The 43,615-nt window shown below is 69.4% G+C and carries 37 protein-coding genes and 2 pseudogenes; 16 read left to right on the forward strand and 23 right to left on the reverse strand.

The annotated features are described in order from the left end of the window. Nucleotides 1-504 precede the first annotated feature (504 nt). Together LXT13_RS27250 and LXT13_RS28585 are read right to left on the reverse strand one after the other, a co-directional pair. The gene (locus LXT13_RS27250; RefSeq protein WP_233375502.1) at nucleotides 505-5,583 is read right to left on the reverse strand and encodes an alpha-2-macroglobulin family protein; all 5,079 of its coding nucleotides are present in this window, start codon (nucleotides 5,581-5,583) and stop codon (nucleotides 505-507) included. Between the two features lie 98 nt (nucleotides 5,584-5,681). Then, on the reverse strand, nucleotides 5,682-5,813 hold the full coding sequence (locus tag LXT13_RS28585) for a hypothetical protein (protein ID WP_255719776.1): 132 nt from the start codon (nucleotides 5,811-5,813) through the stop codon (nucleotides 5,682-5,684). A 181-nt stretch (nucleotides 5,814-5,994) separates the two neighbouring features. Between LXT13_RS28585 and LXT13_RS27255 the strand changes: the two genes are divergently transcribed. Then, on the forward strand, nucleotides 5,995-6,924 hold the full coding sequence (locus LXT13_RS27255; protein WP_233375503.1) for an MBL fold metallo-hydrolase: 930 nt from the start codon (nucleotides 5,995-5,997) through the stop codon (nucleotides 6,922-6,924). Between the two features lie 19 nt (nucleotides 6,925-6,943). Here LXT13_RS27255 and LXT13_RS27260 read toward each other — a convergent pair whose 3' ends face one another. Beyond that, nucleotides 6,944-7,450 (reverse strand): YgjV family protein, encoded by a 507-nt coding sequence (locus LXT13_RS27260; RefSeq protein WP_233375504.1) that lies wholly within the window; start codon nucleotides 7,448-7,450, stop codon nucleotides 6,944-6,946. Nucleotides 7,451-7,558: 108 nt separating this feature from the next. On the opposite strand from LXT13_RS27260, the gene LXT13_RS27265 reads away from it, so the two are divergent. Beyond that, complete coding sequence (locus LXT13_RS27265; RefSeq protein WP_233375506.1) at nucleotides 7,559-8,056, forward strand: nuclear transport factor 2 family protein; 498 nt, start codon at nucleotides 7,559-7,561, stop codon at nucleotides 8,054-8,056. 32 nt (nucleotides 8,057-8,088) lie between these two features. Next, nucleotides 8,089-8,628, forward strand: a complete 540-nt coding sequence (locus tag LXT13_RS27270; protein ID WP_233375508.1) for a hypothetical protein — start codon at nucleotides 8,089-8,091, stop codon at nucleotides 8,626-8,628. Between the two features lie 21 nt (nucleotides 8,629-8,649). On the opposite strand, the gene LXT13_RS27275 is transcribed toward LXT13_RS27270, so the two are convergent. The 7 genes and pseudogenes from LXT13_RS27275 to LXT13_RS27305 form a co-directional block, all read right to left on the reverse strand. Beyond that, the gene (locus LXT13_RS27275) at nucleotides 8,650-9,906 is read right to left on the reverse strand and encodes a glycosyltransferase (RefSeq protein ID WP_233375510.1); all 1,257 of its coding nucleotides are present in this window, start codon (nucleotides 9,904-9,906) and stop codon (nucleotides 8,650-8,652) included. A gap of 66 nt (nucleotides 9,907-9,972) precedes the next feature. After that, complete coding sequence (locus LXT13_RS27280; RefSeq protein WP_233375512.1) at nucleotides 9,973-11,961, reverse strand: TonB-dependent receptor family protein; 1,989 nt, start codon at nucleotides 11,959-11,961, stop codon at nucleotides 9,973-9,975. Nucleotides 11,962-12,095: 134 nt separating this feature from the next. Beyond that, entirely contained in the window at nucleotides 12,096-13,202 is a 1,107-nt protein-coding gene (locus tag LXT13_RS27285; protein ID WP_233375515.1) for a PQQ-dependent sugar dehydrogenase, read from the reverse strand. A 96-nt stretch (nucleotides 13,203-13,298) separates the two neighbouring features. Then, complete coding sequence (locus tag LXT13_RS27290; protein ID WP_233375516.1) at nucleotides 13,299-15,332, reverse strand: Ig-like domain-containing protein; 2,034 nt, start codon at nucleotides 15,330-15,332, stop codon at nucleotides 13,299-13,301. 228 nt (nucleotides 15,333-15,560) lie between these two features. Beyond that, complete coding sequence (locus LXT13_RS27295) at nucleotides 15,561-16,274, reverse strand: zf-TFIIB domain-containing protein (RefSeq protein WP_255719778.1); 714 nt, start codon at nucleotides 16,272-16,274, stop codon at nucleotides 15,561-15,563. 109 nt (nucleotides 16,275-16,383) lie between these two features. After that, nucleotides 16,384-16,950, reverse strand: a pseudogene (locus LXT13_RS27300) (EF-Tu/IF-2/RF-3 family GTPase); the annotation flags it as partial. An 8-nt stretch (nucleotides 16,951-16,958) separates the two neighbouring features. Next, nucleotides 16,959-17,307 (reverse strand): annotated as a pseudogene (locus tag LXT13_RS27305) (PQQ-dependent sugar dehydrogenase); the annotation flags it as partial. A 291-nt stretch (nucleotides 17,308-17,598) separates the two neighbouring features. Here LXT13_RS27305 and LXT13_RS27310 point away from each other — a divergent pair. Next, the gene (locus LXT13_RS27310; protein WP_233375520.1) at nucleotides 17,599-18,159 is read left to right on the forward strand and encodes a DUF3617 domain-containing protein; all 561 of its coding nucleotides are present in this window, start codon (nucleotides 17,599-17,601) and stop codon (nucleotides 18,157-18,159) included. A gap of 80 nt (nucleotides 18,160-18,239) precedes the next feature. Here the strand turns inward: LXT13_RS27310 and LXT13_RS27315 are convergent, their stop codons facing one another. The 8 genes from LXT13_RS27315 to LXT13_RS27350 all read right to left on the reverse strand — a co-directional run bounded on the left by LXT13_RS27315 (nucleotide 18,240) and on the right by LXT13_RS27350 (nucleotide 24,631). Further along, a complete protein-coding gene (locus tag LXT13_RS27315; RefSeq protein ID WP_233375522.1) occupies nucleotides 18,240-19,868 on the reverse strand; it encodes a peptide chain release factor 3 in 1,629 nt (542 codons plus the stop codon). A 56-nt stretch (nucleotides 19,869-19,924) separates the two neighbouring features. Further along, nucleotides 19,925-20,617, reverse strand: coding sequence for a LytR/AlgR family response regulator transcription factor (locus tag LXT13_RS27320; RefSeq protein ID WP_233375524.1), 693 nt, complete (start codon nucleotides 20,615-20,617; stop codon nucleotides 19,925-19,927). Beyond that, nucleotides 20,614-21,630 carry a sensor histidine kinase gene (locus LXT13_RS27325; protein WP_233375527.1) on the reverse strand — a complete coding sequence of 339 codons (1,017 nt, stop codon included), beginning with the start codon at nucleotides 21,628-21,630 and terminating at the stop codon, nucleotides 20,614-20,616. Before LXT13_RS27325 ends, LXT13_RS27320 begins: the two co-directional genes overlap by 4 nt. Next, nucleotides 21,627-22,199, reverse strand: coding sequence for a hypothetical protein (locus LXT13_RS27330; protein WP_233375529.1), 573 nt, complete (start codon nucleotides 22,197-22,199; stop codon nucleotides 21,627-21,629). Before LXT13_RS27330 ends, LXT13_RS27325 begins: the two co-directional genes overlap by 4 nt. Nucleotides 22,200-22,320: 121 nt before the next feature. Beyond that, entirely contained in the window at nucleotides 22,321-22,935 is a 615-nt protein-coding gene (locus LXT13_RS27335) for a type 1 glutamine amidotransferase family protein (protein ID WP_233375530.1), read from the reverse strand. Nucleotides 22,936-22,942: 7 nt separating this feature from the next. After that, nucleotides 22,943-23,437: a Dps family protein gene (locus LXT13_RS27340; protein ID WP_233375532.1), complete on the reverse strand. Its 495-nt coding sequence runs from the start codon at nucleotides 23,435-23,437 to the stop codon at nucleotides 22,943-22,945. A 39-nt stretch (nucleotides 23,438-23,476) separates the two neighbouring features. After that, on the reverse strand, nucleotides 23,477-23,617 hold the full coding sequence (locus LXT13_RS27345) for a hypothetical protein (RefSeq protein ID WP_233375533.1): 141 nt from the start codon (nucleotides 23,615-23,617) through the stop codon (nucleotides 23,477-23,479). Between the two features lie 93 nt (nucleotides 23,618-23,710). Then, nucleotides 23,711-24,631, reverse strand: a complete 921-nt coding sequence (locus LXT13_RS27350; protein WP_233375534.1) for a hydrogen peroxide-inducible genes activator — start codon at nucleotides 24,629-24,631, stop codon at nucleotides 23,711-23,713. Between the two features lie 87 nt (nucleotides 24,632-24,718). On the opposite strand from LXT13_RS27350, the gene panB reads away from it, so the two are divergent. Both panB and panC read left to right on the forward strand, forming a co-directional pair. Next, nucleotides 24,719-25,525: a 3-methyl-2-oxobutanoate hydroxymethyltransferase gene (panB, locus tag LXT13_RS27355; protein ID WP_233375535.1), complete on the forward strand. Its 807-nt coding sequence runs from the start codon at nucleotides 24,719-24,721 to the stop codon at nucleotides 25,523-25,525. Nucleotides 25,526-25,530: 5 nt separating this feature from the next. After that, nucleotides 25,531-26,367 carry a pantoate--beta-alanine ligase gene (gene panC, locus LXT13_RS27360; RefSeq protein ID WP_233375536.1) on the forward strand — a complete coding sequence of 279 codons (837 nt, stop codon included), beginning with the start codon at nucleotides 25,531-25,533 and terminating at the stop codon, nucleotides 26,365-26,367. Here the strand turns inward: panC and LXT13_RS27365 are convergent. Beyond that, nucleotides 26,360-27,202, reverse strand: coding sequence for an FKBP-type peptidyl-prolyl cis-trans isomerase (locus LXT13_RS27365; protein ID WP_233375537.1), 843 nt, complete (start codon nucleotides 27,200-27,202; stop codon nucleotides 26,360-26,362). The genes panC and LXT13_RS27365 overlap by 8 nt on opposite strands. Nucleotides 27,203-27,339: 137 nt before the next feature. On the opposite strand from LXT13_RS27365, the gene LXT13_RS27370 reads away from it, so the two are divergent. From LXT13_RS27370 to LXT13_RS27400, 7 genes are all read left to right on the forward strand, one after another. Next, nucleotides 27,340-28,062, forward strand: a complete 723-nt coding sequence (locus LXT13_RS27370) for a peptidylprolyl isomerase (RefSeq protein WP_233375538.1) — start codon at nucleotides 27,340-27,342, stop codon at nucleotides 28,060-28,062. A gap of 120 nt (nucleotides 28,063-28,182) precedes the next feature. Next, on the forward strand, nucleotides 28,183-29,082 hold the full coding sequence (locus LXT13_RS27375) for an alpha/beta fold hydrolase (RefSeq protein WP_233375541.1): 900 nt from the start codon (nucleotides 28,183-28,185) through the stop codon (nucleotides 29,080-29,082). 27 nt (nucleotides 29,083-29,109) lie between these two features. Further along, complete coding sequence (locus LXT13_RS27380) at nucleotides 29,110-30,156, forward strand: sensor histidine kinase (RefSeq protein ID WP_233375543.1); 1,047 nt, start codon at nucleotides 29,110-29,112, stop codon at nucleotides 30,154-30,156. Continuing rightward, nucleotides 30,153-30,872, forward strand: a complete 720-nt coding sequence (locus LXT13_RS27385; protein ID WP_233375545.1) for a LytR/AlgR family response regulator transcription factor — start codon at nucleotides 30,153-30,155, stop codon at nucleotides 30,870-30,872. The genes LXT13_RS27380 and LXT13_RS27385 overlap by 4 nt, the downstream gene beginning before the upstream one ends. A 12-nt stretch (nucleotides 30,873-30,884) precedes the next feature. Further along, complete coding sequence (locus tag LXT13_RS27390; RefSeq protein WP_233375547.1) at nucleotides 30,885-32,006, forward strand: 6-phosphofructokinase; 1,122 nt, start codon at nucleotides 30,885-30,887, stop codon at nucleotides 32,004-32,006. Nucleotides 32,007-32,121: 115 nt separating this feature from the next. After that, nucleotides 32,122-32,313, forward strand: coding sequence for a hypothetical protein (locus LXT13_RS27395; RefSeq protein ID WP_233375548.1), 192 nt, complete (start codon nucleotides 32,122-32,124; stop codon nucleotides 32,311-32,313). A gap of 393 nt (nucleotides 32,314-32,706) precedes the next feature. Continuing rightward, complete coding sequence (locus LXT13_RS27400; protein ID WP_233375550.1) at nucleotides 32,707-33,033, forward strand: sensor histidine kinase; 327 nt, start codon at nucleotides 32,707-32,709, stop codon at nucleotides 33,031-33,033. Between the two features lie 15 nt (nucleotides 33,034-33,048). On the opposite strand, the gene LXT13_RS27405 is transcribed toward LXT13_RS27400, so the two are convergent. Genes LXT13_RS27405 through LXT13_RS27420 form a run of 4 tightly spaced genes read right to left on the reverse strand, consistent with a single transcriptional unit; the run spans nucleotide 33,049 to nucleotide 36,457 of the window. Continuing rightward, entirely contained in the window at nucleotides 33,049-33,564 is a 516-nt protein-coding gene (locus tag LXT13_RS27405) for a DUF3237 domain-containing protein (RefSeq protein ID WP_233375551.1), read from the reverse strand. Between the two features lie 37 nt (nucleotides 33,565-33,601). Next, complete coding sequence (gene recG / locus LXT13_RS27410) at nucleotides 33,602-35,674, reverse strand: ATP-dependent DNA helicase RecG (protein WP_233375552.1); 2,073 nt, start codon at nucleotides 35,672-35,674, stop codon at nucleotides 33,602-33,604. Between the two features lie 22 nt (nucleotides 35,675-35,696). Continuing rightward, nucleotides 35,697-36,065 (reverse strand): hypothetical protein, encoded by a 369-nt coding sequence (locus LXT13_RS27415; protein ID WP_233375554.1) that lies wholly within the window; start codon nucleotides 36,063-36,065, stop codon nucleotides 35,697-35,699. Between the two features lie 20 nt (nucleotides 36,066-36,085). Then, nucleotides 36,086-36,457 carry a TraR/DksA family transcriptional regulator gene (locus LXT13_RS27420; RefSeq protein WP_233375555.1) on the reverse strand — a complete coding sequence of 124 codons (372 nt, stop codon included), beginning with the start codon at nucleotides 36,455-36,457 and terminating at the stop codon, nucleotides 36,086-36,088. Between the two features lie 135 nt (nucleotides 36,458-36,592). Between LXT13_RS27420 and queA the strand changes: the two genes are divergently transcribed. The 3 genes from queA to LXT13_RS28735 form a co-directional block, all read left to right on the forward strand. Next, a complete protein-coding gene (gene queA / locus LXT13_RS27425) occupies nucleotides 36,593-37,660 on the forward strand; it encodes a tRNA preQ1(34) S-adenosylmethionine ribosyltransferase-isomerase QueA (protein WP_233375557.1) in 1,068 nt (355 codons plus the stop codon). Then, nucleotides 37,654-38,781 (forward strand): tRNA guanosine(34) transglycosylase Tgt, encoded by a 1,128-nt coding sequence (gene tgt, locus LXT13_RS27430; RefSeq protein WP_233375559.1) that lies wholly within the window; start codon nucleotides 37,654-37,656, stop codon nucleotides 38,779-38,781. Before queA ends, tgt begins: the two co-directional genes overlap by 7 nt. A 217-nt stretch (nucleotides 38,782-38,998) precedes the next feature. Further along, nucleotides 38,999-43,615, forward strand: a 4,617-nt coding sequence (locus LXT13_RS28735; RefSeq protein ID WP_304622831.1) for a calcium-binding protein, incomplete at its 3' end; no start/stop codon positions are given.

Below are 43,615 nucleotides of genomic sequence, written 5' to 3' on the forward strand. Positions count from 1 at the left end.
GCCTGCCCTCCAGAACTCCCAGAAATCAATAGTCATTGAATTTGATTCTGGGAGTTCTGACCATCGGCATTCACCCCGCATCACCAGTGTTCATGCGGGTTGTGAGCGTTTTGCAGGGCCGACCACATAGTCTGATCCGGCCAGGTTTTGAAGCCGATAACCCGGCGGCCCGTGGAACGCGCGATGGTCGAAAGCGTCCTCCGCAACCTTTGCCCCGGAACTGGTTTGCCACGTCCTGCCGCCATCGCGCGTCCGTGCAGTGCCTCCCGCTCCCTGCACTTCGACTACCCGGGCATCCACGAGGCGCAAGTTGTGCAGATCTGGACCCTCGCAGCTGGTCGACTGGGCGGGCATCGCGACTGCGCCCAGGAGGAGGGCCAACGCGGGATACCTGGGGCCCGCGCAGTTTCGCAATGGTGCGCGTGAAAGCCCGCTGGGCGCATGCGTCAGGGCTTGCTCCTTGAAGCAGGGCCGCTGGCGTGGACGGCAAGGGTCACGGCTCGATCACCTCTTGTCCACCACCGCAATCTCGCCCTCCGCCTTGCCGACGCCGCGGATCTCCGCCCGATACATATCCTCCGCAAACGTCGCCGGCACGACATACCGCCCGGGCGTCACGACGCGCACCAGATAGAACATGTCCAGCGGCTCACCCAGCCGCGCCGCGGCGACGAAGCGGTCATCGCGGTACTCGGTGTGGACGATGCGCTCGTTGGCATTGGCCTGCGCCACGTTGACGCCCTCCACCGTGAACTCGCCGGCCTGCGGGCCCTGGCTGAGGTTGAGGTTCTCGATCTCGAAGCCGGCCGGGATGCGGTCCACGACGAGGCCGTCCTTGATCTGCTGGCTGGCCTTCACGCGCAGGCGCACGACGAACATCTCGCCCGTCGCGAAGCCGCGCGACAGCGCCACCGGCTTGCCGTCGGTCGTGAACATCGCACGCTCGACGGAGATGCGGTCCGTCGCCGGCGGCAGGGGCTTGATCGGGTAGCCCTGGGCCGTCACGTCCACATAGAGCGGCGCGCTGCCCTCGTTCTTCAGTGCGATGCCGCTCTTGACCTGGGCGAGCGTCAGGCCCTGCTGGCCCGTGCCACTGCCGGCCCAGGCATCGCTCTTGGCGCCGACGGCGAGCGTGGTCTTCCAGCCGTCGTCCTTGCCCGCGCCGTGGGTGGCGGCCTGCACGGCGAGGAACAAGGCCAGGCGCTCCTGGGTGGAGTAGTAGTTGCGCTTGGAGAAGTCGTCGGCAAGGTCGAACAGCAGGTTTTCGCGGCGTTCGTGCTGCACCTTGTGGCGCAGCAGCAGCGCGTAGGCCAGCGCGCGATCGCGCACGCGGCTGCCATAGTCGCCAAGCCATTCATACCACCAGCTGTTGCCGGTATCGGTGGGCTGCAGGCCGTAGCCGCGCACCATGGCGTCGTCCAGCGCCACTTTCGCGCGAGCCTCGTCGCCCATGGCCTTGAGGGCCAGGGACAGGTGCACCAGCGGCAGCGGCGACAGCGCATTGCCGCGGTACTGGTCGTGCAGCGTGCGCAGCGTGGCGAGTGGCGCCTTTTGTTCGCGGGACAGGATGTAGCCCATGTGCACCGCCTCGGCAAACCGCTGATGGGCCATGCGCAGCGTCTCGATCTCGCGGTAGTCGGCCAGTTGCCCCTTGTCGTTGCGGCGCGGGTCCCTGGGCGGCGTCATCTGCTGGCCGGGGCTGCGCTGGAACTGCTCGGTCAGGTTGTCCAGCGACTTCTTCAGCTGCGCCTCGGGCACGGCAAAGCCGGCGTCGCGGGCGTCCTGCAGGAAGCCGGTGACGTAGGCGCTCAGCCAGGCTTCATAGGGGCTGCTGGCCTCCCAGAGGCCGTAGCCACCGCGCGGCTGCTGCATGCCGGCCAGGCGTGCGAAGGCGCCTTCCAGCCGCTTGGCGCGCTCCTCGCGGGGCACGGGCGTCAGGCCCCAGCGCCTGGCGGCCTCATCGTCGATGAAGACGAGCGGGTAGGCGCTGGACGTCGTCTGCTCCAGGCAGCCGTAGGGGTACATCAGCAGGCCCTTGACCTGGGCCTGGATGTCGATGGGCGGCGTGTTGCTGACGCTCAAGCTCAGCGTCGCCGCGCCGGCCCAGTAGACATCGAGCAGCGACTTGTCGACGGCCTGCGTGGCGCCCGGCTCCAGCCGGATGCGGCGGCTCTCGCGCGTCAGCGGCGTGATGGGCTGCACCTGAAGCGCCGCCTCGCGCTTGATCTGCAGCGCGCCGGCCGTCACCGTGAGCTGGATGGGTGCGAGGCCGTAGGCGTCCAGCGCCTCGGCCTGGAAGCGCAGGATCTGCCGCTGCTTGTCATTGAGCTTGACGGCATCGGCCGCGCCCGTGATGCGCACCGGCCCCGTGGCCGACAGCGACACCCTGACCTCCTGCGGCGCGCCGCTGAGGTTGGTCACGTCCAGCGCAATCGTCGCCTTGTCGCCGGGCGCGATGAAGCGCGGCATGTTCAGCTCGGCCACCAGCGGTGCGGCGACGACGGTGTCGGCCTGCGTGGAGCCATAGCTGTCGGCGCTGGACACGACGGCCATCAGCCGTAGCGTGCCGTTGAAGTCCGGCACCTTCAGGTTGATGCTCGCCTCGCCCTTGGCGTCCAGCACGACCGGGCCGCTGAAGAGGTCCACCAGCAGTACCTTGCGCGGCATGCTCTGCGTGTCGCGCTTGCCGGCATCGCCGCCGAAGCGCTGCTGGGCGACGTTGCCGTCCATCTTCTCGATGAGGCGGCCGTAGAGGTCCAGGATGTCGGCGCCGTAGCGATGCTTGCCGAAGAAGAAGTCGACCGGGTCGGGCGTCTTGAAGTTGGTGATGTTGAGGATGCCCACGTCCACTGCCGAGACGGTGACGATGGCTTGTTTGCCCGCGAGCTGCGGCACCTTGACCTTGACGGGCAGCACGGTGGACGGCTGCGTTTTGGCCGGCGCCTCCAGCGCCACCTTCAGCTTGCGGTCCTCGCGGCTCATCGGCAGGTGCACGAGACCCAGCGCCCTGGCCGGCGTCACGCGGTCGCCCTGGCTGCCGGGGCGGAACGCGGCGACGGTGACGTAGAGGTCCTGCCGCTGCCAGGCGGCGTCGGCGCTGACGGGAATGTCCAGCTCGGTGCCCGAGGCCTTCACGCCAACGCGCTGGCTCCACAATACCTTGTCGCCCTCCACCGTGACGATGGCCTCGCCGTCATGCGGCGGCTTGATCGTGAGGTGGGCGGTGTCGCCCGGCTTGAACGGCGAGCCCTTGAGCTGCAGCTGCACGCGGTCGGGGCGGTTGCCGAGGTCGTCGGCGTCCTGCGCGCCGTAGCCAGCGTAGAAGGCGTAGCGCAGCGTCTGGTTCGTCTCGGGGTCTTCGATCTCCAGGCGGTAGCGGCCCCACTTCACGGGCAGGTTGACGGTGGTCTTGGCGGCGAGCTTGAGGCTGCGCGCCTCGACGAGCTCGTCCGTCGAGTTGAAGCCGGAATGCCAGCCGCGGCCGTCGTCATAGCGCCAATACCACTGGCGCTCCTCGTAGGTCAGCGTGAGCTTCAGATCCTTGGCGGGCTTGAAGGCGCCGGAGGCGTCCACGCGCACGATCTCGAAGCCGGCCAAGCCCATCTCGGGCGCGACGTTGCGGTCGAACAGCGGGCGCACGCCGACCAGCACTGGCGCGGGCCACCAGGTGCGCTCCAGGCTACGCACGACCGGCCGGCCGCCGCTCTCCAGCAGGCTGAACGCGCCGCGCACCTTCATGGGCGAGCTGCGCTCGACCAGGTCAACGGTGACGGCCACCTCGGCCTTGCCCTCCGCGTCCAGGGCCTGCTCGGGCAGGTCTTGACGCGAGCGGGCCTTGTCGTCGGCAAAGTCGCCGAACAGGTAGCCCGGCAGCTTCTGCGCCAGCGGGTTGGTGAGCCGCTCGGTCGAGACGGTGGCCTGCAGCCGGTTGCCTGCAGCCGGCGCGCCGTAGAGGTAGTCGCCCTGCACCTGCACGGGCAGGCTGAACTCGCCCGTCAGTGTGGCCTCGGGGGCGGCCAACGTGAGCTTCATGCGCTCGGGCAGGAACTCCTCCACCTTGAACGCCCATTGCGCGTCCGGTTGCTTGGCAGCCGGGTCGACGCGGGCCTGGAGCGTCCAGCCGCCGGTGGGCGCGTCGGCTGGCAGCGTGAAGGTCTGTTGGAAGTAGCCGGGCCCCGACTTGCTGGGTTGCACGAGTTGCTCGACGAGCTTGCTGCCGTCCGGCTTCTTCACCGTCAGCGTGACGGGCAACAGCTTGGCCGGCACGCGGGCGTCGGCGTCGCGCGAAAGCACGGAGACGGTGAAGCTCTCGCCCGGCCGGTAGAGGTCGCGCCCGGCGTAGACGAAGAGCTGGTTGCTGCGCGACGGGTGGCCGGTGGCGTCGAACTCGGAGAGGTCCAGCGCCGCGTCACGCAGCGACAGCACCGACATCTCGTTGCCCTTGCGGGCGAGCACCGCGCGGGCCTTGTCGCTGCGTCCGTTGAAGACGGCGTGGCCGTCGCCATCGGTCTGCGCCTGGGCCAGCGCCTTGCCGGCTTCGTCCACCAGGCTCAACTCGATGCCCGACTGCGCCTTGCCGGTCTTCAGCGACGTGGTGAACACGTCCAGCTGCGCGGCATGGCGGCGCAGGTGCAGGCCGATGTCGGTTACGTAGTAATGCGTGACCTGGTAGTCCCAGCCGAAACGGCCGGGCTGGCTCATTACGGCGATGTAGATGCCAGGCTCCTGCAGCGGTTTGATCGTTTCCACGGGCAGGAAGCTGACGTTGCGGCGGTTGGGGCGCTCGTCCGTCTTGAAGCGGGTCAGGTAGACGCTGTCGGTCATGCCGCGCAGCTCGTCCAGCGCCCAGCCGCCGACGGTGCCGCGCAGGCGGCGCTGGTTGTCGCTGTAGCCGTCGTAGTAGCAGTCCTCCTGGCACTCCTCGCCGCCCGAGCGCTCGCGGCGGCCGCCCACCTGCTCCAGGAAGGCGGGCAGGGACTCGGGCTTGACGCGCAGGAACTGCAGGTCCACCTCGGGCGTGTTGACAGTGACGACCGGCAGGCCGCCGTTCTGCCCGGCCGGCAGCACGAGGCCACGGCTGGCGAAGTAGAAGCTGGCGGGCATGGCCTCGCTGGCCTGCAGGCAGCTCTGCGGCGTGGCCAGCTTGGCGCCGGACTGCGCGGCCAGGTCCGCCTTCATCGCAATACGGAAGCTGCGATCGGGCTTGACATAAGGCAGGTACAGCACGCGCGGGTTGTCGCCCAGCACCCAGCGGGCGGCGACCGGCTTGAAATCCTTCTCCGGCGGGTAGGTGGGCGTGCCGCCGTCCGACTTCTTCGGCGCGTCAGCCTCCTGGGCGGTCAGCAGCTGGTCGAAGTCCTGACGGCGGTCCAGCGCCTGCGTGAACATCACCGCGATGGCGGGCGAGCCATCGAACAGGCGCGCCTTGCATTCGGTGAACGAGAAAGCCGCCTCTTCAGCGCCGATCTCGGCACTGCTGGGCAAGCTGGGCGCCTTCACCCGCTGCCATGCGAAGTAACCCGCCACGGCCGCGCCGGCCACCACTGCAGCCGCCACGGCGGCCTGCACGATCCTGGATGCCATTCGATCCCCTCCCTGGTGCACGGCCAGTGTAGGGAAGGCGGCGGCGGTGGCGGAGGGGAGATATTCCCCGGGGAGCAGCGCGAGCGCGGCTCAGCAGGTCAGCGCTGCGGTGCCTGCATGGCCAGCGGGCCGTCCAGCAGCGCGGGCTCGGTCAGGTTGAGCGTCAGCGCAAAGCCCAGCAGCGACACGACGAGCGTCGCGACGAACTTGAAGCGGGCGGACAGGCACATGGCTTCATAGTGGGCCACGGCTTGAGCCGGCGCGCTCCCTAACTTGGCAGTGAATGCTGACGGCGTACTGGCAGCAGCGCGCTTGGTCGGCGCAGTGCTGCGGTGTCCCGCGTGCTGCAAGGCAGCTTCAGCCCCGCTATCCTGCGCCGCGTTCCACTTCCCCGCCCCCCGGAGATCCACCATGCTCAAACGCCTGCTTCCTGCCGTCTTCGCACTGACGCTTGCCACCACCACCTTCGCCGCCGGCCCGCAGCTCAAGGGCCAGGCACCGGGCTGGTATCGCCTGCAGCTGGGTGATTTCGAGATCACCGCGCTGTCCGACGGCACCATCGACCTGCCCGTGGACAAGCTGTTGCAGCAACCCGCCGCCAATACGCTGCGCGCGTTGCAGCATGCATACCTCGGCGTGCCGCTGGAGACGTCCGTCAACGCGTACCTCGTCAACACCGGCAGCAAGGTCGTGCTGGTGGACACCGGCACCGCCGGTCTGTTCGGCCCCACGGCAGGCCGCGTACTGGCCAACCTGAAGGCCAGCGGCTACACGCCCGAGCAGGTGGACGAGATCGTCATCACGCACATGCACGGCGACCACATCGGCGGCGCGTCGAGCACGACGTTCCCGAACGCGACGCTGCGCATCGACAAGCGCGATAGCGACTTCTGGCTGTCGCCGGAGCAGGTGGCCAAGGGCGGCGACGGCGGTAAGGCCATCGCGGAGCTGGTCAAGGGGTTTGCGGACGCCGGCCGCTTCAAGCCCTTCGACGGCAGCGCCACGGGCGTCGACATCGTTCCCGGCGTGAAGGCCGTGCCTGCCTATGGCCACACACCCGGCCACAGCAACTATGTGGCCGAGAGCAAGGGCCAGAAGATCGTCTTCTGGGGCGACCTGATGCATGTGGCCGCAGTGCAGTTCCCCGAGCCAGCGGTGACGGTGCAGTTCGACAGCGATCCCAAGGCCGCGGCCCCGGCACGCGAGAAGGCCTATGCCGCCGCCGCCAAGGACGGCTACTACGTCGCTGTCGCCCACGTGTCCTTCCCCGGCATCGGCAAGCTGCGGGTGGACGGCAAGGGCTACGACTGGCTGCCGGTGAACTACTCCACCAACCGCTGAAGCCGCCGCGCGCGGTCGCTCAGGCGGCCGTGCGTGCCTGGCGCAGCATCCGCACGATGGTGGCGCCGTTGACGGCGGCCACCACCACCTCCAGCGCCGTGCCGCCGATGGAGCCGGCGATCAGGTTGTTGGCGACCCACAGGCCCGTGCCGCACAGCATCAGCAGCCGCATCGGCACGCCCTGCAACGTGAACAGCGCGATGGTGCCGAGGCAGGAGGCCGTCAGCGGCAGCCAGTCGCTGGGCCGTGTCGCGATGGCCAGTCCGAAACCCACGTTGGCGGCGACGACCGCCACCGCCACCCACCTCGAGCGCGTGCGCAGCGACAGCAGCGATCGCGTCATCGAGATCAGCGAGCTGGCCACCGCCGTCGGGTTGCCCAGCAGCGAGAAGTGCACGACATAGGCCAGGCATTCGCCGGTCATGAAGCACTTGAAGCGCCGGTCGTCTGTCTGCAGGAAGCAGCCGACGCCAAGCACGAACGCGAGATAGCCGAAGAGTTGGGCGGGGGAAAACCAGTCGAGCATCGGCGGGATTGTCCGGCGCCTCGCCAACCGCCCGCGGGCGGCGCACCATGACTCTTGGCCAGGCAGCCTGCCGCAGACACACTGCGGTCCTTGCCTCGGAGGACTCGCATGCGCCACCGTCAAGCCGCCTTCTACGCCCTGCCGGCGTCCTGCCGCCGCACCTGCGCCGGCCTGCTGCTGGCCATGCTGGCCACCGCCAGCTGGGGTCAGGACCTCGCGCGCTCGGGGCCGCTGTTCGACGAGCTGGCCGGCATGGACGCCCGCTTGTTCGACGCCGCCTTCGTGACCTGCGACGCCGCGGCCTTCAAGGCCTTGTTCAGCGACGACGCCGAGTTCTATCACGACAAGACCGGCGCCAGCTTCGGCGACGCGGTGCGCACGCTGAAGTCCTGCCCGCGCGACAACGGCGTCACCCGCACACTGGTGGCGGGCAGCCTGGAGGTCTACCCGATCAACGACTACGGTGCCGTCCAGCTCGGCCGCCACGTCTTCAGGCGCGCCGGCGAGCCGGGCGCCGAGGAGGCGAAGTTCGTGCACCTGTGGAAGCGCGAGGGCACCGGCTGGCGGCTGGCGCGCGTGCTGAGCTTCGACCACCGGCAGCAGTAACCGGCGCCCAACACCCGCGAACGACGTCAACCATGCAACGACGAACCCTCCTTCAGCGAGCCGTACTCGCCGCCACCGCCGCGGCCGCCCCGGCCGGCGCCTGGGCGCTCTACGACCCCAAGCCGAGCGCGCTGCTAGCGTGGGCCCCCGGGGCCTGGCGCGGCACGCTGACCTACCGCGACTACAGCAACCCTGACAGGAAAGTGACGCTGCCCTGCAGGTTGTCCATCGCGCTGACGGCACCGGAGGAGCTGGCGCTGTTCTACGTGTTCGACGACGGGCCGGGAAAGACGGTCTACTCGTACGAGCGCATGGCCTTCGACTTCGCGGTGAACCGGCTGAACTGGACGTCCGGCATCGCGAAGCCCGGCACGTCGCAGTACGCCGTGACCCGTGCCACCACGGACGCCGAGGCCACGCAGCTCCAGTTCGAGCGGGCCGCCGACGGCCACACGGAGCAGTACCGGTTCGACATCCGCCAGACGACCTTGTCGCTCGGCAAGACGGAAGTCGCGCCGACCGGCGAGCCAACGCTGCGCAACGCGTTCGAGTTGCGGCGCGTCGGCGAGTGACGGGCTCCGGCGATGCCGGCGTCAGCAGCAGCTGATCCGCAGGCTCAGCGCCAGCACGGCATCGCGGGCCGCAGACACCGCCCGCCCGTCCTCACGGCACCACACAGCCACCTCGGCGCAGCGCGCCTGTAGCGCAGGGTCGGCCGTCAGGCGGTCCAGCGCCCGCGCCACCGCCGCGGGTTCGTAATCCCCGGTCAGCAGCCGATTCCCGACTCCCAGCCGCTGGACCTGATGCGCGTTGTCGAACTGGTCATACGCCATCGGCCGCACGAGCTGGGGCACGCCGGCACGCAGCGCCTGGCTTGTCGTGCCGATGCCGCCGTGATGCACGAAGGCCGCGAGCCGCGGCAGCAGCTGGCTGAAGGGCGCATAGGGCACATGCAGCACGCCGGGCGGCAGCCTGGCGGGCAGTTGGGCGCCGATCTTCGTGATCAGCAGGCCTCGCCGGCCGCCGAGCGCGCAGGCCGCCGCCGACGCCGCGAAGAAGTCGTGCGAGGTCGCGTTGGCCGTGCCCGACGTGAAGCCCACCGGCGGCTCGCCCGCGTCCAGGAAAGCCGCCAGCGCCGGCGGCAGCGGGTACACGTCGCAGCCGTCGTATAGCGGGAACCCGGTGCAGACGAGGCCGGCCGGCCAGTCCGGCAGCGGCGGTGCGAACCAGTGCGGGAACATGCCCAGCGTCAGGTCAGCCTGATGCAGCCACGCACCGAACAGCCGGTCCACCGGCGCGAGGCCCAACTGGCGTCGGTAGGCATTGAAGGGCCGGGCGAACAGGCGGTCCAGCACCAGGCGATCGACCAGCCACCACGCGGCGCGCTGCAGACTTGCAGGCAGGCTGCCGAGGACATCGCGCGGGCCGAGCTGCGGTGGCGCGTGCACCGAGCGGAACACCGACGGCGCGAGATGCACCGTCGCGGTCGGCACGCCCAGCGCGTCCTTCAACAGCCGCGTCGAGAACGCCAGCGTGCTGCCGACGGCCAGCGTCTGCCCGGGTATGACCGCGGCACGCATCGCCTCGAAAGCTTCCGGCAGCGTGGCGGCAAAGATCTCGGCGATCAGCGCCATGCCGCGGCGCGGGTCGGTCACCCGCGGATCGCGCAGCAGCGCGTCGCTGTCGGCCGCGCTCAGTACGGGCGTGAACGGCAGGCCGGCGGCGTGGCCGGCGTAACTTTCGCTGCCGAACAGCTGTACGTCATGGCCGCGATGCTGCAGCGCGCGGCCTAGCGCGACGAAGGGCAGCGTGTCGCCGAGGCTGCCGGCGGCAGCGATGAGGATCTTCATGGGGCGCAACCGGGCCAGGTCGGCTCGGACGGCGGTGCAGGAGCGCGCACGGGCTGATGGCGCAACTCAGCGCGGCTGCCAGGTCAGCGAGACGAACGCGCTACGCGGCGCGGCCGGCTCGAAGTAGCGCTTGTTCGCCTCGTTGACGATGACGCTGGCCGCCGTGATGCGATTGAGCAGGTTGTCGGCGCGCAGCCGCCAGCGCCACTCGGGCCCCAGCGCGCCCCCCACGCTCAGGCCCCACAGGCCGTTGCCCGCGGCCGCGGCGGCGCCGGCATCGTCGGCGGGCAGGCGGGCGCGGCCCTGGAGGCTGAGCGCAGCATCCAGGCCCTGGCCCTGCCAGCGCAGTTCGGCGCTGCCGAAGGACGCCGGCACGCCGGGCAGCGGCTGACCGCCGGGCTGCACGCGCGTCATCAGCCGCGTGGCGGCCATGTCGAGCTGCCAGCCGCGGGCCAGGGGCAGCTGGGCGGCGGCTTCCAGGCCGGTGCGGCGCGTGCGGGTCGCGTTCGTGTAGACGGTCCGGCCGCCGCTGTTGGCCAGCACGCTGATCTCGTCGCGCGTAGCGGCGTGGAAGGCGGTCAACGCGACGCGGCGTTCGCCTTCGCGCAGCTCCCAGCCGAGCTCGACCTGTTTGCTGCGTTGCTGCCGCAGGTCGGCGTTGAAGCCCGTGCCCTGGGCGCGGTAGGCCAGTTCGGTCAGCGTGGGTGTCTCGGACGCCCGCCCGGCCGCCAGACGCACCACGTGGCCCGGCACCGGCCGCCAGGCCACGCCGGCCACCGGCTGCACGCCGTTGAAGCGGCGCCCGCCGCTGTCATCACCGTTGGCGAGGTAACGGTCCTCGCTGTCGAAGTGCAGGCGGCTGGCGCGCAGGCCGGCCAGCAGCTCCCATTCGGGCGTGGGCGTCCAGCGCCACTGAGCGTAGGGCTCGCTGCTGCGGGCGCGGTTCGTTTCGTCACGCTTCAGGGTGCCGGTGTTGCCCGCCTGGTTGAGGTAGCCACGACGGTCGTCGTGCTGGGTCTCCACATTCCAGCCGAGCGTCAACTCCTGCTCGGCGGCGAACGCCCAGTTCAGCCGCATGTCCAGCCCGCCGAAGCGGCGTCGCAGCGCGATGACGCCGCCGGGGTGCGTCGGTGCGTTCTGCACGGCCAGGGGGATGGCCTGCCACTGGTCCACCGCGCGATGCCCCCACCAGCCGGCGACCTGCACGCGGGCCTGGGCGCTCAGCTCGCGTTGCCAGCGCAGCCCCAGCTGCTGTTGTTCGGCCGTCTTGCGCGTGTCGAACGCCTCGGCCTGCGGGGCGGTCTGGCGCGGATCGGCGGCAAACTGCTCGGCCGTCAGGCCCAGCGGGTCGTCGGCCGGCTGGCTCTGCAGCTGCAGCACGGCCATGAACTGCTGACCCGGCATGTGCAGCTGCCAGCGCGCCAGGGCCAGGCGCCGGTCGCTGCCGCTGTGTGGCCGCCAGCCATCGCGGTGCGTGACCTGGCCGGTCACGCTGAGCGCCTGGCCGTCGGCGGGCAAGCTGTCCAGGCCGACGGTGGCCTGGCGCAGGCCGAAGCTGCCGAGCGTGACGCCGGCCTGCATGCGTTCCTCGATGGGCCAGCGGCTTTGCAACGCGATGACACCACCGCTGGCGCTGCCGTACAGCGCCGAGAACGGTCCGCGCAACACTTCCAGTGAAGCGGCGTCGGCCAGCAGCCAGCTGCCCACCTGACCCTGGCCATCGGGTGTGCTGGCGGGGATGCCGTCCACAACCAACCGCAGGCCGCGCACGCCGAACGACGCCCGGGCCCCATAGCCGCGGCTGGAAAGCTGCAGGTCCTGCGCGTCGTTGCCGCGGTTGGCGGCGTAGAGGCCGGGGATGCGGGAGAGGGTTCTTGCCAGGGCTTGCGCGGGGTCTTGCGCCTCGGTGTCGCGGGCGAGGGTGGTTTCGTTGATGCGCTCCAGCGCCAGGGTGGGAGCTTCGGCGCGGCCGTTGAGGGTGACGGTGTCGAGTTGGACGGTTGGGGCGGCGGGCGCCGCGGCTGTGGCTGCCAGGGTTGTGAGGAGGATGCTCATCGGTGCGTTTGTCGTTGCTGTGTCGTGATGGCAAGGCCCATGCCGGGGAGTTCGCCCCGGCACGGCCCTCGCCAAAGACCTTCAATACTGAGAAGCCCAACCGCCGTCGACTGAGACCCGACGAGCCGCAACGCTCAACGTGCCCCCGGCACCACCCTCATGACCTTCCCATGCCCCTCCAACACCAGGTACAGCAACCCATCCGGCCCCTCCCTCACATCCCGCATGCGCCCCGTCCCCTCGAACAGCTTCTCCTGCTCCACCGGCCGGTTGTCGGCATCCAGCTTGACGCGCTCCAGGTAGCCGAACTTCAAGGAGCCGATGAAGAAGCTCCCCTGCCATCCGGCGCCGTACTTCGCACTCTTCAACCTGGCCAGGCCTGACGGCGCAATCGACGGCACCCACTTCACGAGCGGCTGCTCCATACCTGCCTTCGCGAAGAGGCCCTCACCGATCTTGCCGCCACCGTAGTTCTCCCCGTAGGTGATGACCGGCCAGCCGTAGTTCAGCTTCGGCTTGATGAGGTTCAGCTCGTCGCCGCCCTGCGGACCGTGCTCGTGCTGCCACAGGCGGCCCTGTTCATCCACGACGAGGCCCTGCGAGTTGCGGTGGCCGTAGCTCCAGATCTCGGGCAGCGCGCCCGGCGTGTTCACGAAGGGGTTGTCGGCCGGCACGCTGCCGTCCTTGGCCACGCGGACGATCTTGCCGAGGTGGTTGTCCAGCGTCTGTGCGCTCTGCATCTGCGTGAAGCGCTCGCCCAGGCTCAGGAACAGCTTGCCGTCTGGCGCCTCGGCGATGCGGCAGCCGAAGTGCAGCTTGCTCTCCACCTTGGGCTTTTGGCTGAAGATGACTTTCACGTCAGTCAGCCGCTTCAGGTCGTCGCTGAGCCGCGCGCGCGCGAGCGCCGTGCTGTTGGCCTTCTTGTCGGCGCTGGGCTCGCTGAAGCAGAAGTAGATCGTGCGGTTGCGCGCGAAGTCGCTGTCCAGCTGCACATCCAGCAAGCCTCCCTGGCCCTGCACATCGATGACCGGCAGTCCCTGGATGGGTGCGCTGGGCTTGCCGCCGGCCTTGGCGGTGCGCAGGGCGCCGTCACGCTCCGTGATGAGGAACTGGCCGTCGGGGAGGAAGGCCACGGCCCAAGGGGTCTTGAGGCCGTCGACGACGGTCTCGAGTTCTGGGGCGGCGTGGCCAGCAAGCGGGGCGCAGGCCAGGAGCAGGCCGGGCAGGGTCAGGCGTTTCATCGTGGAAATGCGGGCGGTGGTGGGCGCCGCATCATCGCAGCCGGCGGCTGCCAGGCCTGAGCCCGCGGTACAAGCCCGCACCTGCCGCTGTCCGGGTCAATAGCCGGTCAGTGCCACGAGAGACCAGCGAGTGGCGTTGGCCTCATTGAAGCCGTTGAACAAGATCGGCCCCTGTTGCATCACCCACACGATGCTGCCGGTCTGGGCGACAGGTTGCCACAAGCGTCGCTGCGACAGCCTGCAAGCAGTCGGGCCAGCAGCGCCGCTCGGCAGGTAGACGACGCAACTTGAGCTTTCAGCGCGGGCGATGTCGACGCCCCCGTCCTCCAGCAGTCGCCAGTAGCGCGTGAAGTCGGCCACCACCGGGCCCTGGCCCCGTGCCGCGCTGGACACTGATGAGCGGGCATCGTCCAGCAACCGGAAGATGACGGGCTCACCGGTACTGGCGCCAATGTTGGACTTCCAGGTCTTGGCGGTCCAGGCGGCGCGGTCCAGCGTCGGTGGTGCTGCTGGAACCACGCCCAATTCATGAGCCGACACCGGCGCGCCATTCGCATCAAGTCGCTGCAGCAGCCAGCGCGAATCACCAAGTGGCCCCTTGCCCAGGGACGTGTACAGGTAGCTACCGTCGGGTAGATCAACGCGCAGCTTGCCATCGACGATCTTCCATTTGCCCGCGAGCCCAGTGCGTGCCAAGCTCAGCTCGGTGGGCGAGGTGAATGTCGCCACGTCCTGGTTGGACAGAAGCAAACCACCAGCGTCAACGCCCATGCCCGCAGACAGGCCCGCAAGCTTGGTGCCCACCTGAAAGTCCTCGGCCTTGAATAACAGCGCGCCATTCGCGTGCCGGCGCATCAGGCTGCCGCCGGACACATCCTTAAAGACACCCATTTGCGGGCCTTCGAGATCAACGGTGCTGCCGACCGTGGTGACCGAAGCCAGCGCCCCGCGGCCGCCGTCGGAGCCCAGGTCGCTCAGGCGAAGCCCGCGGACCACCAGCTTGAAGGCCGGCTCGGAATCGATGGGCTTGTCGCCGATGTAGGCCGTGCTGAAGGCCTCGAAAGTTTGCTCGATGAAGCGGTCGTAGGTCACCGCCAGTGCGCCGCCATCGAGCTTCCAGGTGATGCTCCTCGGCGCGTCACTGACCTCTGTGCCCGTGCCATCGGCGCGCAGTGTCAGTACGCGCACCTGGGCGGTGCCGGCCTCTTCGCCGTAGGCATAGATCAACGTCACCGGGTCGCCATTGGCCGCTGGCGTGGGCGGCGCCTTGCTCAATAGCGGGTCGTCGCGCGTGCTCTCGCGGGCGGCTTCGAGGGCGAGCGGCTTGTCGCGCAACAGAGTGGTGCGGAACTCGCCCAGTGCGGAACTGGAGTTCAGCAGTTCACGCGTGTCGGCCACGCCTGTCGGCAGCGCGGTACCGCCATCCACCACGAGCTTCACGGCAGCGGCAGTGTCCAGCACGGTCTGCGGGCTCAGGCCTTGCAGTGCCGTGGCGAGTTCGGCGTCGGTCTTTGGCACAGTGCCGGCTTGGCTGATCAGGCCGGCTTGTGCGGCGGTGACGTGGGTCACGTCGAGGCCTGCCTTTTGTTCGGCGGCCAACTTGCCATCCCTGGCTGCCGCCGCCAGGCTGCGGGCCTCGCCCACAAGGCTGGTCAGCACCAACTGTGCCTGCGCGCCGGCGCCGGCGGCGGTGAGTGTGACGAAGTCGCCCGGTTGACTCGTCTTGATGGCCACGCTGTACTTGCCGCTGGCGTCAGCGGTCGCCGAGAAGCTCTGGCTGCCCACGCTGACCTTGACGGCGGCATTGGCGATAGGCCCGTCGGTCACCCGGCCGTTCAACGTCAACGCGGCTTCCACGGCGAGGTTGACCGTGGCCGACTGGCTCGCACCACCGACGCTGAGCTTGTAGCTGAAACTGTCTGCGCCGAAGAAGCCGGGATTCGGCGTGTAGGTCACCTTCGTGCCGCTGACGGTGGCCGTGCCGTTCTTGGGCGCGCCGTCAATGGCGAGGTTCGGCGTGCCGCCGGCGGTGGTGTCGTTGTCGGTCACGCCGAGCGTCGCTGGCGCATTCCATACCAGCGTGTAGCTGTCGGCGGCAGCCTGCGCGAGTGGGGCGGGTGCATCAGGCATCGGACTGTCGCTACCACCGCCTCCGCAGGCAGCGAGAGCGAGCAGTGCGGTGACGCCGAGCGCGTACGTGAACTGGACGCTGTGAGGGCGCCGGGCTATGGCTGGCATGGAACTCCCTAGGTTTTCTTGAATGGGTAACGGATTTCACCAGACCGCGCATCGTGATCTCGACGTCGGCCACCCGGTGCATGGGTGAATATCAACCAAGTGGACGGCAGTCGCCGTTGGCTACACGTCCAAAAGGGTGCCTAGCAGCCGCAGGCTCACGCTCAGCAGGTCCACGCTCAGCAGGCCGGTGACGGAGGTGTCGATGCCGGCAGCGGGCTGCTCGCGTTGCGTGCGTGAGCGCTCTTTCTCCATCGCGACGATGGCGGCCGCCACGTCTGACGGGCTGCCCCAGTCCTGCGGCGCCGGGGCCCAGGCATAGGTCTGCATGGCCTTTTCCACTGCCTGAGGGTCCAGCAACGACAGCGCCGTGCGGCAGTGCGAGCAGGCGTCTTCCCGACGCAAGTCCACCGGCGCGCCGCAACTGCTGCAGTGGATGCAGCCAACTTTGGCTGCGATGTCGGCAATCTCCGGCCGAGTGATTTCGATCATGAAGGCCGAGAAGGTGCTGAATCGGCCGTGGCGTTGCTCGCAGCGATGCGTGACGAACCGCCCGCTGCGCACAACGTCGAAGCCCTGCACGAGTCGGCCGCGGCATTCCGCGCAGCGCAGCGTCGCGCCCAGCGGCCGCTGAGCGGTGTCGCGGTGGCGGTGGATCTCCTTGAAAACCGTGTCCACGGCGGCCGGTGCGAGCTCGATGTTCTCCAGGTGATCAAACCACAGCCCCTGGCAGTCGAAGCAGAAGTCGATCTCGACGGTGCCACCGTACGTCGCTGGGAGTGCGTGAACCTGCATGACCTCGCCGCAGGAAGGACACGGGCGCGGTGAAGCTGCCATTCAACGCTCTAGCTGCAAACTGCCGCGTCCGGGCCGAGGGCACGCCAGGCCATGGCCCAGCGGCCTGGGCGCTCGACGTGCACAGCCGGCCCGCAGGGGCTTCATGGCCTCAGCCCTCCAGCCGCTGCTGAAACACCAGCCCCGCATGCTCGCGCAGCGCGTGGAACCTGATCTTGGGCCAGTTGCTCTCAATCGCGCGCAGCTCGGGCGCGTACTCCACCAGCACGGTCGGCGCGTCGACCGCGTCGTAGGCCATGCGATGGTCGTTGGCGTCGATGAAGCGCTTGAGTTCCTGCGGGTCGTCGCACGTAACCCGGCGTGCCACCTGGAAGCGGCTGCCGGTGATGCGAGCCTTGACGCCGTACTCGTGCTCCAGCCGGCGCGCGACGACCTCGAACTGCAGCTGGCCCACGGCGCCCAGCAGCAGCACGCTGCCGGCGATGGGGCGGAACACCTGGATGGCGCCCTCCTCGCCCAGCTGCAGCACGCCGTGGTTGGGGATGCCGATGATGTCGCCGGCGAAGGCCTCGTCCAGCAGCTCGCGCTTCTGGCTCATGAAGGTGACCACCGTGTTGGGCCGCAGGCCCTTGCCGGAGCGCACGACCTTCAGGTTCATGCCACGCTCGAAGCGGCCTGACGCCACGCGCACGAAGGCAATGCGGTCGCGGTGCGCCGGACGTCTGGCGCCTCGGCGATGCGGCAGCCGAAGTGCAGCTTGCTCTCCACCTTGGGCTTCTGGCTGAAGATGACTTTCACGTCAGTCAGCCGCTTCAGCTCCTCGCTGAGCCGCGCGCGCGAGCGCCGTGCTGTTGGCCTTCTTGTCGGCGCTGGGCTCGCTGAAGCAGAAGTAGATCGTGCGGTTGCGCGCGAAGTCGCTGTCCAGCTGCACGTCCAGCAGGCCGCCCTGGCCCTGCACGTCCATGGCCGGCAGGCCCTGGATGGGCGCGCCCGGCTTGCCGCCGGCCTTGGCCGTGCGCAGCGCGCCGTCGCGCTCGGTGATGAGGAACTGCCCGTCGGGCAGGAAGGCTAGAGCCTAGGGCGTCTAGAGGCCGTCGACGACGGTTTCGAGCTGCGGACCCTGGCCCTGCGCGAATGCGCTGCCGAGCAGGGCGACGAGCGGAAGGAGGCGGAGCTTCATCATCGGCAGAAGAAGGTGGAAGACGGAAGCCGCGCATCATCGCAGCGCCGGCGGCGCCCATGGGCACGGCGCCAGGATGACGCGGCATGCCCGCCCGGCCCGGCTCGTGACGAGTTGCAACCGAGGGATGTCCCGCCGGCCGGGCAGCTGCTGCAATGCGCGCCTTTCAGCAACGACTTCCGCCCCATGGCCTTCCAGCTGTCCCATGCCGTCGCCCGCATCGCCACGCTCTGCGCCCTTGCAACCTCCGCCAGCGCTGCCCCGGTCATCCAGGTGAACCCCGGCTTGTGGGCATCCGAAAGCGAGATCTGGATCAACGGCCAGCCGCTGAAGCCCGGCCTCGACAAGCTGCGCGCCAAGGTGCGCAGCGGGCTGACCGATGCACAGAAGGCCGAGCTGGACCGCGCTCAGGCCGCCGAGCGCCAGGCCTGCCTGACGCCGCAGCAGTCGCGCATCGACCTGGCGGCCTACCTGGAATCGACCTTCCGCGACGCCGGCCCGTGGAAGTGCGAGGTCGACGCGGACAAGCTGGACGGGAGTGCCGCCTCCGGCCGCTACGTCTGCCGCACCGATGGCGGGGGCCTGTCACAGGGCAAGTTCTCGGCGACCTATGGGCCGACGAGCTACCGCCTGGAGCTCAACGGCCGCGGCAATGCGGTGGACGGCCGCACCGGTGCGGCGCTGGGCGGCGGCGACATGGACCTGCGCATGCTGGCCACGGGCAAGTGGCTGGGGTCGAATTGCTGACCTGATTCAAGGCCGGGTCGCGGCCGAGCCCCGGGCGCGGCTTGAGCGCCGGGCCGCGCCAAGCCGGCCCGCGGGCGGTCCTACCCCTCCAGCCGCTGCTGGAACACCAGCCCCGCGTGCTCGCGTAGTGCGTGGAATCTGATCTTGGGCCAGTTGCTCTCGATGGCGCGCAGCTCGGGCGCGTACTCCACCAGCACCGTCGGCGCGTCGACGGCGTCGTAGGCCATGCGGTGGTCGTTGGCGTCGATGAAGCGCTTGAGTTCCTGCGGGTCGTCGCACGTCACCCAGCGTGCCACCTGGAAGCGGCTGCCGGTGATGCGGGCCTTGACGCCGTACTCGTGCTCCAGCCGGTGCGCGACGACCTCGAACTGCAGCTGGCCCACGGCGCCCAGCAGCAGCACGCTACCGGCGATGGGGCGGAACACCTGGATGGCGCCCTCCTCGCCCAGCTGCTGCAGACCGGCCTTGAGCTGCTTGGTCTTCAGCGGGTCAGCCACTTCAACGCTGCGGAACATCTCGGGCGCGAAGAACGGCAGGCCGGTGTATTGCAGCGCCTCGCCTTCGGTGATGGTGTCGCCCAGCTGCAGCACGCCGTGGTTGGGGATGCCGATGATGTCGCCGGCGAAGGCCTCGTCCAGAAGCTCGCGCTTCTGGCTCATGAAGGTGACCACCGTGTTGGGCCGCAGGCCCTTGCCGGAGCGCACGACCTTCAGGTTCATGCCGCGCTCGAAACGGCCCGACGCCACGCGCACGAAGGCGATGCGGTCACGGTGCGCCGGGTCCATGTTGGCCTGGATCTTGAACACGACGCCCGTGAACTTCGGCTCCTCCGGCTGCACGGTGCGCTGCATGGCAACGCGCGCATCCGGCGCGGGCGCCAGTTCGACGAGCGCGTCCAGCACCTCCTGCACGCCGAAGTTGTTGACGGCAGAGCCGAAGAACATCGGCGTCTGCCGGCCGGCCAGGAAGTCGTCGTGGTTGAACTCGGGCGCGGCGTCGCGCACCAGTTCGATCTCGCCCTGCGCGCTGTCGTACTGCATGCCGAAGCGCTCGGCGTAGGCCGGGTTGTCCAGGCCCTCCAGCACCTCCTCCGTGCCGGCCACACGGTCCTCGCCCGGCGCGAAGACACGCATGCGCTGCTGGCGCAGGTCCATGACGCCGTGGAAGGCCTTGCCCATGCCGACCGGCCACGTGAACGGCACGACCGTCATGCCCAGCTCGCGCTCGATCTCGTCCATCAGCGCCAGCGGCTCCTGCACCTCGCGGTCCATCTTGTTGACGAAGGTCAGGATGGGCGTGTTGCGGGCGCGGCAGACCTGCAGCAAGCGGCGCGTCTGCGGCTCGACGCCGTTGGCGGCGTCGATGACCATCAGCGCCGCGTCCACGGCGGTCAGCACGCGGTAGGTGTCTTCGGAGAAGTCCTGGTGGCCCGGGGTGTCCAGCAGGTTGATGACGCAGTCGCGGTATTCCATCTGCATGACGGAGGACGCCACGGAGATGCCACGCTGCTTCTCGATCTCCATCCAGTCCGATGTCGCATGCCGCGAGGCCTTGCGCGCCTTCACCGAGCCGGCGATCTGGATCGCGCCGGAGAACAGCAGCAGCTTTTCCGTCAGCGTGGTCTTGCCGGCGTCGGGGTGGCTGATGATGGCGAAGGTGCGGCGGCGGCGGACTTCCGTCTCGATGCGGCTGGCGGTGGGTTCGGACATGGCGGCTCGTCTGGGCTAACCAGTGATTATCCGTGGCCGTCCGGCGCGAGCCGGCGCTACATGCCCTTGAACCGCCCTCGGTGCGCCCGGCTCACCGGCAACGGCTGGGCGAGCCCGCGCAGCTGCACCCACAGCTCGCCGTCGTCACGCCGCTCGATGCGCTCGATGGCCCGCGCGTTGACGACCGAGCCGCGGTGGATCTGCCAGAACAGCTGCGGGTCCAGCTGCGGCAGCAGCTCGCTCATCGACAGGCGCAACAGCAGCTGTTCGCCGCCCTGGCTCAGCGCCCGCGTGTGGCGCAGCTCCGAGCGCAACGCGGCGAGCTGGTCGACCGCCAGCAGCTTCATCGTGTTGCCCGTCCACGCCTGCAGGAAGCGCAGGTCCGATCGCGCCGGCGCGCTGGCCTGCAGTCGCTGCACGGTGGCGGCCAGGCGCGCCGGCGTGACCGGCTTGTGCAGATAGTCCACCGCCGCATGCTCGAAGGCCGCCAGCGCGTGCTCGGCGTGGGCCGTGACGAAGACCAGCCGCGTGCCCGGCGGCGCCAGCTGCGCGACGCCCAAGCCGTCGATGCCGGGCATGCGGATGTCGAGGAAGGCGATGTCCGGCCGCAACGCGTCCAGCAGCCGGCGCGCCTCGGTGCCGTTGCGGGCGCGGCCGACGATCTCCAGCGCCGGCCAGGCTTCGGCCAGCAGCTGCGCCAGCTCCTCCAGCAGCTGGGGTTCGTCGTCGGCGAGCAGGGCGGTGGTCATGCGGGCAGCGAGAGCGTGGCTTCGGTGAAGCCGTCGGCGCCGGTGGCCAAGGCCAGGCTGGCGCGATCGCCATGCAGGGCCTGCAGGCGCTGGCGCAGGTTGGTCAGCGCCAGGCCGTGGCCGGACGGCGGCTGCTCCTTCAACGGGCAACCGCTGTTGATGACGCGCAGCAGCAGCCGGCCGTCGACGCGCTCGGCGCGCACCCACACCTGGCCGCCCGGCTCGCTGGGCTCAATGCCATGCTGGATGGCGTTCTCCACCAGCGGCTGCAACATCAGCGGCGGCAGCGGCAGGTCGTGCAGCGCGGCGTCCACATCCACCCGGTAGCTCAGCCGCTCGCCCAGCCGCATCGCCATGATGGCCAGGTAGTGTTCGACGAGCTGACACTCCTGGCCCAGCGTCGCGTCCTCGTGCTGGCGCAAGCGCTCCAGCGCGGTTTCCAACAGGCCACTAACGGCGTCCAGCAGCGGCAGCGCACGCTCGGAGCCCTGGCGTACGAAGCTGCGCAGCGTGGCCAGCGTATTGAACAGGAAGTGCGGCTCGATCTGCGCCTGCAGCTGCTGCAGCTCGGCCCTCAACAGCGCCCGCTCCTGCTCCACGCGACGCAGCGCGCGCAGCCGGCGCAGGCCCTGGAGCAGAGGCAGGCACAGCAACAGCGCACCGAAGATGGCGTGCAACCAGCCGCGGATCAGGCGCTCCTCCGTGTTCATGGCCAGCGGCGTCAGCGCTTGCTCCACAGCCCAGCCCAGCGCAGCGCCCGAGGCCACCGCTATCGGCAGGCCGATGCTCTGCGGCCAACGGCGCGCCAGCAGGCCGGCCAGGCCGTCGCTGACCGCGTGGCCGACCCACAGGCCCAGCGACAGCGCCCAGGCCGGGTGGTGACGCCAGAGCGGCGCCGCCAGCGCAAACACCAGCGTCCCCGCCAGCAGTGGCGCGGGGCGGTGCCAACCCAGGCCCTCCTCGCGGGCAGCCTGGGCCAGGTCGTCACGCAACGATGCGGCAGTCCGGCTCAAGGCGGCGTCATGCTGTTGGGCCGTGTGGGCAGCACCTGGATGGGCCCCTGGCCGGTGACGGGCGTGCCGGCGGGCACGACCTCCAGGTTGAAGGCCGTGGCCTGCAGCTGGCCGCCGCCCGTCAGCAAGAAGCCGAAGCTCAGCGTCGTCGCGTCGGCTGGGATGTCCAGCACGACCTGGGCGGGCTGCCACGCGAAGCTGCCGCGCAGCGGCCGATCGTTCATGTTGTCGAACGCCGTGCCGACGCGCTGACCGCTGTCGGCGCGCATCCACAGGCCGCCCCAGGATGCGACCTGGTTACCGCTCACCTGGGCGGTCAGGCGCACGCGCTTGCCGGCATAGTCGGCCGCACCGATCTGCTGCATTAGCGTGGAGAAGCCGTCGCTGCCTGGCTTGCAGTCGAGGCTGAAGACCTTGGGGCTGGGGGCCCCGCTGACAGGCAAGACACCGCCCTCGCAGGTCTTGGCCGGTCCGGTCTGCAGCCAGCCGTCGGGCAGATTGGCCGGCTTGGCCAGTGCGGTCGCCAGCACGCCGACACCAATGGCGGCGACAAGGGCTGTGGCTTTCATGGATCTATCTCCCGTGACGGACACGAATCGGTCCGCACGCAGAGTAGGCAGCCGTGCCCCTGGGCGCCGCGCGATGGGGCGAACGGTCGCTGGCCGGGCAGCAGCCGTGCAAAACCCGACATCAGCCGGCCGCCGGTTCCGGCAGGAACTGCGCCACCACGGCCATCACGCGGTCCACGTAGGCGTCCTTCTCGCCCACCGGCGCGGCGTAGTGCAGCGCGCCGCGCGCCGCGTCCCGGCCGGCACGCACGGACATCGCCCACGCCGCGAGGTATTGCGAGGCCAGGCAGCCGCCGGCCGTCGCGATGGGGCCGCGGGCGTGGAAGGGTTCTTCCACGACACGCACGCCGGCTTCCACGACCCAAGGCTTGGTGATGGAGTCGGTGCAGGCGGGCATGTCCGCCAGCAGGCCCAGCCGCGCCATCAGCAGCGTGCCAGAGCACTGGCCGCCGATGAGCTGGCGCAGCGGGTCGAGCTGCAGGCGGTCCAGCAGCGTGCCGTCGGCAGCAATGGCACGCGTGTGGATGCCGCTGCCGAACAGCACGATGTCGGCGTCGTTCGCGAACTCCAGCGGCTGCTGCGCCGTCACGGTGACGCCGTTCATCGACGTCACCTGCGCGCTGGGGCTGGTGATCTCAGCGCGCCAGCCCAGGTGACCGAGCCGGTTGATGAGCCCCAGCGCGATGAAGCTGTCCAGCTCGTTGAAGCCGTCGAAGGTGAGGACGGCGACCTTCACGGCCACCTCAGTCCTCCAGCAAGCTCCGGAGCATCCATGCGGTCTGTTCATGCACGGTGATGCGCTGCGTCAGCAGGTCGGCGGTCGGCTCGTCGCTGGCCTTCTCTACGGTCGGGAACAGCTGGCGCGCCGTGCGGGCCACGGCCTCGTGGCCTTCCTTCAGGATGCGGACCATCTCCAGCGCCTTGGGCGGCGTGGCGGGCGCGTCGGGCAGGCCGCTGAGCTTGGCGAACTGCGCATAGCTGCCCGGCGCGGCATGGCCCAGCGATCGGATGCGCTCGGCGACGGGGTCCACGGCGTTCCACAGCTCGGTGTACTGGGCCATGAACATCGCATGCAGGCTGTTGAACATCGGCCCAGTGACGTTCCAGTGGAAGTTGTGCGTGGTCAGGTACAGCGTGTAGGTCTCGGCAAGCAGCTTGGACAGGCCGGCGACGATGGCGGCGCGATCCTTGTCGCTGATGCCGATGCTGATGGAAGGGGCGGCAGGCTTCTTGGCCATGGGGGGGCTCCGGTGAGATGACGCAGCTAGCCTAACGGATCAATGTGAGACCCGCAGCGTGTGCAGCAACCCGGTCAGCATGACGAGGCTGCCGCTGGAGAACACCAGCCAGCCGAGGCCGCGCTGGAGTTGGCGGGCCGGGGCGCGGGAACTCGCAGTGGCGTGGGGATGATGACGCATGAGGGTCTCCTGAGGCATGGCGTCATGCTAGGGGGAACCCACCCGGTCGTGGGTTGATTGCCTCAACCCCCGCGATAGCCAAAATCTCGACGCCTACGACAGCCGCGTCACGCCATCCAGCTCGCAGGCGTAGATGGCATTGCGCAGCGCGGCAATGGCTTCGTAGCGCGTGAAGCTGCGCCGCCACGCCAGCACGACTCGACGCGTGGGCACCGGCTCGCTGAACGGGACGAACGTGAGATGAGGTGACGGCTCTCGCGGCACCGACAGCCGCGGCACCACCGTCACGCCCATGCCGGAGGCGACCATGTGCTTGATCGTCTCCAGCGAGGAGCCCTCGAAGCTGCGGCGGATGCCTTCCGCGTCGCTGGAGAAGCGTGCGAACTCGGGGCAGACCTCCAGCACATGGTCGCGGAAGCAGTGGCCCGTGCCGAGCAACAGCATCGTCTCGCGCTTGAGTTCCTCGGCCGAGATACTGTCGCGTGTGGCCAGCGCATGGGACGACGGCAGCGCGACGACGAAGGGCTCGTCGTACAGCGGCGCGGTGGCCAGGCCCGTGTCGGGGAAGGGCTCGGCCATGATGGCGCAGTCCAGCTCGCCGGTGCGCAGCATCTCCAACAGCTTGACGGTGAAGTTCTCCTGCAGCATCAGCGGCATCTGCGGATGGCGCTCGATGGCCTGCTTGACCAGCTCGGGCAACAGGTAGGGCCCGATCGTGTAGATGATGCCCAGACGCAATGCGCCGGCCAGCGGGTCCTTGCCGCGCTTGGCAATCTCCTTGATGGCGCCGGCCTGGTCCAGCACGGACTGCGCCTGACGCACGATCTCCTCGCCCAGCGGCGTCACCGTCACCTCGCTGCCACCGCGCTCGAAGATTTTGACGTCCAGCTCCTCCTCCAGCTTCTTGATCGCAACGGACAGCGTGGGCTGCGAGACGAAGCAGGCCTCGGCCGCGCGGCCGAAATGGCGCTCGCGGGCGACGGCGACGATGTAGCGCAACTCGGTCAGGGTCATGGGCAGGAGGAACGTCTCGGCAAGGTCCCGAACGCTACACTGCCGCCGCCCCACGAGGGATCACAGGGTTTATACGGAGACGCCGCCATGGATGAACGCAAGGCCACGACGCTTCCGCGGCTCGCGCAGATGCATGCCCGCGGCGAGAAGATCGCGATGCTGACCTGCTACGACGCAGCCTTCGCGAGCCTGCTGGACGAGGCGGGCGTGGACATGCTGCTGATCGGCGATTCGCTCGGCAACGTGCTGCAGGGCCGCGGCTCAACCGCACCGGTCAGCCTGGACGACATGGTCTACCACACCACCTGCGTGCGCCGCGGCGTGAAGTGGGCCTTCGTCGTGGCCGACCTGCCCTTCGACAGCTATCACGCATCCAGGGAAGAGGCCTGGAAGAGCTCGGCCGCGCTGGTGAAGGCCGGCGCCCACATGGTCAAGCTCGAAGGTGGCGGCTGGACGGCCGAGACGGTGCGCTTCATCAGCGAGCGCGGCATCCCTGTCTGCTGCCACCTCGGCTTCACGCCGCAGACGGTCACGTCGCTGGGCGGCTTCCGCGTGCAGGGCCGCGACGAGGCCGGCGCCGCGCGCATGAAGCGCGAGTCGCAGGAGCTGATCGACGCCGGCGCCGCGATGCTGCTCTACGAGATGGTGCCGGCTGCGCTGGCCGCCGAGATCACGGCGGCGTCGCCCGTGCCGGTCATCGGCATCGGCGCCGGCGTCGGCACGTCGGGCCAGGTGCTGGTGCTGCACGACATGCTCAACATCACGCCGGGCAAAAAGCCCCGCTTCGTCAAGGACTTCATGACCGGCAAGGATTCAGTCAAGGCAGCGATCCAGGGCTATGTCACCGAGGTGAAGGCCAGGACCTTCCCTGTCGACGCGGTCCACGGGTTCTGAACACGATGCAAGTCCTCCACACCATTGCCGAACTGCGCGACGCGCTGGCCCTACACCGCGAGCGCGGCTTCGTGCCCACGATGGGCAACCTGCACGACGGCCATCTGGCGCTCGTGAAACAGGCGCGCGAGCTGGTTGGCCCGGCGGGCGCCGTCGTCGCCAGCATCTTCGTGAACCGGCTGCAGTTCGCGCCGCACGAGGACTTCGACACCTACCCGCGCACGCTGGCGCGTGACTGCGAGTTGCTCGAAGGCGCCGGCTGCGACATCGTCTTTGCGCCGTCAGAAAAGGAGCTGTACCCCGAGCCGCAGGGCTACAAGGTCACGCCGCCGGCCGAGCTGGGCGACATCCTTGAAGGCCACTTCCGCCCCGGCTTCTTCACGGGGGTCTGCACCGTCGTGCACAAGCTGTTCAACATCGTGCAGCCCACGGTGGCCGTGTTCGGCAAGAAGGACTACCAGCAACTGATGGTGCTGCGCCGCATGGTGGCGCAGATGGCGCTGCCCATCGAGGTGTATGGCGGCGAGACGCGCCGCAGCGCCGAGGGCCTGGCGCTGTCATCGCGCAACGGCTACCTCAGCGAGGCCGAGAAGGTGGAGGCGCTGCGCCTGTCTCGCACGCTGAAGGCGCTGATCGCCCGCTGGCAGGCCGGCGAGCGCGACGTGGCCGCGCTGGAGCGGGACGCGATGCAGGCGTTGCGCGACGCAGGCTGGGCGCCGGACTACGTCACGCTGCGCCGACAGCATGACCTCGGCCAGGCCGTGGACGGCCAGCCGCTCGTCGCGCTGGCCGCCGCGCGGCTGGGCACCACGCGGCTCATCGACAACGTCGAGGTCAGTTGACGGCGGTCACTTCGACATCGAAGACGAGCGCCGCGCCGCCCGGGATGCCGTTGTAGCCGGCGCTGCCATAGCCCTGCGCAGCGGGAATGGTGATCGTGCGCTTGCCACCCACCTGCATGCCCTGGATGCCAGTGTCGAAGCCGGCGATGGTGCCCCCGGCACCGAGCTTGAACGTGAGCGCCGCCTTGCCGACATTGCTGTCGAACTGAGTGCCTTTGGTGGTGCCAACGCGTTCGTCGTACAGCCAGCCGGTGTACGTGACCGAAACAGTCTTGCCGGCACTGGCGACTGCACCCGCACCGACGAGGGTATCCACCGTCTTCAGCTGGGTGACTTTCAACCACCCATTGGGATCCACGGCGAGCAGCTCGATGTCAAACACGAGCGCCGCGTTGGCAGGGATCACGCCATCGCTGGTCCCGGTGCTGCCGTAGCCGAGGCCGGCAGGCACCGTCACGGTCCGCTTGCCGCCGACCTTCATCCCCTGGATGCCCTGGTCGAAACCCTTGAGCGGATTGCCCGTGCCGAGCAACACGTAAAACGGCGCGGCTCCGACGTTGGTGCCGAACTGAGTGCCCTTCGAGTTGGCGTTACGGACGTCGTAGACCCAACCCGTGTAAGCCACCGTCACCGGCTTGCCGGTATCAGCCGTTGCGCCGGAGCCGACCACGGTGTCCGCGGTCTTCAACCCGGTCACGGCGTTCCAGCCGTTAGGGTCGCTGGTGGGCGGCGTGCCCGAGCCGCCGTCGCCACCACCGCCGCCGCAGGCGGCAAGACCAAGGCTGGCGCTCAGGGCGAGCAGGAGGGAGAGACGACGGGTGCGGACGACGGTCATGGGGCTGGACGACAGAGGTTGAACTAGGACGCCGTTCGTGGCGGCGCGCGGACTATAGAGCGACAGGCGTAAATGCTTGTAAGCCGCGTCAACAACGCCTGCCCTGCCCCGTTGAGCGAGCAACGACGGAGATGCCCATGCGCCTGCTGACGACACGTTTCACCGGCCTCGTGCTGACACTGGCCACGGCCTCGCTGCTGGCCGCCTGCGGCGGCGGCGTGGGAGTGGAGGTGGGCTATGACGACCATGGCGGCAGCGGCGGCGGAGGCAGCACGACACCCTACCCGCGCCCCAACCCGAACCCCAACCCGCCGACGCTGTCGTGCAGCGCCGCCGGCCTCGCGGCCTCCGCCGCGTCGCAATGGGGCACGGTCTGCATGCTGACGAGCAGCGGCGAGATCGTCGTGGAGTTGTACGACAGTTACGCGCCGCAAACCGTCGCCAACTTCTATAAGTACGTGGCCGCGGGCTTCTACACGAACACGCTGATCCACCGCGTTGACCGCGACTTCGTCGTGCAGGGCGGCGGCTACACGAGCGGCATGGTGGCCAAGACGCCGCTGTACGCGCCGATCAAGCTGGAGAGCAACAACGGCCTGTCCAACCTGCGCGGCACGCTCGCGATGGCCCGCCGCAACGATGCCGACTCGGCAACGAGCCAGTTCTTCTTCAACGTGGTGGACAACACGTCGCTGGACTACCAGAACGCCGCCAACCCCGGCTACGCGGTCTTCGGCCGCATCATTTCGGGCCTGAACACGCTGGACGCCCTCAACGTCGTGCCCACCTACACCTACAGCCCGACCGACATCGAGCCGCGCACCGAGGTACTGGTGTACTGGGCGCAGCGGCTCAAGTAGCGCCGCTCGCCCCGGCGACCCGCCATTCGTCCGCCCGGCCGGCCGCTCGTCATCCGCGGCGAGGCGAGCCGCGCGACCGGCAGCAACATGCGCTCCATCGCAACCTCGCTGGAGCCTCACATGTCACGATGCAGCCGTTCCTGGATGGGCCTTTTCGGTGCCGCGGTGGGTATCGCCACCGCCCTCTACGTCAGCAGTTGCCAGGCCGCGCCGGTCGCCTTCCATGAACTGCAGGTCGAGGTGGTGGGCACCGGTCGCCCGGTGCTGATGATCCCGGGCCTCAACAGTGCCGCCAGCACGTGGACCGACACCTGCGCCGCGCTGCAGCCGACAGTGCAGTGCCACATCGTGCAGCTGCCCGGCTTCGCGGGTGCGCCGGCCGCGCCGACCGATGCCTTCCTAGACGGCATGCGCGACCGACTGCTGGCCTACGTCGACGAGCGCAAGCTCGACAAGCCCGCCGTCATGGGCCACAGCCTGGGAGGCGCACTGGCGCTGAAGATGGCCGCCGAACAGCCCAGCCGCATCGACCGTCTCGTCATCGTCGATGCCCTGCCCTTCTTCGCCGGCCTGCGCGGCATGACGCCCGAAGCCGCCAAGGGTGCAGCCGCGGCAATGCGCCAGCAGATGCTGAACTCGACGAAAGAGCAATGGGAGGCCGGCGCCCGTCAGGGCGCGATGGGGATGAGCCGCACGCCGGCCAACAACGAGCGAGTAATGGGCTGGAGCCTGGCGAGCGACCGCACGACAACCGCGCAGGCGATGTCGGAGCTGTGGGGCGAGGACCTGCGCCCGCTGCTGCCACGCATTACCGCTCCGACGCTGGTGCTCGGCGCCTGGGCCGCCTACGAGCCGATGGGGGCGACGCTCGACAGCACGCGGAAGATCTTCGAAGGCCAGTACGCCGGCCTCAACGGCGTGAAGGTGGTCATGAGCCCGCGCGGCTACCACTTCCTGATGTGGGACGATGCCGACTGGCTGATCGGCGAGGTGAAGAGCTTCCTGGCGGCCGCCAGGTAAGCCAGGCAAACCGGGGAGAACCAACGGATGACGACGGGCCGGCGCACAGCGCTGCAGGCGATGGTGTGGAGCGGCTATGTCGCCATCTCGCTCGGCATGCTGGCGAGTTACCAGCCCGTCAGCGGCCCCTTCGTCTTCGTCATGGCTGCACTCGGCGCATTGCTGTGGGGCGCCACCGAGGGCCTGCGCGCCGTGGCGTTGCGCCGGGCCTGGCTGGACGGCAGCACGCGGCTTTTGCTGTTGCGGCTGGCGCTGTGGCCGCCGCTGATGGCGCTGGCTGTGCAGGCCGCGCTCTACGCACTCAACACGGCCGGCATCGCGCTGGGCCTGCTCAGCTTCCCCGCCAGCATGCCGCGGGGCTGGGGCGTGCTGCTGGGCTACACGGCCAACACGGCGATCATGCTGTGGCTGTGGATGTCCGTCTGGCTGGGCGTGCAGACGCTCAACCGCTGGCGGCTGGGCGAGATCGCCAAGTGGCGGGCCGAGACGGCCGCGCGTGAGCTGGAGCTGCAGGTGCTGCGCGCGCAGATCAACCCGCATTTCCTGTTCAACGCGCTGAACAACCTGCGCGCCCTCATCAACGAGGACCCGGCGCGTGCGCGCGAGATGCTCAGCCGCCTGTCCAACACGCTGCGCCACACCTTGCAACACAGCGCCAAGGAACGCGTGCCGCTGGCCGACGAGCTGGCCGTCGTGCGCGACTACGTGGCGCTGGAGCAGCTGCACCACGAGGAACGGCTGCGCGTGGCCTGGCAGGTCGACCCTGCCACCCAAGGCACCAGCGTGCCGCCCATGCTGCTGCAGCTGCTGGTGGAGAACGCCATCAAGCACGGCGTGGCGCGCACGCCCGGCGGCGGCGTCGTGGACATCCGCATCGCCCGCGCAGGTGACCGGCTGCGCATCGCAGTCGACAACCCCGGCCATTGGAAGCCCGAGCCCGGCGCGCCGACCAGCACGGGCCTGGGCCTCGGGCACCTGCGCGAGCGCCTGGCCCGCGCCGGTGGCAAGGGGGCCGACTGCCGCATCGACGCGGCGGACGGCCGCGTGACGGTCAGCGTGGAAATGGCGGCATGAGGATCTTCATCGTCGAGGATTCGCGGCTGGCCCGCCAGGAGCTGCGCACGCTACTCGCCGCCATCCCGGACGCCGACGTGGTGGGCGAGGCGGCCGAGCTGGCACCGGCGCGAGAGGCCATCGACACGCTGACGCCCGAACTGCTGCTGCTGGACGTGGAGCTGCCCGGCGCGACAGGCTTCGACCTGCTGGACCAGCTGGAGCACCTGCCGCTGGTCGTCTTCACGACCGCCTACGACCAGCACGCGCTGGCCGCCTTCGAGCGCAACGCGCTGGACTACCTGCTCAAGCCCATCGACCCGGAGCGGCTGGAGGCGGCGCTGGCCAAGGCTCGCGCGCGGCTGCGGCCGCCGCCATCGGCGCAGCCGGCCGCCGCGCTGAAGGGCGCGGACGACATGGTCTTCCTGCGCGACGGCGAGCGCTGCTGGTTCGTGCGGCTGGGCGACATCGCCGGCTTCGAGGCCTGCGGCAACTACGCACAGGCCTGGTTCGACGGCCAGCGGCCGTTGATCAACCGCACACTGACGAGCCTGGAAGAGCGGCTAGACCCGCAGCTGTTCTTCCGCGCCAGCCGCAGCCACCTCGTCAACCTGCGCTGGGTGCAGGCCATCCAGCCGTGGAGCAACGACGGCTACCGCGTGACGCTGCGCGATGGCCACCAGGTCGAGGTGTCGCGGCGGCAGGCCAAGCTGCTGCGCGAGAAGCTGGAGCTGTAGGAGACTGGCGCCATGACCACGACGACCGCCCCGATCCGCCGCATCGCCATCACCACCGGAGGCGGCGACGCCCCGGGGCTGAACGCCGTCATCCAGGCCGTCACGCGCGCGGCGCTGCAGCGCGGCTGGCGCTGCATCGGCATCCGCGACGGCTACGACGGCCTGCTGAGGCCGGAGCGCTATCGGCCGTACGAGGGCTGCATCGAACTGATGGCCGAGCGAGTGGACGGCGTCGCCGCCCTCGGCGGCACGCTGCTGGGCTCCACCAACAAGGGCAACCCCTTCGCCTACCCCACGCCGCAAGCCGACGGCAGCCTGGCGCTGACCGACAGATCGCAAGACCTGCTGGATGCGCTGGCCCGCGAGCAGGTGGATGCGCTGGTGGCCGTCGGCGGCGACGGCTCGCTGGCCATCGCGCACCAGCTCGCGCAGCGAGGCCTGCGTGTCGTCGGCGTGCCCAAGACCATCGACAACGACCTCGACGGCACGGTCATGACCTTCGGTTTCGACACGGCCGTGGCCTTCGCCACCGAGTGCATCGACCGGCTGCACACGACCGCCGCCAGCCATCACCGCGTCATCGCCGTGGAGGTGATGGGCCGCTACGCCGGCTGGATCGCGCTGCATGCAGGGCTGGCCGGCGGCGCGCACGCCATCCTGCTGCCCGAGGTGGCGTTCGACCTGGCGCCGGTGGCGGCGCTGATCGCCCGACGCGAGGCGCAGGGCCAAGCCTATTCCATCGTCGTCGTCGCCGAGGGCGCCTGCCCGCGGGACGGCGCGCGGGCGCTGTGTGCGCCGGCCGAGGTGGGCCACGCCGAGCGTCTGGGTGGCATGGGCGAGCAGGTCAGCCAGGCGCTGGCCCGGCTCACCGGCAAGGACACGCGCTGCGTCGTGCTGGGCCACCTGCTGCGCGGCGGCAGCCCGACGGCGTTCGACCGCGTCGCGGCGCTGCGCTTCGGCGCGGCGGCCGTGCGAGCGCTGGCCGACGGACAGCACGGCATCATGGTCGCGCTGGATGGCCGCGACGTGCGGCCCGTGCCGCTGGCCGACGTGGCCGGCCGCATGAAGGCCGTACCGGTGGACTGCGACACCCTATCCACCGCCCGCGACCTCGGCGTCTGCCTGGGCGTCTGAACCCCCGCCGGCTGCGGCCTGGCCCCGCCAACGTGCAGCTCGTCGCAGCACGCGCGACGCCGGCCGGCCGAGCGCCTACGCTGTGGACCTCTCCAACTCCGACAACGACAACGCCATGACCCGTCTCGCCTCCCTCTGCATCGCCGTCGCCGCCACCGCCGGGCTCAGCGCCTGCGTCTTCGCGCCGCCGTCCTCCGCCATCCCGGCCGATACCAGCACCATCACCAAGATCGGTGAACAGGCCGTCATCACCTGCGGCGCGGGCAATGTGAAGGAAGTGAACGCGAAGAGCTTCACCTGCAAGTGACGGCGGGGTGGCCCTCGAAGGCCGCCACGCCGGTACCGCGTCCGCCGCGGCGGCTCCGAGCGGGCTGGCAAGGTCGGAGAAGCGGTCGATGTCCAGCACAGCCCTGCTCGCGCACGAGCTGCGCAACCCGCTCGTGCCGAGCCGGCCGCACGGCCGACGCGGCGCTGGGCCACTGCTTCGACGTCATGGAACGCCAGCTGGACCTTCTGCAACGCATGGTCGACGACCTGGCGATGTGAGCACGGCCGGCGGGCACCGTCGACCTCGTGACCCGCAGCCGTGTGGACCTGGCCGACATCGCGCAGGCCTGCTTCGAGATCTGCACGCCGCTCGGTCATGCCCGGCAGCTGAGCCTGTCGCTCGATGTGGCGCCCGGCTCCAATGCCGTCCGTCATGGTCGACGTCGACCGGTTGACGCAGCTGCTGGTGAACCTGCTGGGCAACGCCTTCAAGTTCACGCCGCCGCATGGCCACGTGACGCTGCGTGTGTGGCGCGACGGCGGCCATGAGCGGTTGCAGGTTGCCGACACGGGCATCGGCAACCCGGCGTCGCAGCTGGAGCGGGTGTTCGAGCCGTTCTACACGGGCGCCGGTTCGGGCGGCATGGGCCTGGGTCTCGCGGTCGTGCGCCAGGTGGCCGCGGCGCACGGCGGCTGGGTGCGCGCCGAGAGCGCCGGGCTCAACGCTGGCGCGACATTCACGGTCGAGCTGCCGGCATGAAATACGGCCGACCGCTCAGCGCAGGCGGAAGAAGCGCAGCCGCACCGCCGCTTCGTACCCCTCCGGAGCGGGGCCCAGCGTGCCGACGAAGCGGCCCTCGCCCAGCCACTGGTGCGGCCCGAGCGGTACGTCGAAATCGGCCACGGTCTTTACGTCATAGCTGCCATCGGCCTGCTTGAACAGCGTGCCGCGGTTGCGCACGTGGATGATGGTGCCGTCGTCGGCGCGGATCATGTAGCTGGCATCCAACTCGATATGGCCGTCGGGCCGCACCAACTGCCAGTCCCAGCCGCCGGGCAGAACGCGGCCCTGGATCCTGGGCCCCTTGAACTCGCCGCCGGTGATGGGCACGTACTGCCGGTGCCCCTGAGACGTGCGGCCGACCTGCACGGTGGGCGCAAGCGTCACGATCTCCTCGAACACGAACTCGGCCTGCGGACCGGACGGCGGCGCGGCGGTGTCGGCGGCCTGCAGCGCCGCGCCCGGCAGCAGTGCCAGCAGCAACAGGGCGAGTGAGCGTTTCAGCAGCATGATTGCGTAGGTGGTGAGCGGATGAAGGGCGGGCCCGTCACGCCTTCAGGAACTCGGCCTTGGTGCCGAGCCAGCGCGAAACCTGGCGCCTGGCGGCCTCGGGGTGTTCATCCAGCAGCCGCGGGGCCAGCTGGCGGGCGGCGACGAGCAGCGGCGCGTCCTCCTGCAGATCCGCAAAGCGCAGCAGCTCGGCGCCGCTCTGGCGAGAACCCATGAACTCGCCGGGGCCGCGGATGTCGAGATCGCGGCGCGCGATCTCGAAGCCGTCGGTCGTCTCGGCCATGGCCTTCAGGCGCGCCTTGCCGGTCTCGGACAGCGGCGGCGTGTAGATCAGTACGCAGACGCTCGCCTTCGCACCCCGGCCCACGCGGCCACGCAGCTGGTGCAGCTGAGCGAGGCCGAAGCGCTCCGCATGCTCGATGACCATCAGGCTGGCGTTCGGCACGTCCACGCCCACCTCGATGACCGTGGTGGCCACCAGCACGCTCATCTGGCCGCCGGAAAACTGCGCCATGACGGCGGCCTTCTCGGCCGGCGCCATGCGGCCGTGCAGCAGGCCTACGCTGGTGCCGGGCAGCGCGGCGCTCAGCTCGGCATGCGTCTCCGTGGCGTTGCGCAGGTCCACGGCCTCGGATTCCTCGACGAGAGGACAGACCCAGTAGACCTGCGCGCCATCGGTCACGGCGCCGCGGATCTTGTCCACGATGTCATCGCGCTTGGCCGCGGTGAACAGCTTGGTGACGATGGGGCTGCGGCCGGGCGGCAGCTCGTCGATGGTGGAGACGTCGAGGTCGGCGAAATAGGTCATCGCCAAGGTCCGGGGAATCGGCGTCGCACTCATCATCAGCAGGTGCGGCTCCAGATCCATCGCTTTCAACTTGTTCCGCAGAGCCAGCCGCTGCGCCACGCCGAAGCGGTGCTGCTCGTCGATGACCGCCAGCCCAAGCTTGGCGAACTTGACCTTGTCCTCGATGACGGCATGCGTGCCGACGACGAGCTGCGCGTCGCCCGACGCCGCCGCGTCCAGCATCTTCTGCCGCGCCTTGCCTTTCACGCTGCCGGTGATCCACGCCACCTGCAGCCCCAGAGGCTGCAGCCAGCCGATTAGCTTGCGGAAGTGCTGCTCGGCCAGGATCTCCGTCGGCGCCATCAGCGCGCATTGCCAGCCGGCATCGATGGCCACAGCCGCGGCGAGTGCGGCGACCACCGTCTTGCCGGAGCCCACGTCGCCCTGCAGCAGCCGGTGCATCGGCTGGGGCCGGGCCAGGTCTTGCGCGATTTCCTCGGACACGCGCTGCTGCGCAGCGGTCAGCTGGAAGGGCAGCGCGGCCAGCAGCTTCTCGTGCAGCCCACCGGGCCGCGCGCGCAGCGCCGGCGCCACCAGCAGCGCCCGCTCGCGCTGGGCCTGAAGCTGCGACAGCTGCTGGGCCAGCAACTCCTCGAACTTGAGTCGGTCCCACGCCGGGTGGTGGTGCTCCTGCAGCGCCTGCAACGACGCGCTGGGCGGCGGGTGGTGCAGGTAGTGGAGCGCGTCCTTCAGCGACGGCAAGCCGCGCGGCACGACGCCGGGGGGCAGCAGCTCGCGCAGGTCGGCCCGCGCCAGGCCCGAGGCGACGGCCTTGCGCAAATAGGCCTGCGGCAGCTGGGCCGAGGTCGGGTAGACGGGGGTCAGGCTCTGCGCGAGTGGCGTGTCGTCATCGACGACCTTGACGACCGGGTGCACCATCTCGCGGCCGAAGAAGCCCACCCGCGCCTCGCCGCGCACGCGCAGCCGCGTCGCGGCGGACATCTGCTTCTGCTGCGACGGGTAGAAGTGCAGGAAGCGCAGCAGCAGCGTGCCGGTGTCGTCTTTCAGCCGCACGAGCAGCTGGCGCCGGCTGCGCAACTCCACCTGGCAGTCGACGACGACACCCTCCACCTGCGCCGCCTCGCCCTCGCGAAGCGCGCCGATGGGCGTCAGCCGCGTTTCGTCCTCGTAGCGCAGCGGCAGGTGCAGCGCGAGGTCGATGTCACGCACGAGGCCGAGCTTCTCCATCGCCTTCTGGGGCGCGGATTTTGTCGGCTTGGGGGCCGTGGCAGCGGCGGCAGAGGCCTCGGGCATGGCCCGCATTGTGCGGGCGCCGCGGCGCCGCTCAGGTGGGCGTGGGGACGCCGGCCATGCGGTCGTAAGAGACGAAGAACTGGCGCGCCAGCGCCAGCAGTTGGCCCTGGCTCAGCGGCGCGGCCGGCCGGTAGTCGGCGATGTGCGGCGCAAGCTTGGGCCGATGCGCCTCGACATAGTGCTTCAGCTGGTGGATGACGACGTGCGAGCCGGTCACAAGCACTTCGGGCGTGTCCTGCACGGCCTGGCAGACGGCCTCGAACAACGCATGCTCGGGGTGATCGGCATGACCGTGGCTGCGCCGGTCGTGCGGCTCAATACGGGCGGCGTGCACCTGGTGCTCATCAAAATGCAGCACCTCCGCGTGGTGGTGGTCGAGGTGGATGACGGCGTGGAACATGGTCTTCTCCTGGAAGGGAATCAACGGGTCGCCTCGGCGGCGGTCTGGCAGTCGAAGCAGCGCAGCGTCTGTGGCTGGCGTTGCAGGCGATCGAACGGGATGGCGGCGGCGCAGTCGACGCAGCGGCCATAGCCTGGCAGCTTGAGTCGCGTCAGCGCATCGTCCAGCGCCTCCAGCTCGGCGAGGAGGTGGCGGTCGCGCGTTTGGTCCAGCTCGCGATCGGCCTCGTGCTCGCGCAGCTCGCGCGGGTCGTCGGCGACGAGCGCCGCCGCGTGCGCGACGCGGTCGGCACCGCCGCGCTGGGCCTGCAGCGCGCTCTGCACGCGCTCGCGCGCCAGGCGCAGCTCGGTCTCGAGCAGGGCGTGTTGTCCGGGGGTGAGGGCTGTGCTCATGGAGAACCTCCTGAAACCCATGCTCCCACCGCGCCCCGGCTGCGACCTTGCGTTGCATCAAGAAGAGCCGGCTTGGCCGGCCGAGCGAGAATGGCGGCTCCTTTGGTACGGGTCTGTCCGGCCCTCAAACGCGTCATGCATCCTCCCGCCACGCCGGCCTACACGGTCGCCGACTTCGATTTCGACCTCCCCCCCGAGCTGATCGCCCAGCATCCCGCGGCCGAGCGCAGTGCGTCCCGGCTGCTGGACGCGACCGACGTCGCGCCGGTGGACCGCGTGTTCCGCGAGCTGCCCGGCCTGCTGCAGCCGGGCGATCTGCTCGTCTTCAACAACACGCGCGTCATCAAGGCCAGGCTCTACGGGATCAAATCCACCGGCGGCTCAGTCGAGGCACTCGTCGAGCGCGTACTGCCTGGCACGCACGAGGTGTGGATGCACCTGCGCGCCAGCAAAAGCCCCAAGCCGGGCAGCCGCGTGCGGTTCGCCAACGCCTTTGACGCCGAGGTGCTGGGCCGCTGCGGGCCGGATGGCGGTCTCTTCCATCTGCGCTTCGCCGGCGACCCGCTCGCGTTGCTGGAAGCCCACGGCCACGTGCCGCTGCCGCCCTACATCGAGCATGCCGACGATGCGGACGACGAGCGCCGCTACCAGACCGTCTTCGCCCAGGAGCCCGGTGCCGTCGCCGCGCCCACGGCGGCGCTGCACTTCGACGCCGCGCTGCTCGCCGAGCTGGCCGGGCGCGGCGTGCAACAGGCGCATGTGACGCTGCATGTGGGCGCCGGCACCTTCCAGCCGGTGCGCGTCGAGCGCCTGACCGAGCACAAGATGCACAGCGAATGGTTCGACGTGCCGACCGCCACGGTGGATGCCATCACCGCCTGCCGCGCCCGCGGCGGCCACGTCGTCGCCGTCGGCACGACGACGCTGCGTGCGCTGGAGTCGGCCGCGGTGTCGGGGATGCTGCAGGCCGGCGCGCGCGAGACGGACATCTTCATCACGCCCGGCTTCGAGTTCCGCGTCGTCGACCGGCTCGTCACCAACTTCCACCTGCCCAGGAGCACGCTGATGATGCTGGTCAGCGCGTTCGCGGGCTACGACCGCATCATGACGCTGTACCGCCATGCCATCGCGCGGCGCTACCGCTTCTTCAGCTATGGCGACGCCATGCTGCTGCAACGCCAGACGGGTTCCACCTCATGCTGACTTTTGACCTCCTCAAGACCGAAGGCCGCGCCCGCCGCGGCACGCTGACGCTCAACCACGGCGTCGTGCAGACGCCCATCTTCATGCCGGTGGGTACCTACGGCACGGTCAAGGGCGTCACGCCGCGATCGCTGACCGAGATGGGCGCGCAGATCATCCTCGGCAACACCTTCCACCTGTGGATGCGGCCTGGACTGGACGTGGTGACGCAGTTCGGCGGCCTGCACCGCTTCGAGAGCTGGAACAAGCCCATCCTGACCGACTCCGGCGGCTTCCAGGTCTGGAGCCTGGGGGCGATGCGCAAGATCAGCGAGGAAGGCGTCAAGTTCGCATCGCCGGTCAACGGCGACAAGCTGCTGCTGACGCCCGAGGTCAGCATGCAGATCCAGACGGTGCTCAACAGCGACATCGTCATGCAGTTCGACGAATGCACGCCGTACGAGACCAAGGGCGTGCTGACGACGGAGCGCGAGGCGCGCTCGTCGATGGAGCTGAGCCTTCGCTGGGCCAGGCGCTGCATCGCCGAGTTCGGCCGGCTGCAGAACCCCAACGCGCTGTTCGGCATCGTGCAGGGCGGCATGTATACGAACCTGCGCGACGCGTCGCTGGCCGGGCTCGTCGAGCTGGACCTGCCGGGCTATGCGATCGGCGGGCTGTCGGTGGGCGAGCCCAAGGCCGAGATGCAGCGCGTGCTGGAGCACACGGGCCACCAGCTGCCGGCGAACAAGCCGCGCTACCTGATGGGCGTGGGCACGCCAGAAGACCTGGTGGAAGGGGTCAGCCAGGGCATCGACATGTTCGACTGCGTGATGCCCACGCGCAATGCGCGCAACGGTCACCTGTTCACCCGCTTCGGCGACCTGCGGCTTCGCAATGCCCGCTACAAGGCCGACGAATCTCCGGTGGACCCGACCTGCACGTGCGAATGCTGCCGCGGCTTCAGCCGCGCCTACCTGCACCACCTGGACCGCTGCGGCGAGATGCTGGGCCCGATGCTGACCAGCATTCACAACCTGCACTACTACCTGGCGCTGATGCAGGAGATCCGAGACGCTCTGGACGCCGGCCGCTTCGACGCCTGGCGCCGGCAGTTCGCGGCGGACCGCGCCCGCGGCATTTAACGACTGCTTACGATTTCATCGCGGCGGTCCCAGGAACTAGGGACCGGCCCGTTCGGGCAGCGCTGTCGCCCCCACGTTTGCAGGTGAAGCAACGTAAATCCGTCACGGTCGGCCGCCCAGAATCGCGCCTCCGCTCCCTGGGTAGGCGCGTCGTTTGCCAGACGTAACTGGTTGAAACACCCGGGGTTCGGAACGTCGAACTTCCGAGGTTTCTGCCATGTCGATCAAGTCCTTGCGCGCCCGTGCGGCGGCTGCCCTGCGTCGTGCTTCCAAGAACGCCGCCACCCGCGTCGAGCCCCGCAAGGCGGAACCCTGGAAGATCGAGACGCTGGAGCCGAAGCTGCTGCTTTCGGCCGATGCGCTGCCGGCCGTGCACCTGCTGGCGACCACCGGGACCGACGCAAAGGCGCCCAAGGTCTACACCTTTGAGCGTGGCGAAGGCGCTGCCTGGGTGGACGCGCGCACCGCTGGCGACGAGACGCCGGGGCTGCTGCAACTGGGCGCCGGCATCACGCCCAGCGACCTCGCCGTGCGCCGCATCGTCAACGACGCCAGCGGCGAGGCCGATGCGCTGGAAGTGGCGCTGCTGGGTACCGCGGACCGTGTGCAGATCCGTGGCTTCTTCACCGCCGACAACCCGGTGCAGGGCGTGGCCTTCGCAAATGGCGCGCGGTGGAACGCGGAGGAGCTCGCCAGCCTCGTCGAGACCACGCCGCAGCGACGCGCGCTGGCGGTCAGCACCACGGCTGCCGCCAACGACGCCACGACCTTCGACGCGACCGCAGAGTTCAACACCACAACCAACCCCGATGGCGTCTGGAGCTACGGCTACTCGCCGCTCGGCGGCGCCGGCTACGCACTGACGCTGTTCGACCAGCCCACCGGCACGGCCTGGAACAAGGCCGGCTACGTGACGCTCGGCACGCCGGCCATCTGGCGTAACACGGGGGCGAGCGCGCAGTACGGCGTCGCCGCCGGTCAGCTCGCGCTGCACCCCGGGCCGACCCCCAACGGCGACTACGCTGTGCTGCGCTTCACGGCGCCGACCGAGGGGCTGTACACGCCGACCGGCCAGTTCTTCGCCGGCGACAGCGGTTCGATGAACGGCAGCGTCGTGCTCAACGGCAAGCTCGCGCAGCCGTTGCAGTCCTTCTCCAGCACCACCGATGCGTCGGTGTTCTCGGTCTCGCCGCTGCACCTGTCCGCGGGCGACACGCTGGACTTCGTTGTCGGCAACAACGGCAGCTTCTACAGCGGCAACACGCCGCTGTCCGTCGTCGTGCAGCGCACGGCCGTCATCGCGCCGTCCGCCGGGAACAACCTCTACCTGTTCGGCCGAGGCGACGGCCCGACGACGGTGCCGGCCTACTCGGACCCCAACCTGGGCAAGGTCAACACGCTGCAGTTCAAGGCCGGCGTCTCGCCGGCGGACGTCAGCGTCGCGCGCGCACCGGACACGCAGGTCGGCGCGGACGTGGCGCTGTCGCTCACGATCAACGGCACCAGCGACGTCATCACGTTCAACGGCTTCCTGTTCGGCGGCACGCCGGCCAACGAGCTCAACGGCCTGCAGCAGGTCAGCTTCGCCGACGGCACTGTCTGGGACATCTCGCAGCTGCTCTTCATGCTGGGCATGGGCACGACGGGCAACGACAGCCTCAACGGCGGCACCGGCAACGACCTGCTCAACGGCGCGGCCGGCAACGACACGCTGAACGGCAACAACGGCAACGACACGCTCTACGGTGGCGCCGGCAATGATTCGCTGAACGGCGGCTACGGCAACGACATCCTCGACGGCGGTGCTGGCAACGACACGCTGCAGGACGGCTACGGAAGCGACACCATCCTCTTCGGCCGCGGTGATGGTCAGGACCGCGTCTACTTCGGCTACAACACCGGCGGCAACGTCAACACGCTGCAGTTCAAGGCCGGCGTCGCACCCGCCGACGTGATCGTCAAGCAGGCCTACGACAACTACTGGGGCGGCAACAACACCGCACTGGAGCTGAGCATTGCCGGCACGACCGACAAGATCACCTTCAACGGCTTCCGCCGCGCCGACAACCCCGCCGGCGACCCGTACAACACTTTGCAGCGTGTGCGCTTCGACGACGGCACCGAGTGGGACCTGGCCACGCTGATCGCCAAGAGCCAGGTGTTCACCGATGGCGACGACAACGTGCGCGGCACCATCGCCGACGACAGCTTCAGCGGCGGCCTCGGCAACGACGTCATCTCCGGCGCCGGCGGCAACGACGTCATCGACGGCGGCCCGGGCAACGACACGCTCAACGGCGACGACGGCGACGACCAGCTCACCGGCGGCAACGGCAACGACGCGATCAACGGCGGCAACGGCAACGACGTCCTCGCCGGCGACGACGGCAACGACAACCTCGATGGCGGCTACGGCAACGACACGCTGACCGGCGGCACGGGCGACGACTCGCTCAGCGGCAGCTATGGCGATGACATCCTCGACGGCGGTGCTGGCAACGACACGCTGCAGGACGGCTACGGAAGCGACACCATCCTCTTCGGCCGCGGTGATGGCCAAGACCGCGTCTACTTCGGCTACAACACCGGCGGCAACGTCAACACGCTGCAGTTCAAGGCCGGCGTCGCACCGGCCGACGTGATCGTCAGGCAGGCCTACGACAACTACTGGGGCGGCAACAACACTGCGCTGGAGCTGAGCATTGCCGGCACGACCGACAAGATCACCTTCAACGGCTTCCGCCGCGCGGACAACCCCGCCGGCGACCCGTACAACACTTTGCAGCGTGTGCGCTTCGACGACGGCACCGAGTGGGACCTGGCCACGCTGATCGCCAAGAGCCAGGTGTTCACCGATGGCGACGACAACGTGCGCGGCACCATCGCCGACGACAGCTTCAGCGGCGGCCTCGGCAACGACACCATCTCCGGCGCCGGCGGCAACGACGTCATCGACGGCGGCCCGGGCAACGACACGCTCAACGGCGACGACGGCGACGACCAGCTGACCGGCGGCAACGGCAACGACGCGATCAACGGCGGCAACGGCAACGACGTCCTCGCCGGCGACGACGGCAACGACAACCTCGATGGCGGCTACGGCAACGACACGCTGACCGGCGGCACGGGCGACGACTCGCTCAGCGGCAGCTATGGTGACGACATCCTCGACGGCGGTGCTGGCAACGACACGCTGCAGGACGGCTACGGAAGCGACACCATCCTCTTCGGCCGCGGTGATGGTCAGGACCGCGTCTACTTCGGCTACAACACCGGCGGCAACGTCAACACGCTGCAGTTCAAGGCCGGCGTCGCACCGGCCGACGTGATCGTCAGGCAGGCCTACGACAACTACTGGGGCGGCAACAACACTGCGCTGGAGCTGAGCATTGCCGGCACGACCGACAAGATCACCTTCAACGGCTTCATGCGCAGCGGCAACCCCGCAGGTGATACATACAACACGCTGCAGAAGGTGCGCTTCGCAGACGGCACCGAATGGACCATCGCCGACCTGCTGGCCCGGCTGATGGCGGGCACGACGGCCGATGACAACGTCGCCGGCACCATCGGCGCCGACGAGATGCACGGCGGCACGGGCAACGACACGCTGGCCGGCCGCGGTGGCGACGACACGCTGTACGGCGAAGAAGGCAACGACGCGCTGTATGGCGAGGACGGCAACGACACGCTGGTCGGCGGTGCCGGCGACGACCGGCTGGACGGCGGCAACGGCAACAACACCTTCGTGTTCGGCCGCGGCGACGGCCAGGACACCATCGCCTACGGCACCTACGACTACAGCGGCACGCGGCTGAACACGCTGCAGTTCCGCGCCGACGTGCTGCCCGGCGACGTCAGCGTGCGCCGTGTCTACGACAGCCAGAGCGGTGGCATCAACGGGCTGGAGTTTGCGATCGTCGGCACGAGCGACCGCATCACCGCCAACTACTTCTTCTATAGCGAGGATCCCGCGACCGGCTACAACCAGCTGCAGCAGGTCAAGTTCGCGGACGGCACGACCTGGAACATCGCCCAGCTCGTCACGCTGATGAACGCCGGCAGCTCGGCCAACGACGCGCTGCGCGGCACCAACGGTGTGGACGTGATGACCGGCGGGCGCGGCAACGACAGCCTGGAAGGCCGTGGCGGCAACGACCAGCTGTCCGGCGGTGACGGCAATGACGCGCTCTACGGCGAAGACGGCAACGACACGCTGGACGGCGGCACCGGCAACGACTGGCTCGACGGCGGCAACGGCAACAACACCTTCCTGTTCGGCCGTGGCGACGGCCAGGACACCATCGCCTACGGCACCTACGACTACAGCGGCACGCGGCTGAACACACTGCAGTTCAAGGCGGGCGTGGCCCCCACCGACGTGACCGTGCGTCGCGTCACCGGCAACCAGGGCAGCGGCAACGAGGCCGTGGAGTTCGCCATCGCCGGTACCGAGGACCGCATCACCGCCAACTACTTCTTCTACAGCGACAACCCCGGCACCGGCTACAACCAGCTGCAGCAGGTGCGCTTCGATGACGGCACGGTGTGGAACATCGGCGCCATCCTCACCGCCCTCGGCCAGGGCACCGCCAGCGAGGACACGCTGCGCGGCACCAGCGGTGCCGACACCCTCAACGGCAACGGGGGCAGCGACTCGCTGTCCGGCGCGGCCGGCGACGACCGCCTCAACGGCGGCGACGGCTTCGATGCGCTCTACGGCGAAGACGGCAACGACACGCTGGACGGCGGCACCGGCAACGACTGGCTCGACGGCGGCAACGGCAACAACACCTTCCTGTTCGGCCGTGGCGACGGCCAGGACACCATCGCC

It is taken from the genome of Pelomonas cellulosilytica (genome assembly GCF_021353265.1).
GTDB classification, from domain to species: Bacteria; Pseudomonadota; Gammaproteobacteria; order Burkholderiales; family Burkholderiaceae_C; genus Pelomonas; species Pelomonas cellulosilytica.

What these genes read in the sequence shown, in the direction of transcription:
- tgt (WP_233375559.1), top strand. Translation starts at nt 37,654, where the DNA reads ATGCTGACTTTTGACCTCCTCAAGACCGAAGGCCGCGCCCGCCGCGGC.
- panC (WP_233375536.1), top strand. Translation starts at nt 25,531, where the DNA reads ATGCAAGTCCTCCACACCATTGCCGAACTGCGCGACGCGCTGGCCCTA.
- LXT13_RS27385 (WP_233375545.1), top strand. Translation starts at nt 30,153, where the DNA reads ATGAGGATCTTCATCGTCGAGGATTCGCGGCTGGCCCGCCAGGAGCTG.
- LXT13_RS27395 (WP_233375548.1), top strand. Translation starts at nt 32,122, where the DNA reads ATGACCCGTCTCGCCTCCCTCTGCATCGCCGTCGCCGCCACCGCCGGG.
- LXT13_RS27330 (WP_233375529.1), bottom strand. Translation starts at nt 22,199, where the DNA reads ATGAAAGCCACAGCCCTTGTCGCCGCCATTGGTGTCGGCGTGCTGGCG.
- LXT13_RS27405 (WP_233375551.1), bottom strand. Translation starts at nt 33,564, where the DNA reads ATGCTGCTGAAACGCTCACTCGCCCTGTTGCTGCTGGCACTGCTGCCG.
- LXT13_RS27275 (WP_233375510.1), bottom strand. Translation starts at nt 9,906, where the DNA reads ATGAAGATCCTCATCGCTGCCGCCGGCAGCCTCGGCGACACGCTGCCC.
- LXT13_RS28585 (WP_255719776.1), bottom strand. Translation starts at nt 5,813, where the DNA reads ATGTGCCTGTCCGCCCGCTTCAAGTTCGTCGCGACGCTCGTCGTGTCG.
- LXT13_RS27320 (WP_233375524.1), bottom strand. Translation starts at nt 20,617, where the DNA reads ATGACCACCGCCCTGCTCGCCGACGACGAACCCCAGCTGCTGGAGGAG.
- LXT13_RS27255 (WP_233375503.1), top strand. Translation starts at nt 5,995, where the DNA reads ATGCTCAAACGCCTGCTTCCTGCCGTCTTCGCACTGACGCTTGCCACC.
- panB (WP_233375535.1), top strand. Translation starts at nt 24,719, where the DNA reads ATGGATGAACGCAAGGCCACGACGCTTCCGCGGCTCGCGCAGATGCAT.
- LXT13_RS27375 (WP_233375541.1), top strand. Translation starts at nt 28,183, where the DNA reads ATGTCACGATGCAGCCGTTCCTGGATGGGCCTTTTCGGTGCCGCGGTG.
- LXT13_RS27350 (WP_233375534.1), bottom strand. Translation starts at nt 24,631, where the DNA reads ATGACCCTGACCGAGTTGCGCTACATCGTCGCCGTCGCCCGCGAGCGC.
- LXT13_RS27390 (WP_233375547.1), top strand. Translation starts at nt 30,885, where the DNA reads ATGACCACGACGACCGCCCCGATCCGCCGCATCGCCATCACCACCGGA.
- LXT13_RS27260 (WP_233375504.1), bottom strand. Translation starts at nt 7,450, where the DNA reads ATGCTCGACTGGTTTTCCCCCGCCCAACTCTTCGGCTATCTCGCGTTC.
- LXT13_RS27280 (WP_233375512.1), bottom strand. Translation starts at nt 11,961, where the DNA reads ATGAGCATCCTCCTCACAACCCTGGCAGCCACAGCCGCGGCGCCCGCC.
- LXT13_RS27420 (WP_233375555.1), bottom strand. Translation starts at nt 36,457, where the DNA reads ATGAGCACAGCCCTCACCCCCGGACAACACGCCCTGCTCGAGACCGAG.
- LXT13_RS27270 (WP_233375508.1), top strand. Translation starts at nt 8,089, where the DNA reads ATGCAACGACGAACCCTCCTTCAGCGAGCCGTACTCGCCGCCACCGCC.
- LXT13_RS27315 (WP_233375522.1), bottom strand. Translation starts at nt 19,868, where the DNA reads ATGTCCGAACCCACCGCCAGCCGCATCGAGACGGAAGTCCGCCGCCGC.
- LXT13_RS27415 (WP_233375554.1), bottom strand. Translation starts at nt 36,065, where the DNA reads ATGTTCCACGCCGTCATCCACCTCGACCACCACCACGCGGAGGTGCTG.
- LXT13_RS27380 (WP_233375543.1), top strand. Translation starts at nt 29,110, where the DNA reads ATGACGACGGGCCGGCGCACAGCGCTGCAGGCGATGGTGTGGAGCGGC.
- LXT13_RS27345 (WP_233375533.1), bottom strand. Translation starts at nt 23,617, where the DNA reads ATGCGTCATCATCCCCACGCCACTGCGAGTTCCCGCGCCCCGGCCCGC.
- LXT13_RS27310 (WP_233375520.1), top strand. Translation starts at nt 17,599, where the DNA reads ATGGCCTTCCAGCTGTCCCATGCCGTCGCCCGCATCGCCACGCTCTGC.
- recG (WP_233375552.1), bottom strand. Translation starts at nt 35,674, where the DNA reads ATGCGGGCCATGCCCGAGGCCTCTGCCGCCGCTGCCACGGCCCCCAAG.
- LXT13_RS27250 (WP_233375502.1), bottom strand. Translation starts at nt 5,583, where the DNA reads ATGGCATCCAGGATCGTGCAGGCCGCCGTGGCGGCTGCAGTGGTGGCC.
- LXT13_RS27290 (WP_233375516.1), bottom strand. Translation starts at nt 15,332, where the DNA reads ATGCCTGATGCACCCGCCCCACTCGCGCAGGCTGCCGCCGACAGCTAC.
- LXT13_RS27400 (WP_233375550.1), top strand. Translation starts at nt 32,707, where the DNA reads ATGGTCGACGTCGACCGGTTGACGCAGCTGCTGGTGAACCTGCTGGGC.
- LXT13_RS27295 (WP_255719778.1), bottom strand. Translation starts at nt 16,274, where the DNA reads ATGGCAGCTTCACCGCGCCCGTGTCCTTCCTGCGGCGAGGTCATGCAG.
- LXT13_RS27370 (WP_233375538.1), top strand. Translation starts at nt 27,340, where the DNA reads ATGCGCCTGCTGACGACACGTTTCACCGGCCTCGTGCTGACACTGGCC.
- LXT13_RS27365 (WP_233375537.1), bottom strand. Translation starts at nt 27,202, where the DNA reads ATGACCGTCGTCCGCACCCGTCGTCTCTCCCTCCTGCTCGCCCTGAGC.
- queA (WP_233375557.1), top strand. Translation starts at nt 36,593, where the DNA reads ATGCATCCTCCCGCCACGCCGGCCTACACGGTCGCCGACTTCGATTTC.
- LXT13_RS27285 (WP_233375515.1), bottom strand. Translation starts at nt 13,202, where the DNA reads ATGAAACGCCTGACCCTGCCCGGCCTGCTCCTGGCCTGCGCCCCGCTT.
- LXT13_RS27340 (WP_233375532.1), bottom strand. Translation starts at nt 23,437, where the DNA reads ATGGCCAAGAAGCCTGCCGCCCCTTCCATCAGCATCGGCATCAGCGAC.
- LXT13_RS27265 (WP_233375506.1), top strand. Translation starts at nt 7,559, where the DNA reads ATGCGCCACCGTCAAGCCGCCTTCTACGCCCTGCCGGCGTCCTGCCGC.